Annotated in this window: 60 protein-coding genes (2 of these 60 running past the window's edge); 27 read left to right on the top strand and 33 right to left on the bottom strand. The window is 63.4% G+C overall.

Translation table 11 applies throughout. The features are described from left to right. Positions 1 to 174, bottom strand: the 5' end (the start) of a protein-coding gene (locus NKJ11_RS07785) for a S1C family serine protease (protein ID WP_023809649.1). Its footprint begins 699 nt before the window's first position; only the first 174 of its 873 coding nucleotides appear in the window; the start codon lies at positions 172 to 174; its stop codon lies off the left edge, out of view. Between the two features lie 168 nt (positions 175 to 342). Here NKJ11_RS07785 and NKJ11_RS07780 point away from each other — a divergent pair, with 168 nt between their 5' ends. Then, positions 343 to 1,293 (top strand): S1C family serine protease, encoded by a 951-nt coding sequence (locus NKJ11_RS07780; RefSeq protein WP_023809650.1) that lies wholly within the window; start codon positions 343 to 345, stop codon positions 1,291 to 1,293. 6 nt (positions 1,294 to 1,299) lie between these two features. Here the strand turns inward: NKJ11_RS07780 and NKJ11_RS07775 are convergent, their stop codons facing one another. Beyond that, positions 1,300 to 1,725 carry a VOC family protein gene (locus NKJ11_RS07775; RefSeq protein WP_023809651.1) on the bottom strand — a complete coding sequence of 142 codons (426 nt, stop codon included), beginning with the start codon at positions 1,723 to 1,725 and terminating at the stop codon, positions 1,300 to 1,302. Between the two features lie 66 nt (positions 1,726 to 1,791). Between NKJ11_RS07775 and NKJ11_RS07770 the strand changes: the two genes are divergently transcribed. Then, positions 1,792 to 2,412 carry a TetR/AcrR family transcriptional regulator gene (locus NKJ11_RS07770; RefSeq protein ID WP_023809652.1) on the top strand — a complete coding sequence of 207 codons (621 nt, stop codon included), beginning with the start codon at positions 1,792 to 1,794 and terminating at the stop codon, positions 2,410 to 2,412. On the opposite strand, the gene NKJ11_RS07765 is transcribed toward NKJ11_RS07770, so the two are convergent. Further along, positions 2,351 to 3,301 carry a LysR family transcriptional regulator gene (locus NKJ11_RS07765; RefSeq protein WP_023809653.1) on the bottom strand — a complete coding sequence of 317 codons (951 nt, stop codon included), beginning with the start codon at positions 3,299 to 3,301 and terminating at the stop codon, positions 2,351 to 2,353. The genes NKJ11_RS07770 and NKJ11_RS07765 overlap by 62 nt on opposite strands. Positions 3,302 to 3,412: 111 nt before the next feature. Here NKJ11_RS07765 and NKJ11_RS07760 point away from each other — a divergent pair, with 111 nt between their 5' ends. Beyond that, entirely contained in the window at positions 3,413 to 4,048 is a 636-nt protein-coding gene (locus NKJ11_RS07760) for an FMN-dependent NADH-azoreductase (RefSeq protein WP_023809654.1), read from the top strand. Positions 4,049 to 4,103: 55 nt separating this feature from the next. Here NKJ11_RS07760 and NKJ11_RS07755 read toward each other — a convergent pair whose 3' ends face one another. Both NKJ11_RS07755 and NKJ11_RS07750 read right to left on the bottom strand, forming a co-directional pair. Further along, positions 4,104 to 4,403, bottom strand: a complete 300-nt coding sequence (locus NKJ11_RS07755) for an AzlD family protein (protein ID WP_023809655.1) — start codon at positions 4,401 to 4,403, stop codon at positions 4,104 to 4,106. Beyond that, positions 4,400 to 5,134 (bottom strand): AzlC family ABC transporter permease, encoded by a 735-nt coding sequence (locus tag NKJ11_RS07750; RefSeq protein ID WP_023809656.1) that lies wholly within the window; start codon positions 5,132 to 5,134, stop codon positions 4,400 to 4,402. The genes NKJ11_RS07755 and NKJ11_RS07750 overlap by 4 nt, the downstream gene beginning before the upstream one ends. A gap of 173 nt (positions 5,135 to 5,307) precedes the next feature. On the opposite strand from NKJ11_RS07750, the gene NKJ11_RS07745 reads away from it, so the two are divergent. The 6 genes from NKJ11_RS07745 to NKJ11_RS07720 all read left to right on the top strand — a co-directional run bounded on the left by NKJ11_RS07745 (position 5,308) and on the right by NKJ11_RS07720 (position 9,159). Beyond that, positions 5,308 to 5,766: an Lrp/AsnC family transcriptional regulator gene (locus NKJ11_RS07745; RefSeq protein WP_352793009.1), complete on the top strand. Its 459-nt coding sequence runs from the start codon at positions 5,308 to 5,310 to the stop codon at positions 5,764 to 5,766. A gap of 126 nt (positions 5,767 to 5,892) precedes the next feature. Continuing rightward, positions 5,893 to 7,095, top strand: coding sequence for an MFS transporter (locus NKJ11_RS07740; RefSeq protein ID WP_023809657.1), 1,203 nt, complete (start codon positions 5,893 to 5,895; stop codon positions 7,093 to 7,095). Positions 7,096 to 7,116: 21 nt separating this feature from the next. Next, positions 7,117 to 7,803 carry a hypothetical protein gene (locus tag NKJ11_RS07735; protein ID WP_352613118.1) on the top strand — a complete coding sequence of 229 codons (687 nt, stop codon included), beginning with the start codon at positions 7,117 to 7,119 and terminating at the stop codon, positions 7,801 to 7,803. Positions 7,804 to 7,919: 116 nt separating this feature from the next. Continuing rightward, positions 7,920 to 8,183 (top strand): YMGG-like glycine zipper-containing protein, encoded by a 264-nt coding sequence (locus NKJ11_RS07730; RefSeq protein ID WP_127297410.1) that lies wholly within the window; start codon positions 7,920 to 7,922, stop codon positions 8,181 to 8,183. Positions 8,184 to 8,232: 49 nt separating this feature from the next. Continuing rightward, positions 8,233 to 8,856: an outer-membrane lipoprotein carrier protein LolA gene (locus tag NKJ11_RS07725; protein WP_128305484.1), complete on the top strand. Its 624-nt coding sequence runs from the start codon at positions 8,233 to 8,235 to the stop codon at positions 8,854 to 8,856. A gap of 93 nt (positions 8,857 to 8,949) precedes the next feature. Further along, entirely contained in the window at positions 8,950 to 9,159 is a 210-nt protein-coding gene (locus NKJ11_RS07720) for a hypothetical protein (protein WP_023809661.1), read from the top strand. A gap of 88 nt (positions 9,160 to 9,247) precedes the next feature. On the opposite strand, the gene NKJ11_RS07715 is transcribed toward NKJ11_RS07720, so the two are convergent. Together NKJ11_RS07715 and NKJ11_RS07710 are read right to left on the bottom strand one after the other, a co-directional pair. Continuing rightward, complete coding sequence (locus tag NKJ11_RS07715) at positions 9,248 to 9,547, bottom strand: HlyU family transcriptional regulator (RefSeq protein WP_127268097.1); 300 nt, start codon at positions 9,545 to 9,547, stop codon at positions 9,248 to 9,250. A gap of 112 nt (positions 9,548 to 9,659) precedes the next feature. Next, positions 9,660 to 10,361 carry a PadR family transcriptional regulator gene (locus NKJ11_RS07710; RefSeq protein ID WP_023809662.1) on the bottom strand — a complete coding sequence of 234 codons (702 nt, stop codon included), beginning with the start codon at positions 10,359 to 10,361 and terminating at the stop codon, positions 9,660 to 9,662. Between the two features lie 271 nt (positions 10,362 to 10,632). Here NKJ11_RS07710 and NKJ11_RS07705 point away from each other — a divergent pair, with 271 nt between their 5' ends. Then, a complete protein-coding gene (locus NKJ11_RS07705) occupies positions 10,633 to 10,890 on the top strand; it encodes a DUF2798 domain-containing protein (protein ID WP_352793008.1) in 258 nt (85 codons plus the stop codon). A 67-nt stretch (positions 10,891 to 10,957) separates the two neighbouring features. On the opposite strand, the gene NKJ11_RS07700 is transcribed toward NKJ11_RS07705, so the two are convergent. The 7 genes from NKJ11_RS07700 to NKJ11_RS07670 all read right to left on the bottom strand — a co-directional run bounded on the left by NKJ11_RS07700 (position 10,958) and on the right by NKJ11_RS07670 (position 18,164). Continuing rightward, a complete protein-coding gene (locus tag NKJ11_RS07700) occupies positions 10,958 to 11,326 on the bottom strand; it encodes a thiol-disulfide oxidoreductase DCC family protein (protein WP_352440457.1) in 369 nt (122 codons plus the stop codon). Further along, on the bottom strand, positions 11,327 to 12,391 hold the full coding sequence (locus NKJ11_RS07695; RefSeq protein ID WP_352793007.1) for a DMT family transporter: 1,065 nt from the start codon (positions 12,389 to 12,391) through the stop codon (positions 11,327 to 11,329). Between the two features lie 26 nt (positions 12,392 to 12,417). Next, entirely contained in the window at positions 12,418 to 12,687 is a 270-nt protein-coding gene (locus tag NKJ11_RS07690) for a putative hemolysin (protein WP_352793006.1), read from the bottom strand. Positions 12,688 to 12,793: 106 nt separating this feature from the next. Next, a complete protein-coding gene (locus NKJ11_RS07685) occupies positions 12,794 to 13,087 on the bottom strand; it encodes a GYD domain-containing protein (protein ID WP_352555748.1) in 294 nt (97 codons plus the stop codon). A gap of 181 nt (positions 13,088 to 13,268) precedes the next feature. Continuing rightward, positions 13,269 to 15,290, bottom strand: a complete 2,022-nt coding sequence (rpoD, locus tag NKJ11_RS07680; protein WP_023809668.1) for an RNA polymerase sigma factor RpoD — start codon at positions 15,288 to 15,290, stop codon at positions 13,269 to 13,271. A gap of 422 nt (positions 15,291 to 15,712) precedes the next feature. Beyond that, complete coding sequence (dnaG, locus tag NKJ11_RS07675; protein ID WP_352613116.1) at positions 15,713 to 17,647, bottom strand: DNA primase; 1,935 nt, start codon at positions 17,645 to 17,647, stop codon at positions 15,713 to 15,715. A gap of 136 nt (positions 17,648 to 17,783) precedes the next feature. Further along, positions 17,784 to 18,164 (bottom strand): RcnB family protein, encoded by a 381-nt coding sequence (locus NKJ11_RS07670; protein WP_352793005.1) that lies wholly within the window; start codon positions 18,162 to 18,164, stop codon positions 17,784 to 17,786. Positions 18,165 to 18,551: 387 nt separating this feature from the next. On the opposite strand from NKJ11_RS07670, the gene NKJ11_RS07665 reads away from it, so the two are divergent. Continuing rightward, entirely contained in the window at positions 18,552 to 20,216 is a 1,665-nt protein-coding gene (locus NKJ11_RS07665; RefSeq protein WP_023809671.1) for a Na/Pi cotransporter family protein, read from the top strand. Positions 20,217 to 20,360: 144 nt separating this feature from the next. Next, complete coding sequence (locus NKJ11_RS07660; RefSeq protein ID WP_128305490.1) at positions 20,361 to 21,545, top strand: MFS transporter; 1,185 nt, start codon at positions 20,361 to 20,363, stop codon at positions 21,543 to 21,545. Positions 21,546 to 21,606: 61 nt separating this feature from the next. On the opposite strand, the gene NKJ11_RS07655 is transcribed toward NKJ11_RS07660, so the two are convergent. Next, positions 21,607 to 23,781: a heavy metal translocating P-type ATPase gene (locus tag NKJ11_RS07655; protein WP_128305491.1), complete on the bottom strand. Its 2,175-nt coding sequence runs from the start codon at positions 23,779 to 23,781 to the stop codon at positions 21,607 to 21,609. 106 nt (positions 23,782 to 23,887) lie between these two features. Here NKJ11_RS07655 and NKJ11_RS07650 point away from each other — a divergent pair, with 106 nt between their 5' ends. Beyond that, positions 23,888 to 24,304, top strand: a complete 417-nt coding sequence (locus tag NKJ11_RS07650; protein ID WP_023809674.1) for a MerR family transcriptional regulator — start codon at positions 23,888 to 23,890, stop codon at positions 24,302 to 24,304. Positions 24,305 to 24,312: 8 nt separating this feature from the next. Here NKJ11_RS07650 and NKJ11_RS07645 read toward each other — a convergent pair whose 3' ends face one another. Both NKJ11_RS07645 and katG read right to left on the bottom strand, forming a co-directional pair. Next, a complete protein-coding gene (locus NKJ11_RS07645) occupies positions 24,313 to 24,870 on the bottom strand; it encodes a GNAT family N-acetyltransferase (protein WP_128305492.1) in 558 nt (185 codons plus the stop codon). Positions 24,871 to 25,051: 181 nt separating this feature from the next. Further along, positions 25,052 to 27,250: a catalase/peroxidase HPI gene (gene katG / locus NKJ11_RS07640; RefSeq protein WP_023809675.1), complete on the bottom strand. Its 2,199-nt coding sequence runs from the start codon at positions 27,248 to 27,250 to the stop codon at positions 25,052 to 25,054. Between the two features lie 263 nt (positions 27,251 to 27,513). Here katG and NKJ11_RS07635 point away from each other — a divergent pair, with 263 nt between their 5' ends. Continuing rightward, the gene (locus tag NKJ11_RS07635; RefSeq protein WP_023809676.1) at positions 27,514 to 28,467 is read left to right on the top strand and encodes a hydrogen peroxide-inducible genes activator; all 954 of its coding nucleotides are present in this window, start codon (positions 27,514 to 27,516) and stop codon (positions 28,465 to 28,467) included. A 19-nt stretch (positions 28,468 to 28,486) separates the two neighbouring features. Here NKJ11_RS07635 and NKJ11_RS07630 read toward each other — a convergent pair whose 3' ends face one another. Then, the gene (locus NKJ11_RS07630; protein WP_023809677.1) at positions 28,487 to 29,200 is read right to left on the bottom strand and encodes a DNA helicase; all 714 of its coding nucleotides are present in this window, start codon (positions 29,198 to 29,200) and stop codon (positions 28,487 to 28,489) included. A 403-nt stretch (positions 29,201 to 29,603) separates the two neighbouring features. Between NKJ11_RS07630 and NKJ11_RS07625 the strand changes: the two genes are divergently transcribed. Next, entirely contained in the window at positions 29,604 to 30,587 is a 984-nt protein-coding gene (locus NKJ11_RS07625; protein ID WP_128305494.1) for a hypothetical protein, read from the top strand. Between the two features lie 483 nt (positions 30,588 to 31,070). After that, positions 31,071 to 31,988 carry an NADP-dependent oxidoreductase gene (locus NKJ11_RS07620; RefSeq protein WP_128305495.1) on the top strand — a complete coding sequence of 306 codons (918 nt, stop codon included), beginning with the start codon at positions 31,071 to 31,073 and terminating at the stop codon, positions 31,986 to 31,988. Positions 31,989 to 32,022: 34 nt separating this feature from the next. Here the strand turns inward: NKJ11_RS07620 and NKJ11_RS07615 are convergent, their stop codons facing one another. Next, complete coding sequence (locus NKJ11_RS07615; RefSeq protein ID WP_352440446.1) at positions 32,023 to 32,715, bottom strand: hypothetical protein; 693 nt, start codon at positions 32,713 to 32,715, stop codon at positions 32,023 to 32,025. Between the two features lie 228 nt (positions 32,716 to 32,943). Between NKJ11_RS07615 and NKJ11_RS07610 the strand changes: the two genes are divergently transcribed. Next, positions 32,944 to 33,384 (top strand): DUF2267 domain-containing protein, encoded by a 441-nt coding sequence (locus NKJ11_RS07610; protein WP_128305497.1) that lies wholly within the window; start codon positions 32,944 to 32,946, stop codon positions 33,382 to 33,384. Positions 33,385 to 33,444: 60 nt separating this feature from the next. Here NKJ11_RS07610 and NKJ11_RS07605 read toward each other — a convergent pair whose 3' ends face one another. From NKJ11_RS07605 to pcaD, 3 genes are all read right to left on the bottom strand, one after another. Next, positions 33,445 to 33,660 carry a hypothetical protein gene (locus NKJ11_RS07605; protein WP_013530133.1) on the bottom strand — a complete coding sequence of 72 codons (216 nt, stop codon included), beginning with the start codon at positions 33,658 to 33,660 and terminating at the stop codon, positions 33,445 to 33,447. 45 nt (positions 33,661 to 33,705) lie between these two features. Continuing rightward, on the bottom strand, positions 33,706 to 33,951 hold the full coding sequence (locus NKJ11_RS07600) for a hypothetical protein (RefSeq protein WP_023809680.1): 246 nt from the start codon (positions 33,949 to 33,951) through the stop codon (positions 33,706 to 33,708). Between the two features lie 262 nt (positions 33,952 to 34,213). Continuing rightward, positions 34,214 to 35,005: a 3-oxoadipate enol-lactonase gene (gene pcaD, locus NKJ11_RS07595; protein ID WP_128305498.1), complete on the bottom strand. Its 792-nt coding sequence runs from the start codon at positions 35,003 to 35,005 to the stop codon at positions 34,214 to 34,216. Positions 35,006 to 35,108: 103 nt separating this feature from the next. Here pcaD and NKJ11_RS07590 point away from each other — a divergent pair, with 103 nt between their 5' ends. After that, entirely contained in the window at positions 35,109 to 36,014 is a 906-nt protein-coding gene (locus tag NKJ11_RS07590; RefSeq protein ID WP_352793004.1) for a LysR family transcriptional regulator, read from the top strand. Positions 36,015 to 36,089: 75 nt separating this feature from the next. Here NKJ11_RS07590 and NKJ11_RS07585 read toward each other — a convergent pair whose 3' ends face one another. Further along, entirely contained in the window at positions 36,090 to 36,404 is a 315-nt protein-coding gene (locus NKJ11_RS07585) for a hypothetical protein (RefSeq protein WP_352555724.1), read from the bottom strand. 132 nt (positions 36,405 to 36,536) lie between these two features. Next, positions 36,537 to 36,986 carry a GatB/YqeY domain-containing protein gene (locus NKJ11_RS07580; RefSeq protein WP_013530126.1) on the bottom strand — a complete coding sequence of 150 codons (450 nt, stop codon included), beginning with the start codon at positions 36,984 to 36,986 and terminating at the stop codon, positions 36,537 to 36,539. Between the two features lie 278 nt (positions 36,987 to 37,264). Between NKJ11_RS07580 and carA the strand changes: the two genes are divergently transcribed. Then, positions 37,265 to 38,482, top strand: a complete 1,218-nt coding sequence (gene carA, locus NKJ11_RS07575) for a glutamine-hydrolyzing carbamoyl-phosphate synthase small subunit (protein WP_031212679.1) — start codon at positions 37,265 to 37,267, stop codon at positions 38,480 to 38,482. An 88-nt stretch (positions 38,483 to 38,570) separates the two neighbouring features. Here the strand turns inward: carA and NKJ11_RS07570 are convergent, their stop codons facing one another. Then, positions 38,571 to 38,819: a hypothetical protein gene (locus tag NKJ11_RS07570; protein WP_352793003.1), complete on the bottom strand. Its 249-nt coding sequence runs from the start codon at positions 38,817 to 38,819 to the stop codon at positions 38,571 to 38,573. On the opposite strand from NKJ11_RS07570, the gene NKJ11_RS07565 reads away from it, so the two are divergent. Beyond that, complete coding sequence (locus NKJ11_RS07565) at positions 38,818 to 39,198, top strand: helix-turn-helix domain-containing protein (protein WP_023809687.1); 381 nt, start codon at positions 38,818 to 38,820, stop codon at positions 39,196 to 39,198. The two genes, NKJ11_RS07570 and NKJ11_RS07565, sit on opposite strands and share 2 nt — an antisense overlap. Before the next feature lie 73 nt (positions 39,199 to 39,271). Here the strand turns inward: NKJ11_RS07565 and NKJ11_RS07560 are convergent, their stop codons facing one another. The 3 genes from NKJ11_RS07560 to ypfJ all read right to left on the bottom strand — a co-directional run bounded on the left by NKJ11_RS07560 (position 39,272) and on the right by ypfJ (position 42,526). Beyond that, positions 39,272 to 40,189, bottom strand: coding sequence for an aldo/keto reductase (locus tag NKJ11_RS07560; protein ID WP_023809688.1), 918 nt, complete (start codon positions 40,187 to 40,189; stop codon positions 39,272 to 39,274). Then, positions 40,186 to 41,451, bottom strand: coding sequence for a TCR/Tet family MFS transporter (locus NKJ11_RS07555; protein WP_352793001.1), 1,266 nt, complete (start codon positions 41,449 to 41,451; stop codon positions 40,186 to 40,188). Before NKJ11_RS07555 ends, NKJ11_RS07560 begins: the two co-directional genes overlap by 4 nt. 154 nt (positions 41,452 to 41,605) lie before the next feature. Beyond that, the gene (gene ypfJ, locus NKJ11_RS07550) at positions 41,606 to 42,526 is read right to left on the bottom strand and encodes a KPN_02809 family neutral zinc metallopeptidase (RefSeq protein WP_023809690.1); all 921 of its coding nucleotides are present in this window, start codon (positions 42,524 to 42,526) and stop codon (positions 41,606 to 41,608) included. A gap of 188 nt (positions 42,527 to 42,714) precedes the next feature. Here ypfJ and NKJ11_RS07545 point away from each other — a divergent pair, with 188 nt between their 5' ends. Further along, positions 42,715 to 44,814: a hypothetical protein gene (locus tag NKJ11_RS07545; protein WP_031212682.1), complete on the top strand. Its 2,100-nt coding sequence runs from the start codon at positions 42,715 to 42,717 to the stop codon at positions 44,812 to 44,814. An 83-nt stretch (positions 44,815 to 44,897) separates the two neighbouring features. Here NKJ11_RS07545 and NKJ11_RS07540 read toward each other — a convergent pair whose 3' ends face one another. Both NKJ11_RS07540 and mntR read right to left on the bottom strand, forming a co-directional pair. Beyond that, entirely contained in the window at positions 44,898 to 45,086 is a 189-nt protein-coding gene (locus tag NKJ11_RS07540) for a hypothetical protein (RefSeq protein ID WP_023809692.1), read from the bottom strand. Between the two features lie 97 nt (positions 45,087 to 45,183). Further along, on the bottom strand, positions 45,184 to 45,636 hold the full coding sequence (gene mntR / locus NKJ11_RS07535; protein ID WP_023809693.1) for a manganese-binding transcriptional regulator MntR: 453 nt from the start codon (positions 45,634 to 45,636) through the stop codon (positions 45,184 to 45,186). A 234-nt stretch (positions 45,637 to 45,870) separates the two neighbouring features. On the opposite strand from mntR, the gene NKJ11_RS07530 reads away from it, so the two are divergent. From NKJ11_RS07530 to NKJ11_RS07520, 3 genes are all read left to right on the top strand, one after another. Then, on the top strand, positions 45,871 to 47,235 hold the full coding sequence (locus tag NKJ11_RS07530) for an Nramp family divalent metal transporter (protein WP_352556103.1): 1,365 nt from the start codon (positions 45,871 to 45,873) through the stop codon (positions 47,233 to 47,235). Between the two features lie 87 nt (positions 47,236 to 47,322). Then, positions 47,323 to 48,165 carry a protein-L-isoaspartate O-methyltransferase family protein gene (locus tag NKJ11_RS07525; RefSeq protein ID WP_023809695.1) on the top strand — a complete coding sequence of 281 codons (843 nt, stop codon included), beginning with the start codon at positions 47,323 to 47,325 and terminating at the stop codon, positions 48,163 to 48,165. Positions 48,166 to 48,273: 108 nt separating this feature from the next. Continuing rightward, complete coding sequence (locus tag NKJ11_RS07520) at positions 48,274 to 48,924, top strand: dihydrofolate reductase family protein (protein WP_352775848.1); 651 nt, start codon at positions 48,274 to 48,276, stop codon at positions 48,922 to 48,924. A gap of 71 nt (positions 48,925 to 48,995) precedes the next feature. Here NKJ11_RS07520 and NKJ11_RS07515 read toward each other — a convergent pair whose 3' ends face one another. Beyond that, complete coding sequence (locus NKJ11_RS07515; RefSeq protein ID WP_352775852.1) at positions 48,996 to 49,865, bottom strand: LysR family transcriptional regulator; 870 nt, start codon at positions 49,863 to 49,865, stop codon at positions 48,996 to 48,998. A 96-nt stretch (positions 49,866 to 49,961) separates the two neighbouring features. Here NKJ11_RS07515 and NKJ11_RS07510 point away from each other — a divergent pair, with 96 nt between their 5' ends. Beyond that, positions 49,962 to 50,561, top strand: coding sequence for a LysE family translocator (locus NKJ11_RS07510; protein ID WP_352793000.1), 600 nt, complete (start codon positions 49,962 to 49,964; stop codon positions 50,559 to 50,561). Positions 50,562 to 50,775: 214 nt separating this feature from the next. Here the strand turns inward: NKJ11_RS07510 and NKJ11_RS07505 are convergent, their stop codons facing one another. Beyond that, the gene (locus tag NKJ11_RS07505) at positions 50,776 to 51,570 is read right to left on the bottom strand and encodes an SDR family NAD(P)-dependent oxidoreductase (protein WP_128305500.1); all 795 of its coding nucleotides are present in this window, start codon (positions 51,568 to 51,570) and stop codon (positions 50,776 to 50,778) included. Between the two features lie 208 nt (positions 51,571 to 51,778). Here NKJ11_RS07505 and NKJ11_RS07500 point away from each other — a divergent pair, with 208 nt between their 5' ends. After that, entirely contained in the window at positions 51,779 to 52,234 is a 456-nt protein-coding gene (locus tag NKJ11_RS07500) for a MarR family winged helix-turn-helix transcriptional regulator (protein ID WP_352440436.1), read from the top strand. A 24-nt stretch (positions 52,235 to 52,258) separates the two neighbouring features. On the opposite strand, the gene NKJ11_RS07495 is transcribed toward NKJ11_RS07500, so the two are convergent. Then, complete coding sequence (locus tag NKJ11_RS07495; protein WP_352792999.1) at positions 52,259 to 53,437, bottom strand: MFS transporter; 1,179 nt, start codon at positions 53,435 to 53,437, stop codon at positions 52,259 to 52,261. A 199-nt stretch (positions 53,438 to 53,636) separates the two neighbouring features. Between NKJ11_RS07495 and NKJ11_RS07490 the strand changes: the two genes are divergently transcribed. Next, positions 53,637 to 53,678: the 5' portion of an ArsR/SmtB family transcription factor gene (locus tag NKJ11_RS07490; RefSeq protein ID WP_128305503.1), read on the top strand. It continues 315 nt past the right edge of the window; 42 of the gene's 357 nt are visible here — the first part of the coding sequence; it begins with the start codon at positions 53,637 to 53,639; the stop codon falls past the right edge of the window.

Below are 53,678 nucleotides of genomic sequence, written 5' to 3'. Positions count from 1 at the left end.
GATCTCCTCGCCGGCCTCGACAGCCTCTTCAGCGGTGACGAAATAGCCGTCGCGCCAGTGGAAGGCGCTTGCCGTGCGGTGATGATGCGTGGCGAAGCCAGCCGTTGCCGGCGCGGCCTTGGCGGCGAGATCGGCGACGGCTTGCGAAAACGCGCTCAGATTGAAATCGCTCATAATGGTCTCCTGGGTTCATCCATGCCCCAGATATCGCTCGACAGCGCGTCCGCGGGTACTCGCCTGACGGCTAGTTGCCGGTTTGACTGGCCATCTGGTCAGGTCGCTGCGGTTCCAGCCGCTCCGCACATATAGTCACGATCAAGCCTGAACACACGGAGCCCTCCCATGGCCCTCGCCGTCGCCAAATTCCAAACCGATGATACGCTGCTCGACGCCTATTCGACGACGGTTGCCGACGCCGTCGACCGCATCGGTCCGGCCGTCTGCCGCATCGAGCGCGTTGGCGGTCAGGGCGGCCATGGCTCCGGCTTCGTCATCGCGCCGGACGGGCTGGTCGTCACCAATTTCCACGTCGTCGGCGACGCCAGGACGGTGCGCGTGTCGATGCCGGACGGTGCCTCCCGCGAAGGCCGCGTGCTTGGCCGCGATCCCGACACCGACATCGCGCTGGTGCGCGCCGACGGCAGCTTTGCCGACATCGCACCGCTGGGCGATTCCAAGCGGCTGCGGCGCGGCCAGATCGCCATTGCAATCGGCAACCCGCTCGGTTTCGAATGGACCGTCACCTCCGGCGTCGTCTCCGCGCTCGGCCGCTCGATGCGCGCCTCCACCGGCCGGCTGATCGACGACGTTATCCAGACCGACGCAGCGCTCAATCCCGGCAATTCCGGCGGACCGCTGGTGTCGTCGGCCGGCGAGGTCATCGGCGTCAACACCGCCATGATCCATGGCGCGCAAGGCATCGCCTTCGCGGTTGCCTCCAACACCGCCAATTTCGTCATTTCGGAGATCATCCGCTTCGGCCGCGTGCGCCGCGCCTTCATCGGCGTCTCGGCCGACACCGTCAATCTGCCGCGACGCGCTGCCCTGTTGTCGCAAGTCTCGACCAGCACGGCGGTTCGCCTGCGCAGCGTCGAGAAGGACGGCCCGGCGGCCAAGGCCGGCTTGAAGGAGGGCGACATCATCGCCGCAATAGACGGCCGCCCGGTCACCGGCGTCGACGACCTGGTGCGCGTGCTCGACGCCGAGCGCATCGGCCGCGAGACACAATGCACCGTGGTGCGCCGCACCGGCGTCAGCCAGGTGACGGTGACGCCGGTGGCAAGGGCGGGCTGAGGACGGTCACCGTTCCGCAGCCCCCTCGGCGTACTGCGCCAGAAACGCCTCGCTCGGCGGAATCGGCTTGATGACGTCGATCAGCACGCCATTGGGGTCTTTGGTGATGAAATGGCGCTGGCCGAAGGGCTCGTCGCGCAAGGATTGGAGGATCGGCAGGCCGGCGGCAAGGATCCGCTCATAGACCGCGTCCGGGTCGCGAACCTCGAAATTGATCAGCAGGCCCGATGTGCGGCCCCGCCCCTCCTTCGGGATGGTCTCGTGGTCGCCCTGGACGATGCCGAGATTGACGCGTTTGTTGTCCACCGATTGCAGATGCACATACCAGTCGCTTTCAAACAGCGGCTGGAAGCCGAAATGCTCGACATAGAACGCCGTCGTGCCGGCGACGTCGCCGGTCATCAGCACCGGGTAATAGCTCGTCGTCTTCATCTTTCCTTCTCCCGTCAATTAACATACAGTCTGCATGTAAATTGAATTAACATACAGGCTGCATGTATGCAACGCGATTCCGCGCGCCGTTCCAACCGTGACCGTACCGAGGCGACGCGCGCCGACCTGATTGCCGCGGCGCGAAAGCTGTTTACGGAAAAATCCTATGCCGAGACCGGCACGCCGGAGATCGCCGCTGCCGCCGGCGTCACGCGCGGCGCGCTTTACCATCACTTCGCCGACAAGCAGGCGCTGTTTGCCGCCGTGGTCGACCAGGAGGCGGCAGCGGTCGCCGAGGAGATCGAGCGCGCCTCGGCGCCATCACTCAATGCCCGCGACGCACTGATTGCCGGTTCCGACGCCTATCTCACCGCCATGCGCACGCCAGGCCGCACGCGCCTGCTGCTGCTCGACGGCCCGGCCGTGCTTGGCCGCGCCGCCATGGACGCGATCGACAACCGCCATGGCAACCGCTCGCTGCGCGAAGGGCTGGTCGCGGCGATGCGGGCGCAAACGATGACGAGATTGCCGGCCGACGCGCTGACCGCACTGCTCGGCTCCGCCTTCGATCGTGCCGCCCTGGCCATCGAGGCCGGTGCGTCAGCTCAGGACTACCGCGCGGTGCTCATAGCACTGATCGATGGCCTGTCTCTTCCTCAGGCACCTCGCCCGGTTCGAACTCGTTGAAGCAGCCGAGCTGGCGCTTGAACTGGTCGATCAGCCAGGCGGCCGCTGGCTTCGGGCTGCGATCGTTGCGGTGCATGGCAAACAGCGGCGAACTCACCTCCCTGAAGGATTCGAGGTCGATTTCGACCAGCCGGCCACTCGCCAGGTCGTCTGCTATCAGCCAGCGCGGCAGCCCGCCCCAGCCCAGCCCCTCGCGCATCAGCATATGCTTGGTGCGCACATCCGTCAGCCGCCAGGTACGGTAGGCGAAGACTCCGAAGTCGCGCCCCTTGGTACGCTCCGACTGGTCGGTGACGACAAGCTGCGTGTGTTCGCGCGCATCCTCGATCGCCACCGGCTTCGGCAGCAGGGCCAGCGGATGGCTGGGCGCGGCGGCCAGCACGATCGACATGAAGCCGATGCGCGCGAGATGCACATCGACATCGCCCAGCAGGCCGCCAATGCCAAGGTCGGCCTGCCCGCTGACGACATGATCGGGGATCAGGCCGAGCGTGCCGATATGCAGGCGCAGCATCACGGTCGGAAACTGCACCTCGAATGCCTTCAACACCCGCACCAGCACCGGCGACGGCAGCGCCGCATCGACCGACAGCGCGACTTCGGCTTCGAGCCCCTGGTGGTGGCCGTCGACGCGGGAGCGGATGCGCTGCAGCACGCCGATCATGCGCCGCGCATCCTCCAGCATCGCCCGGCCGATCTCGGTCAATTGCGGCTCGCGCGTGCCCTCGCGCTCGAACAGTTTCAGCCCCAGCTGCGCCTCGAGATTGGCGATGCCGTAGCTGATCACGGACTGTGCCCGGTTGAGCTTGCGGCCGGCGGCCGAGAAGCTGCCGGCTTCGGCGACTGTCACAAAGATCTGAAGTTGATCGAGCGTCGGGTTGGGCTGCATCGATATATCTAACTTATAGATGGATCGTATAGAAAATATACCAGTTTATTGAATGGATCGAAAGCCCCATATCTGGTGGGACAAATCATTCCAACCGCTGGAGAGCCCAAAATGTCCATTCTTCTTGTCACCTCAAGCCCGCGGGGCGCCGCCTCGCATTCGACCCGCATCGCTACCGAATTCGCTGAAAAGCTCGTCGCCGCCGATCCGTCGAACACGCTCGTCGTGCGCGACCTCGTCGCCAACCCGCTGCCGCATATCGATGCCGACTACGCCAGCGGCATCTACGTGCCGGCGGAAGCCCGCACTGCGCGCCAGGCTGAAGTCGTCGGCGTCTCCGATGTGGTGCTCGACGAGCTGTTTGCCGCCGACACAGTGATCCTGGCCACAGGCTTCATCAACTTCAACATCTCCTCGACACTGAAGTCCTGGGTCGATCACATCTCTCGTTCCGGCAAGAGCTTTGCCTATGGCGAGAACGGCCCCAAGGGTCTCGTCACCGGCAAGAAGGTCTATATCGTGCTGGCTTCGGGCGGCATCTACTCCGAAGGTGCGGCCGTGCAGTTCGATCACGCCATTCCCTACCTGCGCGGCGTGCTCGGCTTCCTCGGCATGACCGACGTCGATGTCATCCGCATCGAAGGCGTCGGCATGGGTCCTGACGCGGTGACCGCAGCGCTCGCCAAGGCGACCGCCAAGGTCGATGCCGTGGTGGCCGCCAGCCAGGGTGTCGCGGCTGCCGCGTAAAGAGCCAAAATTTGTCCGCTTCGAAAGGCAGGCGTGCGCGCCTGCCTTTTTCGTTCTAGCCGATGAGGTGCCTCAGCAGACCAGCGGCGCTGACTCCGATCAGCACGGTCGGCAGCATGGAAAGCCGCGTGGCGGCTACCAGAGTAACAGCCAGCGCCAGAATATCCGCCGGGGACTTCGACACGAAGGCCGGTGCGATGACAGAGATCAGCACGCAACCAGGCGCGGCTCCCATGACCGCCGTGGCACGCGCGCTGAGTGTGCGGTTGCGCAGCACGACATAGCCGCCGATGCGCGTCAGGTAAGTGACGCCGGCCATCAGCACGATGGTGAGAAAGGTCATTGCGTCGATCATGCATCACCCGCCATCAGCCAAGCCGCGACCAGCCCCGATACCGCGCCGGCGGCGACATACCAGGCGCCGGGAACGAAGAGATAGACCAGTGCTGCCACGATCAGGCTGACCAGCCAGGGCCGCGCCGCCGCCATACCCGTCCACATGCCGCGCATCAGCACCAGGAAGACGGCCGGGAACGCCATGTCAAAACCATAGGTCCCGACGTCGCCGAGCATCGGACTGAGCAAGGCACCCAGCGTGGTGAAGGACACCCAGGCGAGATACATCGCCAGCGCCGCGCCCATATAGTAGCGCGGGCTGAAGGCCGGCGTGATGCCGGCGGCAGCGCGCTGTTTGGCATCGGCCAGGCCCAGCGCCCAGCTTTCATCGCACATAAAGAAAAGCGCCGGAAACACCTTGCGTCGTGGCAGGTGGCGCAGGAATGGCGCCAGTGCCGCACCCATCAGCAGGTGACGGCTGTTGACCAGGAAGGTGATGGCGACGATGAGCACGACGTGCGGCGGCGACGTCCACAACTGGATCGCCGCGAATTCCGAGCCGCCGGCGAAGTTCAGCCCTGTCATGGCAGACAGTTCGACCGTGCTTAAGCCTTTCTGCGTGGCCTGGGCGCCAAGCACCAGCGCATAGGGGATGGTGCCGAACAGCACCGGCGCGCAGGACGCCACGCCACGGCGGAACTCGGATCCCGAACCATTGCCCGCCGCCTCGACTGCCTGTGAAATGCTCATGCGTCTCCCCTGGCGCGCCTCGCGGCCGCCGCTCCCGGGTTGCTTCTGGACTCTTGTGATGTCGGCCGCAAACATAGCGGCACCGGCTCACAATTTGGTTGCGAAGATTGTTGTGTTTCATCAGAATTTGGCATTTGGCGCTACAAAGCCATAAATAGATGGAATCCAGAGCCATGAAACTTGATGAGATCGACAAGCGGATCCTGCGGGCGCTGCAGCGCGACGGCCGCATGGCCAACAACGATCTGGCCAATGAGGTCGGGCTGTCGCCATCGCCTTGCCTGCGTCGCGTGAAGCTGCTGGAGCAGGCCGGTGTCATCGACCGCTACGTCGCCGTGCTCAACCCCGCCAGCATCGGCAAGGGCCTGACCTTCTTCACCCGCATCTGGTTGAAAACGCAGGACGAGGACACGATCGAGCATTTCGCCACCGAAGTCGCCAAGCTGCCGCAGGTGATGGAGTGCTACCTGATGCTCGGCGATTGCGACGCCATGGTGCGTGTGGTGGCGGCCGGCATCGACGATTACCGCCGCTTCCAGTCGGAGCATCTGAGCCGCATCAAGGGCGTGCAGAACGTCAAGACCGACGTCCCCAGCCAGACGATCAAATACACGTCGGAACTGCCGATCTGAGCTACTGAAAACGGCGTCACGTCAAACTGGATAAAAAATGCAACCGGATTGTAGGATCGAACCCGGTGCCGGCGTCCTTCGGGTGCAAGCAGCGCGCAGCGCTGCCCTTAGGCATGGGAGATTTGAATGAGCCTTTCCTATCGTTGGGTCATCGTCGCCGCTGGCGCGCTGATGTCCTGCGTCGCCATCGGGACGATGTTTTCGCTGGCGATCTTTCTCGAGCCGATGGCGGTCGACACCAACTGGTCGCGCGCCGGCATTTCGAGCGCCATGACGCTCAACTTCCTGGTGATGGGCCTTGGTGGCTTCGCCTGGGGCGCGATATCGGACCGTTTTGGCGCCCGCATCGTCGTGATGATCGGCGCGGTGCTGCTCGGGCTGGCGCTGGTGCTGGCCAGCCGCGCCGGTTCGCTGCTGAGCTTCCAGGTCACCTATGGCGTGCTGGTCGGTCTCGCGGCAAGCGCCTTTTTCGCGCCGATGATCGCGCTGACCACAGGCTGGTTCGACACCAACCGCAGCCTTGCCGTCTCACTGGTCTCGGCCGGCATGGGCGTGGCGCCGATGACGATCTCGCCCCTCGCCCGCTGGCTGATCTCCGCCTATGATTGGCGCACCGCCATGTTCGACATCGGCATTACCGCCTGGGTGCTGCTGTTGCCGGCGGTGCTGCTGGTGCGCCAGCCGCCGAAGCCCGTCTTAGTCGACCCCGGCTCCGCGCCGGTTGCCGAAGGTGCCGGCCTGACGGTCGGCCAGGCGCTGCGCTCGCCGCAATTCATCGTGCTGGGGCTGACCTTCTTTGCCTGCTGCGCGGCGCATTCCGGGCCGATCTTCCACATGGTCAGCTATGCCATGCTGTGCGGCGTCGCCCCCATGGCAGCGGTCTCGATCTACAGTGTCGAAGGCCTGGCAGGCCTCGGCGGCCGGCTCTTCTACGGCGTGCTGGCCGACAGGCTGGGCGTCAAGCCGGTGCTGATCGCGGGCCTGGCGATCCAGGCGATCGTCATTGCCGCCTATCTGTCGATCAGCCAGCTTGAGCAGTTCTACATGCTGGCCGTTATCTTCGGTGCCACCTATGGCGGTGTCATGCCGCTCTATGCGGTGCTGGCGCGCGAATATTTCGGCCAGCGCATCCTCGGCACCGTGTTCGGCGCCGCCACCATGCTGTCCAGCCTCGGCATGGCGCTGGGACCGCTTGCCGGCGGCATGGTGTTCGACGCCTACGCCAACTATTCCTGGCTGTTCATCGGCTCGGCTCTTATCGGGCTCGGCGCGGTCGGCATCGCCATCGCGTTCCCGCCACTGCCGCGCAGGGAGTTGCAGCCGGCTTAGCCCAGGTCGATTTCCCAAACCTTGCTGGCCAGGCGCGCAATCAGCCTGGCCCGTTCGGTTCGCCACGGATCCTGTCCCCTGTTTCATCCGTTCCCCCCCTTGCGCGGGGCAGTCCACGGACAACATTTGCACCGTGGGATCTCGACTGAGCTCGCGCATCCAGTCCACGCCAGAGAGGACACCCTGATGGCGGAACATCCGAGTGGAAGCGAAAGCAACAGAATTGCCGCAAGCGCTGTTGCCGACGACGATCCGCGTCTTGCATTCATTTATCAGGAGGCGGTGAGAGGTCTCACGCAACAGCAGACCCTTGTGGAGAACATGAGCACCCGCGCCGGCAGCCTTGTCTTTGCCACCGCATTCGCAAACTCATTGCTCGGCGGTGCGGCCCTTTCCAATGGGCTTGGGCTCTGGGACTGGACCGCGGTGGCCCTGCTGTTCGGCATCGGCGGGTTGATCGTCTTCATGCTTTGGCCCTACCACCAATATACATTCCGCTTCGATCCGGAAGAGCTGCTTGATCAATATGTCGACGGCGACAGGCCGACGACGATGTCGGCCATGCGCCGCGCGCTTGCCCTTCGCATCAAGGCGGACATGGCCGGCAACTGGCGAATTATCCAGCGGCTGCGGGTGGCGCTGCAGATTGCGCTGCTGTTTCTGCTGCTCGACATCCTGGCCTGGCTTTTGGCGATCGCAGGCATTTGAGCCGAAGGCGCGTGGCTCCGCCACGGCCAGGCTTGAATGGCAGGCAACGGTCGATGGATCGAAAAGCTCTCTTGAGCATTTAAGCTTTGGCTAATAGTAGCCCCAGGAGAGAACCAATGAAAAAGACGCTGCTCATTTTGAGCCTGCTCATTCCGCTCTCGGCGTGCTCCCGTACCGAACAAGGCGCCGCCGTCGGCGGCTTGGGTGGCGCGGCCGTAGGCGCCGCGGTGGCCGGAGACCCTGTGGAAGGGGCGGTTGTTGGCGGTGCGGTTGGTGCGATAGCAGGGGCCGTCATCGGCCACGCCAGCGAAGCCGGCCAGTGCAGATATCGCGATCGGTACGGCCGGGTTTACGTCGCGCGGTGCCCGAACGGCTACTGATCTCAACGCGTGATCTCCTTCGATCACGCGTTTGCTGGGGGTTAATCGAATGGCCTATCGGATCAAAAAGCTGCTGGGTTTCTTGTGTGCCGTTATCGGCGTTGCCGCGGTGAATGCCGGGGCTTCGGCCGCGCCGGTTGAAGCAAAGACGATTGCCGATCACTTCTCATCGGTGAAATCCATGTCAGGGGATTTCGTGCAATCAGGCCCGAAAGCGGAAAGAAAACACGGCAGGTTTTTTCTCCAACGCCCAGGCAAGATCCGGTTCAACTATGCAGGCCAATCTGGGGTCAGCGTGATCGCGGATGGCAAATCCCTGGTGGTTTATAACAGGAGACTGAAGACATCGCGGCTTTATGCTCTCTCGAAGACGCCGCTTAAGCTGCTGCTCGACAACAAGGTCGACTTCTCCGGCAGTCGCGTCAAAAGCATCAGAGAAGACGGCGCTCAAGTAACCGTCAAGCTGGCCGACAGATCGGCTTTCGGCAATTCGAACATCTCCATGGTGTTCGACAGAAAATCGCTAGATCTGCGCAGATGGAGCCTCACCGACGAGAAGGGACTTACCACGACGGTGACCATCTCAAATGTGAGGCAAGGCGTTCGCGCTCCCGAGGGCACCTTCGTTATCGATTATGCGGCAAACCGTGAATTCAACACCACAACGAAATAGCCGAAACCGCAGCCATAATCACAGCGCCGGAACCAATAGGATCAGCGGCGGTTTAGTCCATGAAGGGACCGGAACCGCAAAGGACGCGGCACAATGATTGAAATTCACAGCATCGAAGCGGCCAACGCCAGACTGCGCATAAGGAGAGCCGAGCGCTCTCTAAAGCGCGCGAATGACTTGCTGGACGAGGAAGGCGGCGTCGCTCTTAACTTGGCATTGTGCGGCCGGATAAGGGCCGCGAGAAGGCATCTGATCGAGGCCAGGACCCGCCTGATGACGATTGATCCCACCAGGACGAGTTGATCGCCGGCGGTCGTACGTCAACCCGGACCGAGAGGTCCATCGTGGCGCAAAGGCCCGCATGGTTAGGCAGTGACCTGCTGGCGGTGATCTACCCAAAAATCCGGTCGCCCTGCTCGTCGACCAGTTGGATGCCCTTCTTGATCGAGATGTCGACGGCGTCGTCGAGCCCGGCGAAGCGGTCGGCGCGGATGAATTTGTGTTCCTTCACCACGCCGTCGATCTCCTTGGAGACGACGCCGCACGTCTGGTACTGGCCATCCGCCTTATAGGGCGTGGCGCTGATCAGGAAGCCCTTGTGCTCGACCTGCTTGGCCGGCGCTGCGCTCGTTGGCCCAGCCGTTTCGGCTCCGCTGGCGCCACCGCCGAAAAGACGCTTCAGAAAAGACATCGGGCTTCCTCCAACAGCATTCATCCCGCACCATGTAGAGTGACGCGGGATGAATTTCACTATCGGTCCTTGGCCCAGCGGGCAAGGGCTGCGTCCGGTCGGCTGGACGAGCTTACTTGTGCGACAGCGCTTCCAGAGCCTCGGCGGCGGCTTCGAGGATGGCGATCGCCTCGGCCTGCTTGTCGGCCGGGGCGTCGACGAAGTCACCCAGAGCCGCGCGCAGCCGGTGGCGGACTGCGCGGAATTCGTCGCGCGCTTCCGAACGATCCCCGCGGCCACCCCGGCCGCCACGACGCCCGCCCTCTTCGCTCTCGTCGTTCCAGCCGAACCAGTCGCGCGCCTTGGCCATTTTGCGGCCGAAGCGCTCGAGATGGTCGAGCACGCCATCGATCATCTCGCGGTTGTCGGCGAGATGCGCCTGGCCAGCTTCGGTGATCGAAAACACCTTCTTGTTGCCGTCGGCGGCGGAGGCGGCATAGCCGGCCTCTTCCAGGAAGGTCAGCGTCGGGTAGACCACGCCGGGGCTCGGGCTGTAGATGCCGCTGGTGCGTTCCTCCAACGCCTTGATGATGTCGTAGCCGTGGCGCGGGGCCTCGGCCAGCAGCGACAGCGTGATCAGCTTGAGGTCGCCGTCGGCCAACATGCGCCCGGCGCGGAACATGTCGCCCGGGCCGCCCCGCCCGCCACCGCGACCGCCGTGCCCGAACGGGCCAAAACCGCCGCCCCCTCTGCCACCAAATTTGCCGCCGAATTTGCCGGCCATGTGCATGAACATGCGCTCGCCGAAATGATTGTTCCCAAAATGTTTGTGCATTGATGCTCCTTGAGTTGTATCTTACGATATATCTTAATTATGCAAGCCGATCGAGAGAGTCAAGATATATCTTACGATGTATCTGAATGCGGCGCCAGAGGCTTGCTTTCACCGGAACGTACCGCTAGAAGGCCCGCGAGCGCCTCGGCTGCTCCGTAAGCGTCTGACGTCAAGCAACGCATCCAACCCCGGTCTTTCCGGGCAATTTTGCCGGTCAACGGCGAATGGATGCCAAAAGTGACGGACCGGATACTTCAGGGAAACTCTCAAAATGACTGCAAGACATCAGCGCAGGAAGCTGCCTGCGCGCTATGCCGCTGTTCTTAGCCCGCTGGTGCTGTCGCTGTTGATGACCTTCATCGTCTCGTTCATCTCGACACTGAAAAGCCTTGGCTTCCACCCCGAGCTGCCGTCCATCTGGCTGACCGCCTGGGGCCCGTCCTGGCTGGTGGCGTTTCCGACGCTGCTGCTGGTGCTGCCCGTGGTACGCCGCATCGTCGGCGCGCTCTGCGAGCCGGCCAGCCGATAACTCGCACGAAAAAAGGTCCGGAGATGTCCTCCGGACCTTTTGCCCTGCGGTCATCAATGACGAACCGCTACCAGCGACCCTTGCGCCGGTTCCAGGCATAGAGAAGGTCGGCGAAACGATCATAGGCAAAGCGTGTCAGCGGCAAGACAACCGGATTGCCGAACACCATCGCCAGCCAGCCCTCGCCCGGCGTGACCTTCCACACGGCGATGGCAACGTCGGCCCCGACCAGCAGCCTGCCCGCCGCGTCGGTGGCGTGCAGCCGGCGGCGGATATCCTCAAGCGACGCGCCATGTCCGGCAAGCGCTGCCGGTTCAAAATTGATGTCTCGGAACTCGATCCGCCCGGCCTTGACCGCTTCGATCAGCCGCCGCTTCTGCCTGCTGATACCGGCATCGCAGACCGGGCAGCGCGTGTTGTACCAGACGGTCAGCATTTATCCGTGGCCATGCCTGTGGTGCAGGTCGGGATAATGCGGATGCCGGTGTCGCATTGGGGCATGCCGGTGCCAATGCGAATGCGGCTCGCTCACCGGCCCGTCATGATGGTGCTGGTGGTGCTCGTCATGCACATGGCTGTGCTCATGCTCCAGTTCCTCATGGTCGTGCTCATGCTCATGGCGCTCCGACAGATGCAGCCACAGGCCAACACCCATCAGAAGTCCGGCGGCCGCAAGCTTGAGCGTGACGGCGTCACCCAGGATGGCGATTGCCAGCAGCGCGCCGATGAAGGGAGCGAGCGAGTAATAGGCCCCTGTCCGGGCGGTACCCAGATGACGCAGCGCCACGATGAACATCACCAGGCTGACCCCGATGCCGAAGAAACCGACTGCCGCGGTCGCTGCAATGACCGACCCCGGGGGAAACAAAGCACCGCCGGCAAGCGCCAGCCCGACATTGACGACACCCGCCACCAGCCCTTTGAGCATCGCGATCACCACCGGGTCGGTGGCGGAGATCCTGCGCGTGAAATTGTTGTCAATACCCCAGGCCAGACAAGCCCCCGCCACCAGCAGGGCGCCACGGTTGAAGGCGACGCCCTCACCTTGCCACGACAGAAGAACGGCGCCCGCCAGAATGGCGAACGCGCCGAAAAGCAGGCGCCGGTCGACATTCTCGCGATAGACGAGCCAGGCGATCACCATCGTCGCCAGCCCTTCCAGGTTGAGCAGCAGCGCCGAACTGGACGCCGTGTTGAGGGTCAAGCCGAACATCAGCAGCACCGGCGCGATGATGCCGCCCATGCCGATCGCCAGCGCCAGCCAGGGAATATCCCCAGCGGTCAGTTGCGCCTCCCCGGCCGCGGCCTGCCTGCCCCGAAGCAGGCGGTACAGAGCCAGCCCGAGACCGGCACCGAGATAGAGCAGCCCGGCCAGCATGAAGGGATTGACGCCATTGAGCAGCAGTTTGCTGAGCGGCGGCGTCGCCCCGAACAGGGCGGCCGAGCCAAGCGCGAGTGGCACGCCGGGCCACAGATGCGAATGGGAATGCGGTTCGGACATGATCTCACCCTATGATGGCAGGTGTGTCACTTGCGGCGCATGGCAGCCTTCGGCCCGACGCACTTGTAGTCGCGAAACAGCGCCCACTCCTCGCAAAGGCGCCCATTGGGCAAGCCGCAGAATCCATATTCATTACCGGCCTTATCCTTCCTGATCACCAGGCGCCCGCCGATCTCGCCACAATGGACGGACGCCGGATTGGCCATGCCGACCGGTTTTTGCGCGCCGGCGCCGGCGGAAAACGGCAGCGACGACAAAGCGGCAAAGCTGGCGACCAATATCGAAACCTTCTTCATCGCGATCTCCCCGGCCGCATTCTATCACGGCGAAGCGCCCCGTCTTGCGGCAAAGCGCCACCAGGCCGGCACCAACCAGCGACTTCGAGAAACCCTGCCGATTCCTTCACCCGAGCGAGGTGATGATCTCGCGGTAGGCTAATTCGGGAAAGGCCTTCAGCGTCCGCGTCCTGACATTGCCCGCTGCCGCCAGCATCAGCGAGAAGCGCGCCAGCACCGCGTCGTCGGGGGCTTCGACCACAGCCACCATATCGTATTCGCCCATGGTCAGGTAGAACCCCTTGAACGATCCGCCCATGTCTCCCAGTTGCCTCCTGGCGGCGTCGAGCCGCTTCGGTGACTCGCGTACGTTCCTGGCACCTTGCTCCGTCCAGTTCATCAGCACGATGTAGCTTGTCATGGCACACCTCCCTCCGGGGCCACGGAGCACGGCGGCTTCGCCGGGGCGGGCATCCGGGTTGTCGCCCAGAAAATGCATCCGACACCGAAATTATCCTCCCGAAGGGCCTCGCCCGCAAGAGTGCGTCCCACAACAAAAAAGGGCGCCATCGGCGCCCTTGAACTCTTTGCATCGGTAAGTCTCAGCTATCCAGGAAGCTGCGCAGCTTGCGCGACCTGCTCGGGTGCTTGAGCTTGCGCAGCGCCTTGGCTTCGATCTGACGAATGCGCTCGCGGGTGACAGAGAACTGCTGGCCGACTTCTTCCAGCGTGTGGTCGGTGTTCATGCCGATACCGAAGCGCATTCTGAGCACACGCTCCTCGCGCGGCGTCAGCGAGGCCAGCACGCGCGTGGTGGTCTCGCGCAGATTGGCCTGGATCGCCGCGTCGATCGGCAGGATCGCCATTTTGTCCTCGATGAAATCGCCCAGATGCGAATCCTCCTCGTCGCCGACCGGCGTTTCGAGCGAGATCGGCTCCTTGGCGATCTTCAAGACCTTGCGCACCTTTTCGAGCGGCATGGCAAGCTTTTCGGCCAGTTCCTCCGGCGTCGGCTCGCGGCCGATCTCGTGCAGCATCTGGCGCGAGGTGCGCACGATCTTGTTGATCGTCTCGATCATGTGCACCGGAATGCGGATGGTACGCGCCTGATCGGCGATCGAACGCGTGATCGCCTGTCGGATCCACCATGTCGCGTAGGTCGAGAACTTGTAGCCGCGGCGATATTCGAACTTATCGACCGCCTTCATCAGGCCGATATTGCCTTCCTGGATCAGGTCGAGGAACTGCAGGCCGCGATTGGTGTACTTCTTGGCGATGGAGATGACGAGGCGCAGATTGGCTTCGACCATTTCCTTCTTGGCGATCGCCGCTTCGCGCTCGCCCTTCTGCACCTGGTTGACGATCTTGCGGAATTCCAGGATCGAGATCGCCGTTTCGGTGGCGAGGTTCTGGATCTCGGCGCGCAGGTCCTTGATCGCATCCTTCTCGTTCTTGGTGAATTCCTTCCAGCCGCGCGATGTCAGATTGCCGATCGAGCGCGTCCAGTTCGGGTCGAGCTCGGAACCCTGATATTCCTTCAGGAACTCTTCGCGGCGCACGCCGTAGCTTTCGGCCAGCCTGAGCAGCTTGCCTTCGTTCTGCACCAGGCGCTTGTTGATGTCGTAGAGCTGCTCGACCAGCGCCTCGATGCGCGCCGTGTTGAGCGACAGCGACTTCACCGCCTTGATCAGCTGGTCCTTGAGCTCCTTCAGCCGGCGGTCCTGGCTGGGCGACAGCGTGCCGGCGGCGGCCAGACGGTTCTCGACCTGCTGGTCCTGCAGCTTGCGCAGCTTTTTGTAGGTGTCGGCGATAACGTCGAGCGTCTCCATCACCTGCGGGCGGAGTTCCGCTTCCATCGCGGCCAGCGACAGGCTGGCTTCGTCCTCGTCTTCGTCGTCGTCATCCGTCAGCCCACGCGTATCGGCGCCGACATTGGTGATGTCGTCTTCGTCGTCGCGCGAACGGCGCGGCTTGTCCTCGACCTTGGCTTCCTCGACGCGCTCGACCACCGGCGCCTGCTTGGCCTCGGGGCCAGCATAGGTGGCTTCGAGATCGATGATCTCGCGCAGCAGGATCTTGGATTCGTTGAGTTCATCGCGCCAGATGATGATGGCCTGGAAAGTCAGCGGGCTTTCGCACAGGCCGGCGATCATCGTCTCGCGGCCGGCCTCGATGCGCTTGGCGATGGCAATTTCGCCCTCGCGCGACAAGAGCTCCACCGAGCCCATCTCGCGCAGATACATGCGCACCGGATCGTCGGTGCGATCGGTCGGTTCTTTCTTGGTGGTGGTGGCGGCGACCGCGGTGCCGGTCTGCTCGGCCAGCTCGTTGGCGTCTTCCTCGGCATCGGCCGCGGTGTCGGTGGCCTCGGGCTCCTCGCCCTGCTCGTCGTCCTCGACCACGTTGATGCCCATGTCGGACAGCATCGCCATCGTGTCCTCGATCTGCTCGGAGGTCACTTCCTCCGAGGGCAGCACCGAATTCAGCTCGTCCATGGTGACATAGCCGCGCTTCTTGGCGGCCTTGATCATCTTCTTGACAGCATCATCGGAAAGGTCGAGCAGAGGGCCATCGGTGGCGCCTTCGCGTTCGGTTTCGACCTCTTCCTTTTCCTTTGTCGCCATAGTCTTTATCTTCTCCTAGCGGCCGAACTTCAAAGCCGCGTAAGCTGTCGGACCAGTCAAATCGGATGCGCTCGCTTATGAAACGCGCTTCACCGGGCCAGTAACTGCATCAACTCGTTTCGTTTGTGTATGTCGTTGCCCAAATCGGGTTTCCCCTTTTGGGCGACATGCATTAAGTCCAGATTAACCCTGATATCTGTGGCAGGCGGGCTGCCTGTCCAGTGACCAGTACCTCACATCGCTTATTTCCCGTCGACGCGGGTTCGGGTTAACGTTTCGAATCGTCCTGATTCCGCCAATCTGCCAGAAGGTCAAGCGCCTCTCGCATGATTCGCATGAAAAAAGCGAATCAATTACCCGACTTAGCCCGTTACGCGCCATTTGGACGCGCAACGACGCTTTCTCAATTCACTCGCTTCCAACTAAGCTCGCCCCGCCCTGCCCGAGGAGACGCCAAACCCTTCGATTAGCGCTTCCGTGGCCTGCACATCCTGGAATTGCGCCTGAATTTCGATCAGATGCCGATAGTTTTCGTCTGTGGGATCGGTGGCGAGCGCCGCTTCCGCCTGTTTCAGCTCCTTATGTAAGGTGCGCGCGCTGCGCTGCAAGTGCAGCGCCTGGCTGAAAGCATCGCGGGCATCTTCAAGGGCGGCGGTCTCCAGCGCCGGCCATTGCCGCATCCGCCGGATCAGCCCGACGGCCCGCTCCCAGATCTCGGCGCAGCCGGCGCGTTCGATCGTCGCAATCACCGCCTGCCGGTCATTGGCCATGTCGTGCGCCATCGCGTCGAGAATCGCTCCATGCAGCCGCCTCAGATCGGAGTTGGCGAGATCGAGGAACTCGATATGAGCGAAATTCTCGTCGATCAGCGCCGGATGGTTGACCAATGCGACGATGATCGTCGCCTCGCGCACCGACATCCCTTCGCCGCCGCGTTTGACCAAAGCCGACTGGCCGAGGCTTTCGGTGATCGCCATGCGGCCGCTGCCGGCCTTGGCGAACTGCCCGCCGGGCGCGGCCGTCTTGCCTTGGCCCTGTTTCCAGTCTTGCCGACTTTGCCTGGTGCCGCGCTGCGAGCCGAAGAAGCTCAGCACACGCTCGCGCATCTCCTGCTGGTAGTGGTAGCGCAGGCTTTCGTCGCGGATGCGGCTGGTCAGTTCGCGCAGCGTCTTCTCGAGCTCGGCCCGCCGCTCCGGCGTATCGAAGACGCCGCCCGCCGTCTCACGCATCCATAAAAGGTCGACCAGCGGCCGCGCCTCGGCCAGAACGCGACGAAACGCATCCGGTCCTTCGGCCTTGACCAGATCATCGGGATCCTTGCCTTCCGGCAGCAGCGCGAAGCGCGCCGAGCGCCCGGCCTGCACAGACGGCAGCGCCATATCGGCGGCCCGCCACGCTGCCTTCAGCCCGGCCTTGTCGCCGTCGAAGCACAGCATCGGCTCCGGCGCCATGCGCCAGAGCAGTTCGAGCTGGTTCTCGGTAAGCGCGGTGCCGAGCGGCGCCACGACGTTCTCGAAGCCGGCCTGCGCCAGTGCGATGACGTCCATATAGCCTTCGACGGCGATGACCGTGCCGCCCTTGGCCAAGGCCTTGCGGGCGCGGGCGAAATTATAGAGCACATTGCCCTTGTGGAAGAGTTCGGTGTCAGGCGAGTTCATGTATTTGGCCAGCGCGTCCGGCTGCAGCGCACGGCCGCCGAACGCGATGATCTTGCCCCGGGAATCCGGAATCGGGAACATGATGCGGTCGCGGAACCAGTCATAGGAAACCGGGATGTCGTCGCCGTGGCGCACCAGTCCACAAGCCTCGATGTCGGCCTTGGGCACGCCCTTGGCGGCGAGATGCTCCTTCAGCGCATTGCGGCTGTCGGGCGCAAAACCGAGCCGGAACGATTGCTGCGTCGCCGGCGTCAGCCCGCGGTCTCTGAGATAGGCGCGGGCTTTGGCGCCTTCCGGCCCCTGCAGCCGTTCCTGGAAGAAGGCGGTCGCCATCTCCATGACGTCGGTCAGGCTGGCGCGTTCCTTTTCGCGCCGCTCCTCCTGCGCATCGCGAACCGGCATCGGCACGCCGGCCATATCGGCGATCTTTTCGACCGCTTCGGGAAAGCTCATCCCGTCGAGTTCGGTGAGGAACTTGAAATGATCGCCCGAGACCGAGCAACCGAAACAATGGTAGCGGCCCTTTTTGTCCTCGCAGTGGAAGGAGGGGCTCTTCTCGCCGTGGAACGGACAACAGGCCCAATAGTCGCCGCGCGGCGCGTTGGTTTTCTTCCTGTCCCACGCAACGCGCTGGCCGATAACCGATGAAATCGGCACGCGGTCGCGTATCTCGTCGAGGAAGGCGGGTGGAAAGCGCATCGGGGAACTCGTTTCCCGATTATATAATCATACCCGCGAAATCCGACGACCCTTAATGCGGGCCATACCCGGTTTCCACAGGCAAAAGAGGCGGCCGTTGCGGGCCGCCTCTTTCCAATATCCGCCTGGGGACCGCTTAATGCGCGGCAAGCGCGCCGAAAATGACGCCGGAGAGCACACCGACCAACACATAGTCGTTGCCGACGCGGATCCATTCCTGGCCGCGGCCGGGACGATGCAGGCCGTAGCGGCCGTAGTCGCGGATCGGCTGGTGCTGTCTCCAGCCTGAATATTTATGGCCGTTGCGCCAGTTGTTGCGCTTCACGATGACCTTCCTATGGATGACGCGCTTCTGGATGAAGCGCTTCTTGACATCCCTGTTGGTGGGCTTTTGCCAGTCGACCTGGCTGTAATTCGACTGCGGAGCGTTCGGTGCATTCAGCGGTGCGGCTTGGCCGGTGAGCGACGTAGCGGCCAGCATCGAGAAAGCGAGTGCGGAAAGGACAATGCGTTTCAAAAGAAGTCTCCTTGGTTGTCGATGCCAGAGGAATAGCGGGCCACCGATGAACCGAAGCTGAACGCCTGCATTACAATTGTGTAATGATTTCCTTTATTTACCCAATAGAGCTGAACATAATCGCAAAGGCAGGAGCCGGTCGCGCTGCTAACTCTGCCTATCCGTTGCTTCGAGCCCGCCCCGCAATGCAACCATTTGCGCGTCCGTCCATTTTCCGACACCGCCCGTCGCGCTGCAACGGCCCTTGAAATCGACAAGATTTTATTATCCGGCTAAAATATTCGAGTTATTATAAGTCACCGCCATGAACATGATTCGTACCCTCGTTTTCCCTTCTGATCGCCACGCCAAACAGGACGCGCATCCTGTTTGCATGCGGGGGGCGAAATGAGCGGGTCCGTCGTCCTTCTGCATCTGGCCGGCGCCGTGGCGCTGATGCTGTTTGCCACCCGCATGGTGAAGACCGGCGTTGAACGCGCCTATGGCGACGTGCTGCGCCACCGCCTGCGCGCCACCATGCGCAATCCGATCATGGCGGTGCTGGCCGGCACCGGCCTTGCCATCGCCCTGCAGAGTTCCACAGCCGTCACGCTGCTGGTCGGCTCCTTCGCCGGCTCTGGCATCGTCTCGGGCGCCGCGGGCCAATTGGCAGTGCGCGGCGCCGAGATCGGCTCTGCGCTGGTGGTCAAGCTGCTGACCTTCGACCTCACCTTGCTGGTGCCGCTGTGCCTGATCACCGGCACGGTCATGTTCATGGCCACCGAGCGGCGCGACTGGCGCCAGACCGGCCGCATTCTGGTCGGCATCGGCCTTTTGATCCTGTCGCTGGAGATGATCGGCCAGGCGTCTGAGCCGCTGCGCAACAGCCAGCTCATGCCGGTCATCATCAACTACTTCTCGACCGATTCCATCACCGCCTATCTGCTGGCGGCGCTGATCACCTGGCTGTTCCAATCGAGCATCGCGGCGGTGCTGTTGATGGCGACGCTGGCAGGCCGCGGCCTGATCACGCCCGAACTCGGCGTCGTTCTCATCCTTGGCGTCAACCTCGGCTCCTCGATCATCGCGCCGATGCTGACCCGCTCGTCGAGCCCCGAAGTGCGCGTCGTGCCGATCGGCAACCTCCTGATGCGCGGGCTTGGCTCGCTGGTCATGCTGATCCTGGTCATGATCTTCAGGCCGCACTTCGCCTTTCTCGGTTCGACGGCGGCGGACCAGATCGTCAATGCCCACATCCTGTTCAACGTGCTGATCCTGCTCGCCGGCCTGCCGCTGGCAGGGTTCGTCTACCGCGCTTCGGAGAAGATCGTCGCACTTGGCACCAAGCCGGTGCCGGCCGCCTCGCTTGACGTCGTCGAACTGTCCGCGCTCAACGAAAGCGCGCTCGACGTGCCGAGCCAGGCGCTGGCCAATGCCACCCGCGAGGTGGTGCGGGTCTGCGAGACGATCGAGATCATGCTCAAGCGCATCATCGAACTCTATGAAAGTGCCGATGCCGACAAGATCAAGGCGCTGGCCGCACTCGACGACCGCGTCGACCGCAAGCACGCCGCGATCAAGCTCTACCTCGCCAAGTTGACCAGGAACCCGCTGACCGAGGACGAAGCGCTGCGCTGCCAGGAACTGATCGGCGCCTGCGTCAAGCTCGAGCAGGTCGGCGACATCATCGTGCGCAACATGCTGGTGCATGTGAAGAAGAAATTCGAGCGCGGGTTGGAATTCACCGACGAGGGCTGGGCCGAGCTGTGCGCCTTCCATGGCTCGGTGCTGGCCAATGCGCGGCTTGCCTTCAATGTGCTGGTGTCGCGCGATCCCGAGACTGCCCGCCAGTTGGTGCTGGAAAAGGACCAGCTGCGTGACCGCGAGAAGGAAACCAGCGCCAGCCATTTCGTGCGGCTGCGCGACGGCACCGCCAAAAGCGTCGAGACCAGTTCGATTCATCTCGATACCATCCGCGACCTGAAGCAGATCAATTCGCTGCTGGCCTCGATGGCTTATCCGGTGCTCGAAGAGCGCGGTCTGCTCACTGGGTCGCGGTTGAAGGCGAGCTGAGAAGCAGCCGAGCTCCCCCCTCGTGGGGGAGATTGGCGCTTCACCGCCTCGCTCACTGAAGAAAACCTAAACTCGCGACAAAAATTTCTTCATTGCCCGCAAAGCCCATCCGTGGTTTGAGGCCGTTCCAGCTAAGGCCTTGCCATGTCGCTTCCGCTCATAGCCCTGTTCATTGCCGCTTTTGCCTTCGGCACCACCGAATTCGTCATTGCCGGCGTGCTGCCGCAGGTGGCGCAAGGTCTTGGCGTTTCGGTCCCCTCGGCCGGCTACCTCGTCTCCGGCTATGCAGGCGGCATCGCCATCGGCGGCCCGCTGCTGGCGCTCGCCACCAAGTCGCTGTCACGCAAGAGCCTGCTGCTCGGCCTCGCCATCGCCTTCACCATCGGCCAGGCGGCTTGCGCGCTGGCGCCCGACTTCACCTCGATGCTACTGTTGCGCATTGCCGTGGCGGTCGCGCATGGCGCCTATTTCGGCGTTGCCATGGTCGTCGCCGTCGGTCTCGTGCGCGAGGACCAGCGCGGCATGGCTGTCGCCGTCATCCTGTCCGGCCTCACCGTCTCCAACGTCATCGGCGTGCCGGCGGGCACCGCGATCGGCAACATCTGGGGCTGGCGCGCGACCTTCTGGGTGATGTGCGCGCTCGGCGTGGCGGCAACGCTGGCCATGGCAGCCCTGTTGCCGCGCACCACCGGATCGTCGGTCAGGCCCGCCGGTTTCGCCCGCGAGGTCCGTGTGCTGGCCCGCCAGCAGGTCTGGACCTCGCTGATCCTGATGCTGATGCTGATGATCGGCCAGTTCGGCCTGTTCACCTACATCACCCCGACACTGCTGGAGGTCACCGGGCTCGACGAGAACCTGGTGCCGTGGGTGCTGCTGCTCAATGGCGTTGGCGCAACGCTCGGCGTCTTCCTCGGCGGCAAGCTCTCCGACTGGAAGCTGATGCCGTCATTGATCACCATGCTGGCCCTGCAGGCGGTGACGCTGGCCGTCATCTACGCCGTCAGCCCCTATCCCTTGCCGATGGTTGTGGCGATCGTCGTCTGGGGCGGCCTCAACTTCGCCATCGGCACACCGATCCAGACCCGCATCCTGGCCTGGACGGCGGACGCCTCAAACCTCGCCTCGTCGCTCATTCCGTCCGGCTTCAATGTCGGCATCGCGCTGGCCGCGTCGTTGGGCGCCGCGATGCTGAACAGCGGCTATGGCTACCGCAGCCTGCCGCTGCTGGGCGCCATCGCCATGCTGGTCGCTATCGCGGTGGCGCTCGCCTCCTATGTCTGGGAAGGGCGCAGCAACGCCACGCCGCCGCTGACGGCCCCAGCGGAGTAGGTCACGATCCGGAAAAGGGGACGCCGGTTTTCCGAAAAGATCGTGATCAACCAAAAACACTTCACCCGCGCCAGCGCAGCAGGCGCATGGCGTTGGCGGTGACCAGCACGGTGGCGCCGGTGTCGGCCAGGATCGCCGGCCAAAGGCCGGTGATGCCGGCAATGGTGGTGACCAGGAACACCGCCTTCAGCCCGAGCGCCACGGTGATGTTCTGGCCGATATTGGCCATCACCGCCCGCGACAGTTTTACCATGCGCACGACGTCCATGACCCGGCCATGCAGGATCGCCGCGTCCGCGGTCTCCAGCGCCACATCGGTGCCGCCACCCATGGCGATGCCGATGTCGGCGGCGGCGAGCGCCGGCGCGTCGTTGATGCCGTCACCGATCTTGGCGACCTTGAGCCCTTCGCGTTGCAATTCGCCGATGATGCGCTGCTTGTCCTGAGGCAACAGCTCCGCCCGCGCCTCGATGCCGAGCGAAGCGGCAATGGCTTGCGCCGTGCGGCGATTGTCGCCGGTCAGCATGATCGTGCGGATGCCTTCGGCCTTCAGCGCCGCAATGCCGGCCGCCGCATCCGGTCGCGGCACGTCACGCATGGCGATCAGCCCTGCCACCACGCCGTCGGCGACCAGCACCGAGACGGTCTTGCCCTGCCCGTTGAGGCTGTCGACGGCAAGGCGCTGCACTTGCGTCATGTCGGCGCGTTCGCCCGCCGCCGGACCGGAGCCGAGGAAGACGGCGACGCCACCGACGCTGCCCTCGACACCTTTGCCCGAGATCGCCTTGGCCGCCAGAGCCGGCGGCACCGGTGCCTTGTCGGCCTTGGCCCGGTCCAGGATCGCCATCGCCAACGGATGGCTGGAGCCCTGCTCCAGCGCTGCCGCCAGCGCCAGCACGGTGCGTTCATCCCTTCCATACGCCACAATGTCGGTGACCACGGGCTTGCCTGCCGTCAGCGTGCCGGTCTTGTCGAAGGCGACCGCCGTGATCCGGCGAAAGCCTTCCAGCACCGCGCCGCCCTTCATCAACAGGCCGCGCCTCGCCCCGGCCGCAAGGCCCGCGGCGATTGCCGCCGGCGTCGAGATGACCAGCGCGCAGGGGCAGCCGATCAGCAGGATCGCCAGGCCCTTGTAGATCCATTCGTTCCAGTCGCCGCCAATGAGCAGCGGCGGCAACAGGGCAACCAGCGCGCCGACCGCCAGCACCGCCGGGGTGTAGTATCTTGAGAAGCGGTCGATGAAGCGTTCAGTCGGCGCCTTGGCTTCCTGCGCCTCCTCCACAAGCCGCACGACCCGGGCGATGGTGTTGTCAGACGCGGCAGCCGTCACCCGCACCTTGAGCACGCCGTCGGTGCTGATCGTGCCGGCAAAGACGACGTCCGCAACGCCCTTGCGCTTGGGCGTGCTCTCGCCGGTCACCGGCGCCTCGTCGATTTCGCTCGACCCCTCGATGATCTCGCCATCGGCCGGAATGCGGTCGCCCGGCCGCACCAGGATGATGTCGCCGACGCCGAGCTGTTCGGCAGGAACTTCCGATGTGCCGCTCGCGCGTTCGACCAAGGCCGTCTTCGGCACCAGATCGGCAAGTCCCTGGATGCTCGCCCGCGCCCGGCCGGCTGCGACACCTTCCAGAAGTTCACCGATCAGGAACAGCACCACCACGGCGGCGGCTTCTTCCGTAGCCCCGATCATCACGGCGCCTATCGCCGCGATGGTCATCAGCATCTCGATCGAGAACGGCGTGCCGGCCAATGCCGCCATCAGCGCTCGCCGTGCGATCGGCACTAGGCCGACCAGCAGGGCGGCAAGGAAGACCCAGCGCTCGGCCGCAGGAAGAAGATGGCCGATGCCGTAGGCGGCGAGAAGCGCTGCCGCGCAGGCCAGCGTCAGCACGGCACGGCGGGAGCGCCACCACGCCTGCCCCGGCGCCGCATCGCTGTGATCATGATCAGCATGATCATGATCCTTGGCCACTGAAGCACGCCCATCGGCCCCGCCTTCCGCCTTGACGATGCCGTAGCCCAGCCGCGCCACCTGCCGCAGCACCTTGTCGTCGTTGAGCCAACCGCTGTGGCTGACCGTCATGCTGGCGCCGGTCACCGAAACCGAGACATCGGCGACGCCGTCGAGACGACGCACCGCCGTATCGATCTTGGCCGCGCAAGAGGCGCAGTCCATGCCGCCGATCTTGAACCGTGTCTGCCCGATCGTTTCCTGCTTGAGCGGCGTCGTCATCACATTACCTGCCTGTCTTGCCCGCGCGGCGTCGCCGCATGGGTCTTGAATGCTGATGTCAGGCACTATAATTGCTCTAGTCACTAGAGCTTCAAGGGAAAATTTCATGTTTTCGATCGGTGATCTCTCGCGTCGCACCGGGGTCAAGGTGCCGACAATCCGCTATTATGAGCAGATGGGCCTTGTCGCCGCGCCCGAGCGTTCGGAAGGCAACCAGCGCCGCTATTCCAGGCAGGAGCTGGAGCGGTTGGCCTTCATCCGCCACGCCCGCGACCTCGGCTTCGCCGTCGACGACATCCGCTCCCTGATCGACTTGAGCGGCCACCCCGAGCAGCCCTGCGGCCACGCCGACAAGATCGCCGAGGAGCAACTGATCTCGGTGCGGGAAAAGATTGCCCAGTTGAAGCGACTCGAGGCCGAGCTCGAACGCATCGCCACGTGCTGCAATGGCCAGACGGTCGGCGACTGCTACGTCATCCGCGCGCTGTCGGATCATGCGCTGTGCGCCGATGAGCATGGTTGAGACACATCCTACAGCTCGATCCGGAACCGCAAGCTTTCCGCCCCGCCATAGGCGGCGTCCTCGAAGAAGCGTTCGACGAGCTTGCCGCCATTGGCCAGGATCACCTTGTGCGAGGCCGGATTGCCCGGCTTGGCGGTGATCTCGACGTGAGCCAGGCCGACCGCCCTCGCCTCGTCCAGCATCAGCCGCAGCGCCTCGGTGGCGTAGCCGCGCCGCCGCTTCCACGGCACCACCGAATAGCCGATATGGCCGAGCACATGCGGCGGCAGTCCCGCCGTGCCCTTCTGCCAGCGAAAGCCGATCGAGCCCGACGCCTCGCCATCCCAGATCCAGCGGCGGAAGCCCGGCAGGCGCGGCACTTTTTTGCCGTCGGGCAAGCTGATCGGGCCGCCCTTGGCCTGGGGATTGTCGAGGTCGGCAAGAAAGGCCACGGGATCCTTTTCGATGGCCGCGAGCTGCTCGCGCGTCGCTTCCATCAGCCGCACATTGTCCGGTGACCAGCCGCGCTCGAGCGCCACCTTGTAGGATGGCAGATGTTCAAGCGCGGGTTTGACGATTTCGATCATGGTGCATCGGCGGAGACGCTACGCCGATAAATAGCAGCATTGCCCGGCAAGGCACGGTCCACCAAGGAGCAGCCTCTTACGACAAGGCCGCGTTTCCATCGCTGGAAACGCGGCCCCGATCTTATGTCCTTGGGAGGACTGGAGCTCCGGCGCAGGCGCGCGGGAGTACCCTTATGCGAAGTCAGGCGATGTCGAAGCGGTCGGCGTTCATCACCTTTGTCCATGCCGCCACGAAATCCCTGGCGAATTTCTGGCTTGCATCCGCGGAGCCATAGACCTCGGCAAGCGCACGCAACTGGGCGTGCGAGCCGAAGATCAGATCGGCACGGGTGCCGGTCCACCTGACCGCCTTGGTCTTGCGGTCGCGCGCCTCGTACACCTCTTCCGAACCCGGAACAGAGCCGGCGGCCGGATCCCAGACCGTGTTCATGCTGAGCAGATTGACGAAGAAGTCGTTGGTCAAAGTGCCCGGCCTGTCGGTGAACACGCCGTGCTTCGATCCGCCGGTATTGGCGCCGAGCACGCGCAGACCGCCGACCAGCACCGTCAATTCCGGCGCGGTCAACGCCAGCAACTGCGCCCGGTCGACCAGCATGGCCTCGACCGACATCGGCTGCTTGCCCCTGACGTAATTGCGGAAGCCGTCGACCTTTGGCTCGAGCGCGGCAAAGGAATGCACGTCCGTTTGCTCCTGCGAGGCGTCCATGCGGCCTGGCGTGAACGGCACCTTCACCTCATGGCCTCCGTCCTTCGCGGCTTTCTCGACCGCGGCAACGCCGCCAAGCACAATCAGGTCGGCAAGAGAGACTTTCTTGCTGCCCGCGTTGAACTCCTTCTGAATGGCTTCGAGCTTGGCAAGCACCTTCGACAGTTCCGCCGGCTGGTTGACGTCCCAATCCTTCTGCGGCGCCAGTCGGATACGTGCCCCGTTGGCGCCACCGCGCTTGTCGGAATTGCGGAACGTCGAGGCCGAGGCCCACGCAGTCGAGACCAATTCGGAGACTGAAAGGCCCGATGCCAGGATCTTCGCCTTCAGCGAGGCGATGTCCTGCTCGCTGACCAGCTCGTGGTCGATGGCCGGGATCGGATCCTGCCAGATCAGCTCTTCCTTCGGCACGAGCGGGCCGAGATAGCGGGCGACCGGACCCATGTCGCGATGGGTCAGCTTGTACCAGGCGCGGGCGAAGGCGTCGGCGAATTGCTCCGGATGCTCGTGGAAGCGCCGCGACACCTTTTCGTAGGCAGGATCTACCCGCAGCGCGAGATCGGTGGTCAGCATCGCCGGCGCGCGGCGCTTTGACGGATCGTGCGCATCCGGAACGGTGCCGGCCCCGGCGCCACCCCTTGGCGTCCACTGATGGGCGCCGGCCGGGCTCTTGGTCAGTTCCCAGTCGAAGCCGAACAGATTGTCGAAGAAATTATTGCTCCACTTGGTCGGCGTCGTGGTCCAGGTCACTTCGAGGCCCGAGGTGATGGCGTCGCCGGCAATGCCGGAAGCATGCTTGCTCGACCAGCCGAGGCCTTGCGCCTCGATGATCGAGCCCTCTGGCTCCGCGCCAACCAACGACGCATCGCCGGCACCGTGCGTCTTGCCGAAGGTGTGACCACCGGCGATCAGCGCCACGGTCTCCTCGTCATTCATGGCCATGCGGGCGAAGGTCTCGCGAATGTCGCGGGCCGAGGCCAGCGGATCCGGCGTGCCGTTCGGCCCTTCCGGATTGACGTAGATCAGCCCCATCTGCACGGCGCCGAGATGGCCGCGAAGTTCACGGTCGCCGGAATAGCGCTTGTCGTCGAGCCACTTGGTTTCCGAACCCCAGTCGACGTCCTGCTCGGGCTCCCAGACGTCAGCGCGGCCGCCGGCGAAGCCGAAGGTCTTGAAACCCATCGATTCCAGCGCGACGTTGCCGGTGAGGATCAGAAGGTCGGCCCAGGAAATCTTGCGGCCATATTTCTGCTTGACCGGCCACAGCAGCCGGCGCGCCTTGTCGAGATTGGCATTGTCCGGCCAGCTGTTGAGCGGTGCGAAACGCTGCTGGCCTGCCCCGGCGCCACCACGGCCATCGCCGATGCGGTAGGTGCCGGCACTGTGCCAGGCCATGCGGATGAACAGCGGCCCGTAATGGCCGAAGTCGGCCGGCCACCAATCCTGCGAATCCGTCATCACCTGGTGCAGGTCCTTGATCACCGCATCGAGATCGAGCGACTTGAATTCCTCGGCATAGTCGAACTCTTCGCCCATCGGATCCGAAAGGTTCGATTGCTGATGGAGAACGCCAAGATCGAGTTGGTTGGGCCACCAGTCACGGTTGCTCCTGCTGGAGGATCCGTGTGCAACGGGGCATTTGCCGGCGCTGGGATCATCGGTCTGTGCGTCCATGTTCTTCTCCGATCGTGGCTGTGTTGAGCTGTTCAACTGCTGGGTGACAGGGACATAGAAATGTCCCTGGAGGCGGTCCGTTTCATGGCTGGCGCGATGACCATATGCCCGATACGCGACCGAATATGTTGGATGTCCTGTTGCTGCGGGCATGCGCCTCACCAGGCGGTCCCGGCTGCTCCTCATCTTCGTTGCGACTCGTATAGCAAAGCCGTCTGATTAATTTAAGTTGGATTTCCTGATTACAGCGATAAGATGACATTATGACAAACCTGACGCTGAAGCAGTTGCGTTATTTCGAGGCACTGGCGCGGCACAACCATTTCGGACGCGCGGCGGATGCCTGCGCCATCTCGCAGCCCGCCATCTCGGTGCAGATCCGGGAGTTGGAGGAAACGCTTGGCACGGCGCTTTTCCAAAGAGGCCCACGCCAGGTCCGGCTGACCAATTTCGGCGAGGAATTCGCCTTGCGCGTCCGCGACATCCTGCGCTCGGTGGACGAGCTGACGGATCTGGCCCGCGCCTCGCGCGACCGGCTGGTGGGACGGTTGCGCATCGGCGTGATCCCGACGATCGCACCCTATCTTCTGCCTGCCATCATCGGCAACCTCGCCCGCATGCATGACGGGCTCGATATCCACGTGCGCGAAACGCAGACGCAGAAGCTGATCCAGGAACTGGCCGACGGCCGGCTCGATGCGGCCATCGTTGCCTTGCCGGTGTCGGAACCCTCGCTGACGGAAATCGTGCTGTTTGCCGAGAACTTCGTGCTGGTCCGGCCCGGCGAGGATGAGGGAAAGCCGGTGCCCAACCGCGAAATGCTGCGCGAGATGCGGCTGCTCCTGCTCGAGGAGGGCCATTGTTTTCGCGATCAGGCGCTGTCGTTCTGCAACATGCATTCGGCACGGCCGCGCGAGTTGCTGGACGGCAGCTCGCTGTCGACCCTGGTGCAGATGGTCGGCGCCGGCGTCGGCGTCACCTTGATCCCCGAAATGGCCGTGCCGGTGGAGACGCGCTCCGCGGCAGTCTCTATCGCCCACTTCGCCAATCCCCAACCATCGCGGACGATCGGCATGATCTGGCGCAAGACAAGCCCGATCGCCAAACAGCTGCTGCTTATATCCGAAGTGGTTCGCCAGGCGGCCGAAGCATTGCGCGCGCAGCACAGTTCGGCATCGGTTGCACAGCCTCTGAATCTACCGGCAGCGGCCCAATGAAGGCTGGCTGACCGGATCGTCAGCCTGCCGCGTGGAACCGGATTTCGCCCTTGTTCAGGAAGCAGGTCTTGTCGAACAGCGACAGGTCCAGAGGGTTTGGTAACCGCACGTCGCTGATATCGGGAACCGGCTTCCTCGCCGGATCGTATGAGCGATCGATCTGCGAGATGAAAACGAGGATCAATCCCCTGTCGCGGGCAAAGGCCTTCAGCGTGCGGACTTGCGCCATCAGGTCCGGGTTTTCCCGCTTCTGATCGAGCAGTTGCAGATAGTCTATGACCACCAGCGTACCGCGCGCCGCCGCCGCCAGCGTTCTGACGATGTAGTCGGCGCTGATGGCGTCGGAATTGTCGAACACGAACCGGTCGTTGAACCGTGCAGGGTCCGCCCCGATGGCGCGAAACCGGCCCAGCACATCCCGCTGCGTATACTCCAGCGTGAAGAACACACCGCGATGGCCTGATTTCATGGCTTCGACCGCGAGTTCGAGGCACATCAGCGTCTTGCCGTGGCCGGGTCGTGCACCCACCAGAACAAGATCGCCGGGCGCAAGTTGCGCAAACAGTATGCCGGCAGGCGCCGCCTCGGCTGCCTTGGCTGCAAGCAGACTCCAGCTGGCGAAGCCTTCCTGTGCTGCAACACGATCAAGCGCTTCGTGGAGCGGAATTTTGGCCTCGCGGGACAACAGCTTGGCTTGACGCTTCAGATGGTAAACGGGCGCGGACAGCTTCATTGCAAAACCTCCTGGTGCGAGCAGTTTCCGCAATCCCTCCTTATGCCTGGCGCTCGAACAGTCGGTTCGGTGATGAGAGTGCCCTGCATGAACGATGCTTTCCCGGCGGAGGGAGGAGGCGTGGGCTGCGCCAGAATCAGATGATAGCTCAATCCCTGCGTATCGAAAATCGCAGACATTCAAAGATGCGGGGAGCCCGCTGCAAGCCTCGAGCCAGCATCCCGGCGTAGGAGCATTTGCGCGCGTCGATCTCCTTCATGGCTCTTCGTGCGGACTTGCGGAGGGCACGCGTTAACAAAGGGTGCGCTAAACAAGATGTGTTTCGCCTGATAATGCGAGACCCTTTATGATCGATTCCCGGCGGCAACACCGCAAGGAAACGGCTTTGGCAGGAGTTGATCCGGTGCGGTTGAGATTCGTCCCTCTGGGTATCGTCCCGATCCTCAGCCTCCTCGTCGCCGCCATTGCCTTGACGATGTCGGCTCGATCCTTTGCCGCACCATCTGACGTTCCGGCCTGGCTGCAGGCTCACATCGGCAACAGCGACGGCCAGATCTCACAAATTGTCCTCGAACGAGCCCGCGCGCTTTACCGGAAGAAGGTCGCGCAAGGTGCAGTCAAGAACCCCTGCTACTTCGCCATGGATGCGACGCGCCCCAGCGATCTGGGCGATGGCGTTCTGGGGCGCCGCTATTACGTCATCTGCGAAGCCAGCCAGTCGTTTCGCGCGATTTCGTCGGGTCATGGCAGCGGCCGGAATTTGAAAGGCGTTGTCGATTTTTCGAACAGCAAGCGGTGCGCGAAGAATTTCGGCAATGCGATGGATTCGTCGTTGACGGCCGGCGGCGGCTATATCACCCGCGAGGCAAAAACCTCGTTCAAGGGCTATTACCGCACCGCTGCGAAACAGGACGCGGTTTTCCAGCGCACCTTCATCCAGTTCGACGGCGAAGGCGAGGCCGCGAACGCCAGGCAGCGGGTGATCGGCGGCCATGCCGCCCAGGTGCTGCACGGCCTATGCCTGCGCAAAAACCCGAAAAGTTCGCATGCCGACCATGACGGCTTCGTGCCGTTCGGCAAACTGGTCGACTATGCCGGCGGCCGCAGCAATGGCTGCACCAGCTGGTCGCCGGCGGATGCGCAGCAGATTATCCCGATGGTCAAGGACAATCCGACGACGCTCTATATCTACCCGGAATCGCGCGACATCGCCGCGGTCGCAGCCAACCATTCACAGCCGGGCGCCTACTGGAACGCGTCCTGCCTAAAGGAAATCGGCACACCTAAATTCTGGCCGCGAAAGACCCTCGAGCCGATCATCGCCCAATACAGGAAGGATCACCCGGCACCGCCGCCGCAGCCGCTGCCGATCTGCGAAGCGTCTTGAAGTCCGCATCGCACCGCCGCGCCGCTTTATGTTCGGCGTGCGAACCGCATTGATCGGCAGCCCTGCGACCCACCATCAATGATTTCAATCCGATCTCCAGGCCAGCGCGCCGGTAGCTCCGGTGCCCCGCCTCTCCTCCTCGATGTCGCAACTCGAAACAGCTGTGTGCATAAGGCCGGATGGATCAAGACTGGCTGAATGCTCTGGCCGAGGAAAGAATTTCCGGCACCACGTTCAGCCGATTGTGGTGGTTGGAACCAACGGCCTGCTACCCAGTTAGAAGGCCAGCAAGTCTGGTTGCAGCCTTGCCGCCATATGAATCAGAACCCGCCGACGCAGTCTACGGCCTAGCAGGATGCCGTCCTTGCGGCGGCGTTGCCCGGCTGGGAAGCCGGTGTGGCTGCCTCCGCAACCTGGGCTGCACAGCCGCTGACGACATGCAGACACCGTCGCCGACAGCCAAACAATAGGAGGTATGCCGACATGAAAGCAGTCCGCATCCACGCTTTTGGCGGACCTGAGGTCCTTTCGATCGATCAAGTCCCCTCGCCTCAGCCGCTTGACGACGAGGTTGTGCTCAGGGTCCGCGCCGCAAGCGTCAATCCGATCGACTACAAGACCCGCGAAGGGTCGGTGAGCGAAACCCTGCCGATCACGCTCGGGCGCGACGTGTCCGGCACGGTGGAAATATGCGGTACGCGGGCGCATACGTTGAAGAAGGGCGACCCGTTATTTGCGATGCTTGGTCATGACCGGGGCGGCAATGCCGAATATGTCGTGGTCAAGGCGACGGAGGCGGCTGCGAAACCGGATCGTCTAAGCCATGTCGAAGCCGCGGCGGTGCCGCTTGCCGGCATCACTGCATGGCAGGGCCTTTTCGACCATGGCGGCCTCAAATCCGGGCAACGGGTTCTCATCCATGGCGGCGCCGGCGGCGTCGGTCATCTGGCGATCCAACTGGCCAAGGCCGCGGGCGCGTTCGTCGCGACAACCGTTTCCGCCGAGGACGTCGTTTTCGTGCGTGAGCTTGGCGCCGATCAGACGGTCGACTACAAGAATCAGCGTTTCGAAGAGGTCGTCAATGCGGTCGACCTGGTGTTCGACCTTATCGCGGGCGACACGCAGGACCGTTCCTGGGATGTGCTCAAGCCAGGCGGGACGCTCGTTTCCACTCTTTCCCAACCGTCGCAGGAAAAGGCAAACTTGCGTCGGGCGCGTGGCGTCTCCTATCTGGCCGAGCCGAATGCGGCGCACCTTGCCGAGATCGGCCGCCTCATCGACGCCGGCAAGGTCACCCCCTTCGTGCTAGCCACCTACCCTCTTGGAGAGGTCGCCAAAGCGGAAGAACGGCTGGAAAATGAGCATGTGCGTGGCAAGATCGTGCTTGAGGTTTCCGCCTAGCGAGTTGGTGCTTCTGCAGTCCCTCTCGAACGGGTTATCCGATCCGCGCCTCGCCGTCGCTGTCCGGCAGGTTCGGAAACAGCACCTTCAGCTTGTGCTCCGCGCTTGCCCAACTGCGCGTGTGATGTTGCCAGAGGCACCAATTGCTCACCGCAAAGGCTAGAATGCCAACAGTCACGGCAAGACTGACTGTCGAGCCAATGACAACCTTGAGCATCACGCCGGCAAAGACACCGGCGATGGCACCGTTGACGACATTCACCATTCCTGCGGTTCCGGCGAACGCTTGCCAGGGCCTTGGCTTGAGGCCGACATCGGCCAGCAGAGCCGTTTGGTTGTCATGAGTGGAGTGAACCAGATAGCGCGCCATCGAGGGAGTAAGCTCGGTGTAGTAGTGCCTGATGCGTGCCATGCCGCGGGCGTGGACCATGTCTTCGATGGCCACCTGTACAGCCCTGACGAATGTCACCAGCCCGATGAAGTAGAGGCATGGCAACAGGATCAGGCTGAACAGCATGAAAGGAAGCCCCATCCTTGTCACCTGGGCGACGAAGGCAAGGGCGATCGTGGCGCTGGATACCGAAGTCAGGAACAAATTTGCGCGCTGATTCGCCTCCTGAATCGTCGCCGCCCTGGCGGTCCCCAGCACCAAATGCTCCGTGGTCATCATCTGCAGGAGTTGCTGCCGGTTCTCGCCTTCATCGGTTTTTGTCTTCCTTGCAGGCATCGCAAAAAACCTGTTGCGGGACGCGCTCCCCCCACCCAATCAACTCCTCAAAGCCGCCCACCCAAGGAACGAACTGCTTCGGAAGGGGTTCCAGCGCAACCAAGAGCGGTTCCGTGATCCCGGAGCAGAGCCGGATCACAGACCGAGCCAATTTTGTAGACAGATAGCGAAACGATTGTCCCCAAGCATCGATTCGAAACCAGACATGAATTTGATGAGGAGGCGATGATGAGCGCTACCGGTTTGGATGTTTTTGACAGGACGCTGCAGACGACCAACATTTGGCTCGACGAGATCATGGACGATCATGGTCCGGATCGGCGGATTGCATGGCACATATTGGGCGCGGTCTTACGGACCGTAAGGGACAGGCTGCAGATCGGGCTTGCGGCCAAACTTGGGGCGGAACTGCCGATCCTGGTGCGCGGCGCCTATTACGACCACTACCGGCCCGCAGCCGAGCCGGACAAAACGCGCTCCCTTGAAAACTTCTCGCAGCACATCGGCGAGGAATTGAAATCGATCCGCCCCGTCGATCCCGAGGAGGCGGCACGCTCGGTGTTCCGAGTTCTTGCACGGCATATTGATCTGGGCCAGTCGGCCAAGGTGCGCGATGCGCTGCCGAAGGAAATCCAGGCGCTCTGGCCCGAGAGCCTCGGCGTCAAATAGCGACGGCAACGACTCTGACGGCCTCCGAGCGGCGCGCCGAGGCTGGCGTCCAGCAGGGCGTCAGTCCCGTAAACGGTTGGCGGCATGATCCTGATGCTGCTCTGTCGCGACCTGCCTGGAGTCCAAACCGCGTTCTTTGGAATGCTGTGCCTTGTCGCGATTGGACAGAACCTTGTTTTCTTCGAGCTTGTCCTTTGGCGTTACGGTCATGGCGCCTGTGCCAGAACCCTTTCCCTGCGAACCTGCTCCGATGTGTTTCTTGCTCCCGCGTGCCATGGGCTGCCTCCAATCTATGACAAATGTTCCAGGATCGGTGCTCATCTAGTCGTCAGGACGGTTTTTGTGATGGACGCTTTCCTGATTTTTGCCGCGAAGGATGTTGCGGTCGTCCGGATCGACGAGGTCCGGTGTGTCGGTTCTCATGTCCGATCCCTTGCGCAGCGCTTCGCGTTCCGCCGCTGATCGTTTCAGATCCGCCTCTGAATCGAAATCCTTGCCGGCGTTCTTTGTGTTTTCCCGCTCTTCAATGATGCGAATTTGTTGATCGTGGGTTTTGCGTCCAGTCATCGCTTCCTCCGGCGTGTTCGTGTTGGCGCTCGAAAGTCACCGGCCACCTCTAAGGTCGGGTCCGAGCCTGCCCTCGTGCTGATAATGGCAAGGTGACGGGATCGTTCCGAAAAGCGTTGAAGACGCTTTTCGCCAGATGGGCTCGGTTCGGCTTAGGCGCTCACGTTGACCGAGGCCGCCGCCCCTCTTCTGAACCATGGCCTCCTTCGAACGTTCGGCGACCACCGGACTGGCGCCGGACGCCTTTCCGTCGCGCTCCAGCTCAGCGCAGGAAATCGACCACAGCCTGGATGAACTCTGCCGGATACTCAATGTTCGACAGATGGACCGCGGGCAGCACGACCAGCTTCGCGCCGGGCACCGCCGCGGCAATCATCTCGCCGTGGCTGGCTGCTGTCACCGTGTCGTGCCGACCGGCGATCACCAGCGTCGGTCGCGGTATCAGTGCTACGGTACGGCGAAGATCGGCGTCGCGAACCGCCGCGAACAGGCCCGCCAGGCCTTGCCGGTCGATAGCCAGCAGCATGGTGCGAAACTCTTCGACCACGGGCTCGTTGGCGGCAACCATCGACGCGGGGAACCAGTTGCTCAGGAACGTCTCGGCGGTTTCCGACATGTCCGGTGCCTGCCGCACCGCGGCAATCCGCTCGTCGAAATAGCTTGCCGGCGAGAGATGAGACGAGGTGTTGCTCAGGATCAGCCGGTCGATCCGCTCGGGCGCGTGGATGCCGAGCCACTGCGCGACGAACCCGCCAAGCGACAGGCCAAGGAAATGTACGCGTTGCAGGTCGAGCGCGTCGAGCAGTTCGATGACGTCGCGGCCAAGCCGGTCGAGCGAGTAGGCGCCGACAGGAACGCTCGATCCGCCATGGCCGCGAAAATCGTAGCGCAGGATACGGAAATGCTTCGACAACTCGCCAACCTGCCTGTCCCACATGTGCAGCGTGGTGCCGATGGAATTCGATAGCACCAGCACCGGCTTGCTTGCCTCGCCGTCGAAGCGGTAGGCGATGCGCGTGCCGTCTCCCGTTATGACGAAATTCAGCTCATTCATGATGAAGATTCCTTCTGGAACGTTTTGAATGAGGCCAAACGTAGCCGAGGGACAATTTTGTTGATATTACAAAGACAGGACAATCTCTGTAATAAAAACCGACATGGCCGAATTTACCCTCCACGACCTTCAATGCTTCGATGCGGTGATTCGCACCGGAGGCTTTCAGCCTGCGGCGGCCGTGCTGCATCGCTCGCATCCGGCGGTGTTCGCTGCCGTCGCCAAGCTGGAGCGACAGCTCGACCTTTGCCTCCTGGACCGCAGCGGCTATCGCGTGCGTGCAACCGAGGCAGGGCTGTCGTTCCACCGCCGAGCGCTATCGCTGCTGCGCGAGCTGGACGGTTTGCGCGTCCATGCCGCCCAGTTGGCGATGGGTGAAGAAAGTGAGATCCACGTGGTGATAGGCGACCTGTGCCCGCGCCCGCATGTGCTGGGCATGCTCGGGCGGTTCTTCGCACAGTGCCCCGGCACGCGCCTGCATCTGCATTTCGAAGCGGTCGGCGGCCCATGGGAGCGTCTCTTCGACGACGAAGCCGATCTGATCCTGCACTGGGTCGACAAGGGCGATGCGCGGGTGGAATGGGTCGATCTGTGCAAGGTGTCCTTCATTCCCGTGGTGGCGCCGGGCTTTCTGCCCGAGCGTATCGAGCAGCCGATCACCCTGGACCAGATGCAGGCACTCACCCAATGCGTCATGCGCGACAGCGCCCGCCATTCGCCACAACAAAACTATTCGCTGATCGAAGGCGCGCCGCAATGCCTCGTCGCCGACCAGGGCATGAAGAAGGAGATAATCCTGCAGGGCCTTGGCTGGGGCCACCTGCCCCGCTTCCTGATCGAGGAAGAACTGCATGACGGGCGCCTGCAATCCATTGCCGGCCGCCATCTGCCGGGCCGCACCGACGAACTGGTGGTGGCGCGGCGCCGCGACCGGCCGCATGGGCCGATCGCCAACCGGCTGTGGGATCATATCCAGCAGGAAGCGCCGGCATTGCGCCGTGCATTGTAGCCGAGGAGGCCCGGACAGATACCGACCAACCAGTCGCGAAAGGCGCAAGTGGACCTCTCGGGTCCCGTCCAGCGATCACTTCTTGACATACGCTCCAGGCTGGCGGCCGCTCTTCGGAGCCTTGGCGTCCTTTGAACGCTCCGCGATAGCGGGGCCGGCCCCGGACGTCTTTTCGGTTGCGGCGCTCGGCGTGCCTTGCCTTGGCGGGTTTTGTCCGTCCGACTGGCGGGTTCGGTCTTCCACTTCGCCCACCCGGCGGGTGAGCCCGATGCCGCCGGCGGGCTTCTTGTTGGCGGCCGCATCCTGGGAGAATTCATCGGAAGCGTCGGCATCGGTCTTTGCCGGATATTTCGTCGCACCGGTTTCATAGCGGGTTTCGTTCTCAGTCATGACATCTCTCCAGTTGCATGACGGATAAACATCTCGGCGGTATCCGAGTTCCACTCCTGGACTTCGATTCCGGACGAATCTGGGTTCCGGGAGCGGGCGGTCGGCCACCCAAGCGACGAGATGAGCAGCACCCTACTGCAGCAGACCCTTGACGATGCCGCTCGCCTTGCCGAAATCCATCTGGCCGGCATATTTCTGCTTCAGTGCGGCAATCACCTTGCCCATGTCCTTCTGGCTGGCCGCACCCGTCGCCGCGATCGCCTCACGCGCCGCCGCTGTTACCGCCGCATCGTCCAATTGTGTCGGCAGGAAGGTGCGGATGATCTCCATCTCGCCGCGCTCCTGCGCGGCGAGCTCCGGCCGTTTGCCGTCGTCGAACGCTTTGGCGGATTCCTCGCGCTGCTTCACCATCTTGGCCAGGATCTGCAGGATCTCCTCGTCGCTGGCCGGCTCCTTCCCCGAACCGCGATTGGCGATGTCGCGATCGTGAATGGCGGCTTGGATCAGCCGCAATGTCGGCAGCCGGTGCTTGTCCTGCGCCTTCATCGCGCTCTTCAGGGATTCGGCGATTTTGCCGCGCATGATGCATTCTCCTTCGATCGGCGCGGACAATAGCGCCGGGGGCGAGCCAAGGCAAACCCTGATATGCCGGGGCAAGCCACTGATTTTGCTAGGCGAAATAAAACATGGCGGCATTTCGCATGATCATTGACCGCTCTGCCCCCTTCCCCTATGTACTGGGCCTTGCATGAACGGAAATTTGACTGCGTGGAGGCCGCGAAAATCGCCGCTTCGCGCCGTTTGCCGCGCAGATGGCCCGCCGGGCCGGTTGCAGCGGGCAGCCCGATAGGAGTGCCGCCATGGCCGAGATGACCGCCGCCTCGACGCCCGCCTGGACCACTGAAAAGCCGACCGCCCTTCTGGTGCTGGCCGACGGCACCGTCATCGAAGGTCGCGGCCTCGGCGCCACCGGCTCCGCCGTCGCCGAAGTCTGCTTCAACACGGCGCTGACCGGCTACCAGGAAATCCTCACTGACCCTTCCTATGCCGGCCAGATCGTCACCTTCACCTTCCCGCATATCGGCAACATCGGCACCAATGACGAGGACATCGAGGATCTCAATCCGGCCGCCCGCGCCGGCGCCGTTGGCGCCGTGTTCAAGGCCGATGTCACCGACCCGTCCAACTACCGCGCCGGCGCTGGTCTCGACCAATGGCTGAAGAAGCGCGGCATCGTCGCCCTGTCGGGCATCGACACCCGCGCGCTGACCGCGCTGATCCGTGAAAGGGGCATGCCCAACGCCGTCATCGCGCATGCGCCCGATGGCGTGTTCGACCTCGACGATCTGAAGCGCCGCGCCGCCGCATGGTCGGGGCTGATCGGGCTTGACCTCGCCAAGGAAGTCACGTCGGGCCAGTCCTCGGTCTGGCGCGAGACGCCCTGGGTGTGGAACGAAGGCTTTGGCGAGCAGACCGAACCGACAATGCACGTCGTCGCCATCGATTATGGCGTCAAACGCAACATCTTGCGCCTGCTCGCCGGCCTCGGCGCCAAGGTCACGGTGGTGCCGGCCAAGACCGGCGCCGAACAAATCCTTGCCATGCAGCCGGACGGCATTTTTCTCTCCAATGGCCCCGGCGACCCGGAAGCCACCGGTGACTATGCCGTGCCGGTCATCCGGGATCTGTTGAAGACCGACATCCCGGTGTTCGGCATCTGCCTCGGCCACCAGATGCTGGCACTGGCGCTGGGCGGCAAGACCGCCAAGATGCACCAGGGCCATCACGGCGCCAACCATCCGGTCAAGGACCACACCACCGGCAAGGTCGAGATCGTCTCGATGAACCACGGCTTTGCCGTCGATGCCGACTCGCTGCCATCGGGCGTCGAGGAAACCCACGTCTCGCTGTTCGATGGTTCGAACTGCGGCATCACGCTGACCGGCCGGCCGGTGTTCTCGGTCCAGCATCACCCCGAAGCCTCCCCCGGCCCGCAGGATTCGCACTACCTGTTCCGCCGCTTCGTCAATTTGATCCGCGAAAAGCGCGGCGAGGAATTGCTGGCCGAACGGGCCTGATCCTTTGAGGATCGGCTGTTAGCTATAATATCGCTTAACGCAAAGCGATAAATGTGCGATATTATTTGTTGTGAAGACGATCATCCTTTCAGTATCGGCGGCTCGCGATCTCGATAACCTGCAGGCGGATGTCCGCGAGCAGGTTTCCGAAGGTTTGATCACTTACGCCGTCAGCGGTCGTGGAGATGTAAAGCGTCTTGCCGGCCGGAACGGTTATAGACTGCGTATCGGCCGCTACCGCGTCATATTCGACGAAGACCGCACCACGATTCTCGCGATCTACATCGCAAGCGTGAAACGACGACCTATAGCAGGCCATAGGACAGGACATCATCATGAACGCCCCGCAAATCATCAAGACCTCAACCGGCGAAGAACTGGTCGTCATCCCGAGGGCCGACTACGAGGCATTGCTGCATGCCGCTGAAGAAGCCATGGATGCTGCGGATGTGGCGATCTACGATGAACGGAAGGCCGAGCTCAAAACGGAAAAGCCCCTGCCCGCTGCCGTGACCATGGATATCCTGCGGGGCTCGAGCCGGCTCAAGGCGCTGCGCAATTGGCGCAACCTGACCCAAGCCGATTTGGCGACTGCTATTGGTGTCAGCCAGGGTTTCCTGTCCGACCTCGAATCCAATCGTCGCAAACCATCGCCGCAGACCAGTGCCATGCTGGCAAAGACGCTGGATATCCCCGGCGAATGGATCGAAACCTAGAGCAATCCCGGGAAAAGTGTGAAACGGTTTTCCGTCCGGGAATTGCGTCAAACAAAGACTCTAGTATCTCGTCCTACGCCACCGGCCGGCCTTCGCTGGCTTCCAGGATGGCGAACCATTGCTGGCGGTCGAGGCTGATCTCCAACGCCTTGACCATGGCGGCCAGCCGTTCCGGCTTCATCGAACCCAGCACCGGCACCAATCGGGCCGGATGGCGCAATAGCCAGGCGATCGCGACGGCAGCCAGATCGCCGGCTCCGATCTCGGCGGCCACCGCAGCAAGCGCTGCCCGCACCCGCGCCTCGCGCCCCTCCTTGCCGGTGAACAGCGAGCCGCCCCCGAGCGGCGACCAGATCATCGGCGCATAGGCAAGGCGCTGCGCGTGGTCCAGGCTGCCGTCGGTCAATGCGGCCGTTTTCAGCACCGACATTTCGATCTGGTTGGTGGCGAGGGCGAACGGCAACCGTGAGGCCAGCAGATCGAACTGCGACGGCGTGAAGTTGGAGACGCCGACCGCCCTCACCTTGCCAGATGTGACCAGCTTGGCAAGAGCTGCCGCCGTCTCGTCGGCATCCGTCAGCGGGTCGGGCCGGTGCAGCAGCAACAGGTCGATATAGTCGGTGCCGAGATTGGCAAGCGACCGCTCCACCGACGCAACAATATGGCCGCCACCGGTATCGTAGTGCTTCAGCCGGTTGTCCGGCCGGTTTGGCGACTTCAGCATGATATCGCATTTCGAGATCAGCTCGATGCTGTCGCGCTTGCCTTCCCAGCGCGCCAATCCCGCACCGAAGGCCGCTTCCACCTCGTAGTTCCCATAGATGTCGGCATGATCGAAGCTGGTCAGGCCGAGATCGACGGCGGTGCCGATCAGCCGTGCGACCTGATCGGCATCCGGGCGGGCGGCGCTGTCGAGCAGACGCGAGGCGCCGAAGACCAACCGCGACAGCGACAGTCCGTCCCGAGTCAGCGCAATGCGGCTGTGACTCACACCTGCGCTCGATCTTCGGCGACGCCGGCGGTGACATTTGCGCGCGCCGCGGGCCTCGCCACCTTGGTGACGAAGACGATGACCGCCAGCGTCAGAAAACATGCGCCCACCAGATAGGGCGCACCGCCGAAGGTCACCGGCGCGCTTGGCCCGGTGAACCAGGAAAAGATCGCCGTATAGAGCAGCGGCGTGATGATCGAGGTGATCGAGAAGATCGAGGTCATCGCCCCCTGCAATTCGCCTTGCGCCGATGGCGGCACTTTGGCGGCGGCGAGGCTCCTCAGCGGTGGATCGGCCAGCGCTTCCAGACAGCCGACGACGATCACCGCATAGATCATCCAGCCTTGCGACGCGAAGGCATAGCCGAAGGCGCTGGCTGCCGTGAATGTCAGGCCGATGACCGCCGTCTTCCACTCGCCAAGCCTCGGGATCACGCGCGGCAGCACCGTCGCCATGACGATCGCACCGCACAGGCCGAAGGCGCCGAGCGAGAAGCCGATCTGCTGCTCGCTCCAGCCATAGCGATAGCTGGAGACGAACGACCAGACCGCCGGATACATCATGTGCCCGAGCGTCATCAGGAAGAAGACAAGCCCGATCCAGCCGATGCCTTGATATTGGCGCATCTGGAGCAGCGTGCCGACCGGGTTGGCGCGTTTCCACTCGAAGCGGCGGCGATGCTTGTCATCGAGCGTTTCCGGGAGGAAAAACAACGCAATGAGGAAATTCACGAAGGCGAGCCCGGCGGCGAAATAGAACGGCACGCGCGGCCCGAACGTACCGAGCAGCCCGCCGAGAACCGGCCCGATGACGAAGCCGACGCCAAACGCGATACCGAGCAGGCCGAAATTCTTTGCCCGGTTCTCATTATTCGAAATATCGGCGATGAAGGCTGAAGTCGTCGAATAGCTGGCGCCTGAAATGCCGGCCAGCACACGCCCGATGAACAGCATCGGGTAGGACCAGGCGACCGCGCAGATCAGATTGTCGATGGAGAAGGTCAGCACCGATGCGAGCAGGATCGGCCGCCGCCCGAACCGGTCGCTCAAGCCGCCCATGATCGGCGCGAAGACGAACTGCATCGCCGCATAGACGAAGAACAGCCAGCCGCCTTCGATCGCCGCGCCGCTGATGCTGACCCCGGTCAATTCCCTGAGATAGGCCGGCAGCACCGGCATGATCATGCCGAAGCCGATAATGTCGAGCAGCAGCGTGGTGAAGACGAGCGCAAGGCCCCGTCTGGCGGTTTTAGGGTCGATCATGCAGGATCAAGCTCCTCTGCTCGCCCTCAGGCGCAGGCGGACGCACTTATAGGCGAGCCCGCCGCAAGGAACAATGTGAGAACAGGCTGATTCTATTCATCCTGATACCCCCTGACGGCAGCATCGCCGGCAGGTGAAGCTCGAAAACGGTCTGTCAGATCGGCCCACTCAGCGTGTTGCACTCCGACAGCTTGCCGCTCTTGTAACCACGCGCCAGCCAGGTCTGCCGCTGCTGCGAGGTGCCGTGGTTGAAGCTTTCCGGCACAACATAGCCTTGCGTCTTCTTCTGCAGCGTGTCGTCGCCGATCTGCTTGGCGGCGTTCAGTGCGCTCTCGATGTCGCCCTGCTCCAATATGCCTTTCTGCCCGGTGTAATGCGCCCACACGCCGGCAAAGCAGTCGGCCTGAAGCTCGATTCGCACCGACATCTGGTTGGCTTCGACCTCGCCCATGCTTTGCCGCATCTGGTTGAACTTGGACATGATGCCGGTCAGGTTCTGCACGTGGTGGCCGACCTCATGCGCAATCACATAGGCGCGGGCGAATTCGCCCGAGGCGCCGAACTGCTGGTCGAGCTGCTGGAAGAAGGTCATGTCGAGATAGACCTTGTGGTCGCCGGGACAATAGAACGGTCCGGCCGCCGCGGAAGCGAAGCCGCAGGCCGAGCGGACCTGGCCGGAAAACAGCACCAGTTTCGGATCCTCGTAGGTTAGGCCCTGAGATTTGAAGATGCCGGACCAGGTGTCCTCGGTCTCGGCCAGCACGGTGGCCACGAACTGCTTCATCTCGTCATTGGCCGGTGTGGCACCGTTGTCCTGTCCGCTGTTGTCGGTGATCTGGCCGCCGCCGCCCGGCAGCAGGCCGCCGTCGCCGCCACCTAGGATCGTCGACGGATCGAAGCCGAAATACCATCCGGCCAGCACCACCAGGATGACGAGGAAGATGCTGCCGCCGCCACCGGTGCGGCCGCCGATCGGAATGCGGAACTGGCCACCGCCGCCGCCGAGTCCGCCACCGCCGCTGTCGCTGCGGTCGTCCTCGATATTGTCACTCTGACGACGGCCCTTCCAGAGCATGGCAACTCCTCGTGCAGCAACTTCCCCGTTGTTCCGGGGCAACAAACAATTATCCCAATGGTTGCGCCAAGTCACAGCATTTTTCGATGGCCTTTTTTGCCATACGGGTCGCCTTGCGGCCAAGCTCGTTGCGGCGAGCGGCTCGGCGTTGCAATCGTCCCCATGGCCGAGACTATCGAAGACCGTTAATGTCCGTTTCTCTGGGAAGCGAGGGGCGCTTGCGGACGATCGGCCAATTCCTGCTGTTGCTGACGGCATTGACTTGTTTCGGCATCGGGTCCGCCCGTGCCGCCACGCTCGATTCCAGCGTTGCCGTCACCGATCCCGCCACCTTGCAGGCGCTGGAGCGTGGTGGCCTGTCGATCAGCCGCCTGCTGGGCCCGGCACTCGGCCTCACCCGCGAGGTCGACAATCGCGGCCTGTTTTCGGTGCCGGCGCTGGCCACGGTGCGCGACACAGTCAAGCGGCAGATAGCCGACGAGCCGAAGACCAGCCCCGATCCCTATGTTGCTGCCATGGCGAAGTCGAAGGACACCAGCCAGAAATTCAATCCGAAATACATCGATGACGACGGCTCGACGCTGGACCTGACCGGCGTCGTCAACCGCATGGACCGCGGCTATCTCGGCCACACCGAATGCGGCGAAATCCGGCTGATCTACCGTTTCCACTATTCGGTCGCGGAAAAGCCTGTGAAGGGAAAGGCGGGCCAGCGCATTTCCTCGCGCCTGCCGCTGACCATGAGCCTGGTGTTCAACGCCAAACCCAGGCAGGCACAAGCGCGCGCCTCGAAGGACCTGCCAAGCGCCACTGACGTGTCCTGCGCCGATGTTGCCCAGCGCTGGCTGGCAGCTGGAAAAAAAGACCTGCCACCCGACCAGCTTGCCGCCTGGCTGCGCTCCGACGAAGGGCCGCTGTCAGGCACCATGCTGAATTCGTCGCAGATCATGCGGCTCGAACTCAACATGCAGGTGCTCAGGCTGTCGGCCTCGACGCGGCGCGATTTCGGCGGCCATGCCGAATATCTCCTGAAGATCTTCAAATGGGATCCGGCTGCGTCCAGCTTCTATGAAGCGAAGATGGAAAACCAGATCGACCGCGCCATTGTGCTGGCCGACAAGCCGTCCTTCGCCAAATGGCTGCTCACCGACCGCAACATCTACGACCTCGACCATGGCCGGCTGGTGATCGACGAAAAGTTCCTGGCCAGGAGCGCCGTCTCCGTCGCCCCCGGCGGTCTCAGCCGGTCGCAGAACAACATCGTCTACGGGCTGGTCGACGACGCGGACATCGACAAGGCGCTGAAGAACTATATCGCCAGGGGCAACACACTCTCGACCATCAAGTCGGTGGCCGGCTTCAACTTGCGGCTCAACGAGATGAGCTGCACCGGCTGCCATCAGACGCGTGGCATTGCCGGTTTCCACTACACCGGCGCAGATCCGGTGAGCGAGCCGCGCCGCAACGCCGTCTTCGTGCCGGGCTCGGCCGTGTTCTTCGCCGACCTGCCGCGCCGCCGTGCCATCGTCGAGCAGTTCGCCGCCGGCAGTCAGCTAGACTTTACGCGCAGCTTCGCCGCCCGTCCGGACGCCAGATATGCCGAGGCGCTGAAAGACACCGACCTCTACAATGGCTGGGGCTCGATCTGCTATCGCGGCGAGGATGCAAGTTTCAAGGACTGGAGCTGCGGTGCGGGCCTGCGCTGCGCCGGTGTCCACGAAAGCGCCTTCCATCCAGGCTTCGGCACCTGCGTCAGCGAAGCAGGCACGGTGGTCGGCGACCCCGTCGAGTTCGGCGAGATCAAGATGTCGAGCTGGGGCAGCGACCAGTATTGCCGCCTGTCGCCGGCCACCGCCAAGGCCTGCGCCATCGACTCCGCGAAGGACAAGAAGCCGCTGGTCAAACTCGCCGGCTATGGCGCCGCGCGCCAGCGCTACGACAATCCGCAGCAGAAGACCGGCGGCTTTCCCGGTGGCATGCTGCGCAAGGCAAGCTGCGACAAGCTTCCCGACGAAGCAACGTGCGGGCGTCTGGCCAAGACCGGCTTCAACGACTGCATCGCGTCGGGCAAGGACCACAAATTCTGCACGAAGGAATTTACCAAGACCGCCGGCCTACGAGCCTGCGACAAGGCGCATCCCTGCCGCGAGGACTACATCTGCACCGCAGGCTATGACGATCTGGCGGAAGCGAAAGCTGGCAAAGGCACCTGCATTCCGCCCTATTTCATCTTCCAGTTCCGCGTCGACGGCCACCCGCGCAGCTGGGTGCAGGACGTCCGCGAGTGAGGGAACGGTTTGTTGAAAGCGCCGCCACCACGTTCCGGCAGACGGCGTTCGCCCAGAACAGCTGACGTCAACCTGACAGACGTCTAATCTTCCTGCTTGGCGCCGGCGCTCTTGCCGTCGGAGCTCTTCGAACGTTCCTCGAAACGCGCCGCGCCCTTTTTCAGCGAATGGTGGGTTTCGGCCTCGGTTTTGCGCTCATCGCTTGCCGCCGCCTGTGTCAGTCCCTCGGCAGCCTGCTTGCCCTTTGCGGTCGGTGCCCGTTCAACGCCCATCGCTTCCTCCCTTGCCGCGACATCGCGCGGTGTCAGCAGCAACGTGCGTGGCGTACGGCGGTTCCGGCGGCTCAGGAAATCCAGCGGCGGGTTCGGCTCAACGCGTCGCCGTCATCGCCTTGCGAAACGCTTCCAGCGTCTCGACGCTGACATGGTGCTCGATGCCTTCGGCGTCGATGCGCGCCGTCTCGGCGCTGACACCGAGCGAGCGCAAAAAGGCTTCCACCGTCTGGTGGCGGATGCGGCTCTCCTCGGCGACCTTGCGGCCGGCATCGGTCAGGAAAACGCCGCGATAGGGCTTTCGCGACACCAGCCCGTCGGCGCACAGCCTGGTCAGCATCTTGGCCACCGTCGGCTGGGCAACGCCAAGGCGTGCGGCAATGTCGACCTGGCGCGCCTCGTTGCCGTCCTCGATCAGATCGGCGATCAGCTCGACATAATCCTCGACCAGCGCGCTGCGGCGCGCTTCGCGCTGCTGCCGGAATCCCTCCGAATGAATTTCGGCGTCGAGCAGCGGCTCACGCGGGACTGGTCTGTTCTTCGGCGCCAATACGCGCTCCTCCCGAGGCTATCACCCGTCCACGCTTTCATAGCACGGGCTCTGATTCTTCAGGCCGTTTATTTGCATTCCGCCACAGGTGCAACCAGCGCTTCCGATTGCCGTTTCACCCGATGACCGCCAGCCGCCTAAAAGCAACGACAATGAAATATAGCATATTGCATAATGTTGAGCCATGGCATAGCTTGAGGCAACATCGTCCAGTCCCGCGGAAAGCCCTCCTTCATGTCTGAAGCCGAAGCCACAGCCTCCCGTTCCTCATGGCGGTTCGCCAGGCCCGACGAGGACGAGCAGCCCAGCCTGCGCGAAGTCAATTCCTCCATCGCCGTGCCGAACTCGGGCGTCTGGTTCCGTCGCCTGTTCGCCTTCATGGGTCCCGGCTACATGGTCTCGGTCGGCTATATGGACCCGGGCAACTGGGCGACGGATCTCGCCGGCGGCGCGCAGTTCGGCTACACGCTGCTGTTCATCATCATGCTGTCCAACCTGATGGCGATCCTTTTGCAGGCGCTGGCGGCACGGCTCGGCATCGCCACCGGCCGCGACCTCGCCCAGGCCTGCCGCGCCTACTATCCCCGTCCAGTCAATTTCGTGCTGTGGATCGCCTGCGAACTGGCCATCATCGCCTGCGATCTGGCCGAAGTCATCGGCACGGCGATCGCGCTGCAACTTCTGTTCGGCATTCCGCTGATCGGCGGCGCCATGCTGACGGCGCTCGATGCCTTCCTCGTGCTGCTGTTGATGAACAAGGGCTTCCGCTATCTCGAAGCCTTCGTCATCGCGCTTTTGATCATCATCTTCAGCTGCTTCGCCATCCAGATCTTCGTCGCCGCCCCGCCGGCCGGCTCGATCCTGCATGCCATGTTCGTGCCGTCGTCGGAAATCGTCACCAATCCGGCGATGCTCTACATCGCCATCGGCATCATCGGCGCCACCGTCATGCCGCACAATCTCTATCTGCACTCCTCGATCGTGCAGACCCGTGCCTATGAGCGCACCGACAAGGGCAAGCGCGATGCCATCAAATGGGCAACGACGGACTCGACCATCGCCCTGATGCTGGCGCTGTTCGTCAACGCCTCGATCCTCATCGTGTCGGCGGTCGCCTTCCATAACACCGGCCATCAAGACGTTGCCGAGATCGGCCAAGCCTTCGAGCTGCTGTCGCCGCTGCTCGGCCTCGGCATCGCCTCAATCCTGTTCGCGGTGGCGCTGCTGGCTTCCGGCCTCAACTCCACGGTGACGGCGACGCTTGCTGGCCAGATCATCATGGAAGGCTTTCTGCGCCTGCGCATCCCCAACTGGGCACGCCGACTGCTGACGCGCGGCCTCGCCATCATCCCGGTGGTGGTCGTCACCGCGCTCTATGGCGAAAAGGGCACCGGCCAGTTGCTGGTATTCAGCCAGGTGATCCTGTCGATGCAGTTGCCCTTCGCAGTCGTCCCGCTGGTGCAATTCGTCTCCGACAAGAAGAAGATGGGCAATCTCGCCATTCCGCGCGGCGTCGCCGCCCTTGCCTGGGTGGTCGCCGCAGTCATCCTGGGGCTCAACTTCAAGCTGCTCTACGACACCCTGTTCGGGATCGGCTAAGCTCCGCCTCGCCGGGAAATCGACTACCCTCTGCGCAGAGGGTAGCCTCGCGACAAATTGGCAATCCGCGCTATGTTGTCCCGCAGCATGGCCCGGATCGAAGACATCAGGAAATTCTACGCGCGGCTGCTGGTCGCCAATGCCGGCTCGCCCGACCCACGCCTGGAAGCGGCTTTCGCCGAGGTGCCACGCGAAGCGTTTCTTGGTCCCGGGCCGTGGACGGTCATCGCCGGCAACGGCAAGGTCACGACGCCGAGCGCCGACCCGGCTCATATCTATCAGAACGTGCTGGTGACGCTCGACGACGACAAGGGCATCAACAATGGCGAGCCCTTCCTGCACGCCATGTGGATCGGAAAGCTTGCGCCTAAACCTGGTGAGGCCGTCACTCATATCGGCGCCGGCACCGGCTACTACACCGCCGTGCTGGCCAGGCTGGTTTTACCAGGCGGCACCGTCACCGGCTTCGAACTCGACGAAAAACTGGCCGATCTGGCGCGCAAAAATCTCGAAGCATATGGCAATGCAACGGTCGTCCATGGCGATGCGGTGACGACGCCCCTGCCGCCATCCGACATCATCTATGTCAATGCTGGCGTCGCAGCGCCACCAGCAGGGTGGCTGAAGGCGCTGCGACCTGGCGGCCGCATGATCTTCCCCTGGCGCCCGGCCGAGCGCGTCCCACTGGCGGTGATGGTGATCCGCACGCAAAAAGGCTTCGCCTGCGATCCGTTCATGCGATCGTGGTTCATTCCCTGTGTCGGCGCCTCGCTCGCAGACTCAGCGTCGAGGATCCCGACGCGCGAGCAGGCCGCGCGCAGCCGCTCGATCTGGCTGGTCCAGGACAGGGCACCGGACGACACCGCCACCGCCATATCGGGCGATGTCTGGTTCTCGTCGGAAGATCTCCACCCCGGGCCTCGCAAATGATGGTGGTTTGCCAAAATTTCATATGTCCTGTCGGACCGGTGGCTCGTCGCCCGTCCTTGGGCTGAAGTCCGGCCACGACGGCGTGGATCGAAGAACGGGAGCATTGGAATGAGAAAGATCATCTCTGCGACATTCGTCAGCCTTGACGGCGTCATGCAGGCACCCGGCGGCCCGGAAGAGGATCCGGCCGGCGGCTTCAAGTTCGGCGGCTGGACCTTCCATTACGTTGACGAGGCGGGGGCCGCGGCGATGGATGAACTGTTCTCCAAGCCTTTCGCCCTGCTGCTCGGCCGCAGAACCTACGACATCTTCGCCGCCTACTGGCCGTATCAGAAAGATCCGATCGCGGATGCCTTCAACCCCGCGACCAAATATGTGGCGACGCATCGGCCTGACACCCTCACCTGGCAGAACACGCAAGCGCTCGGACCCGATATCATCGCGACGTTGCGCCGCCTCAAGCAGGAGGATGGGCCGGACCTGCTCATCCAGGGATCTGGCGATCTGATCCAGACTTTGCTCGCCAACGGGCTGATCGACGAAATTCGGCTGATGATCTTCCCGCTATTGCTGGGCAAGGGCAAGCGGCTGTTCGGCGACAGCGCGATGCCGGCCGCCTTCAAGCTCATCAAGTCGCAGGCAACCAGCACCGGCGTCATCATGGCGACCTACGAACGATCAGGCGAGATCAAGGTTGGGTCGTTTGTCACAGGGGAGCCGTCCGACGCCGAGCTCGAACGGCGCAAGAACTGGAAGTAGCAGGACGGCCTTTGCACCCTTTCCTCTCCCCCGATCGACGGGGTAGAGGAACCCAAGTTCTGAGAAGTCTCTCAAGCCGCCACCGGCCGTCGTGCCAGCCCATCGCGGATATGGCGTGCGAATTCCTGCGCCGCCGGCCCTACCCCATGCCTCGGCAGATGCAGGTTGATGGCAAAATTCGGCAGTGGCGGCAGGCCGGACTCCGGTGGCAATATGTCGAGATCCGCCGGAACCGTGGAGGCTAGCCAGGCGGTGACGGCGAGGTCGGAGCGCACCGTCGCCGTCGTCGCGTCGATGTTGCCGTTTTCGAACACGGTGCGCCACTCCAGCCCATGCTCACCGAGCGCCGCCAGCACCGCCGGGCGGAAGGCGCAGGTGTCGGCGACGATCGACACCGGCAGCGGCCGCTTGGCGCGGGCAACGCCGCCCTTGGCGCCGACCCAGACCAGCCGGTCGATGGCAAGGCACTCGCCCGCCGACGGGCCGACGCGTTCCTCGATCACCGCAAGTTCGATGGTCCCGGCCGCAAGGGCAGCAGCCAATTCCGGCGACGAGGCGCAGACCAGCGATATCTCGACCTGCGGATAGGTCTCGGCATAGGTCTTCAGCACCGGCGCCAGCAAGGTGCCGACAAGGTCGTAGGGCACGCCGAGCCGCACCTGGCCGGCCACCGGTGTCCCAGCCATCTCCGCCCAGATCTCGTCATTCAAGGCCAGCAACCGCTTGCCCCTGCCGAACAGCTGTTCACCGGCGCGCGTCAGCCGCAAGCCGCGCCGGTCGCGCTCGAAGAGGCAGGAGCCGAGCGCCTCCTCCAGCCGCTTGACCTGCTGGCTGACAGCACCTTGCGTCAGGTGCAGCGCATTGGCCGCCGCCGTCATGCTGGCCTTGTCGGCGACGGTGATGAAGGTGCGGATCAGCGCCATGTCGAGATTTCGGATCATGGCTGGCATTATCCATCCTAATGCCGACCATGGCAAACATTGCATTTACTGAAGTTCGCGCGCAGCTACGATCGCAGCCCTGACAGAGGACGCCGCATGCTCGAGCCCATTCTCCCGCTCATCCTGTTTGCCATCGTCGCCACCACCACGCCCGGCATCGCCACAACCCTGTCTACGGCGTCCGGCGCCCAGTTCGGGTTTCGCCGTTCCGTGCCTCTGCTGGTCGGCAGCGCCGCCGGCCTCGCCACGGTGACGGGTGCCGCCGCCGCCGGGCTCGCCGGTCTGCTGATTGCCATGCCTTCGCTGCAACTGGCCATGAAGGTCATCGGCTCGCTCTATCTCCTCTGGCTGGCGATCAAGATCGGCCGCAGCGGACCGCCCAATCTGGATGTGAGCATGGCCAGGCCGAACAGCTTTCTCGGCGGCGCCGGCATTCAATGGATGAACCCGAAGGGCTGGGCGATGGGGCTGGGCGCCGCGGCCTCGTTCGCGGCGCTGGCCAGCGGGCCGATGCAGCTCGCGCTGCTGCTCGGCGCCACTTTCGGCCTCGCGGCGGCCGCCTCGCTGTCGCTGTGGTGCGTGGCCGGAATGGTGCTGGCGCGGCTGCTCAAGACCGAATGGCAATGGCGCGCGCTCAACATCGTGCTGGCGCTGGTGCTGGCCGCCTCGATCATTCCGATGTGGCGGACGGCGTAAAGCGCGGCCTTGCAGAACCTGGGTTCCTCGCCCCCGCAACGCGGGGGAGAGGTGGCCGCGAAGCGGTCGGAGAGGGGGCTTCGTAGGGCGGATACTTCTTGAAACTTGATCTCCGTCGAGCCAGTCCCCCTCTCCGTCTCGGCTTCGCCGAGCCACCTCTCCCCCACATTCGTGGGGGCGAGGAACCCAGTTTCTGCTATCGGCCTCGAAACCCTCAAGCCGCGTAGCGGGCCGCCGGCTTGTCGGCGTGCAGGCTGCCGTAGAAGGCCTGCCGGGCACCGAGGAAAATGTCCAGCTTGGCCGGCTCGGCGAGCGCCGGCACGGTGACGGCTTCACCCCTGGCAAGGCCGACAAGGGCCGCATCGACCATATCGTCGGCCGTCATGATGATTTCCTTCGGAAGCTGGTCGATATCGCTGCCGGCAAGCTCCCAGAAATCGGTCCGTGTCGCGCCCGGCAGCACCACCTGCACCTTCACCTCCGTACCCGCGACCTCGCGGTGCAGAGCCTCGGTGAAGTTGACGACATAGGCCTTGGTGCCGCTGTAGATGCCGCCGAACGAGGTCTCATAGGCGAGCACCGAGGCGATGTTGACGACCGCACCTCGGTTGCGCGCCAAAAACCCCGGCAGCACGGCACGGGTCAGCCGCGTCAGGGCGATGACATTGACCTTGATCATGCGTTCGGCAGCGTCCGCATCGGCGGTTGCCACCACGGACTGGCCGCCAAGGCCGGCATTGTTGACCAGCAGCGTCACGCTGTCGTCGCTGGCGATCGCCTGCTCGACGCGGCGGACGTCGTCGTCGTTGGAGAGGTCGGCGCTGATCACGCTGACCTTGCGGCTATAGGTCTGGCGCAGCTTCCCGGCCAGTTCCTCCAGCCGGTCGGCGCGCCGCGCCACCAGCACCAGATCGTAGCCCTGCCCCGCCAGCCGGTCGGCATAGACCGCGCCGATGCCCGACGAAGCACCGGTGACGACCGCCGTGCCCTTGTTGCCCTGTCCACTCATTGTCCTGTTCCTTCTTCGACTGATCTGGTTCGCTTCGACTGATCCGGCGCCGTGGCATCTGCCGCGCTGCCGGAAAGCCGCTTGATTTGAATTAGTGGCATATGCCACTAATCGTGAAGTAGGCATATGCCACTATCTTGTCAATGATACGGACGAGGATTATTTGAGGGTAGCAGCCGGGCCTCATTCGCCGGCGCCAAGGACCATCATGTCAAAGGACAGCTTGCCCGGCCTCACGCTCTGCAACAACGCCGCGCTGCGCCGTGCGGCGCGCAAGCTCGGCAAGTTTTATGATGATGTGGTGGAGCCGTCAGGCCTCAAGGCGACGCAGCAGGGCCTGCTCTACCAGATCCATATCGGCGCCGAGCCGGCGATGGGGGCTATCGCCACGTCGCTGATCATGGACCTGTCGGCGCTCGGCCATACGCTGAAACCACTGATCCGCGACGGCTATGTCGAGACTTTCGCCGATCCGGAGGACCGCCGCGTCAAGCGTGTGCGGCTGACGCCGCAAGGGTTGGCCAAGCTCGAGGCAGCGATGAAGCTGTGGCAAATCGCCCAGCAGCGTTTCGAGGATGTCGTCGGCAGGGACAAGGCTGAAAAGCTGCGCGCGGCGCTGGATGACATCGCCGCGCTGGATTTTGATCTGCCCCCGGCCAGCTGAGCCGGCCGACGGCTTTCAAAGAGATTACTCGGCAGGCATCTCTACAGGCCGAGCCGCCCGGCGGCCGGCCACCACGATGCCAAGCCCGACGATCGGGAAGATCGCGGCGATCAGGCCGAGATCGGCCGGCGCGCCGTAGCGCAGCACGGCACCGCCCACCACCGCGCCGAGTGCGACGCCCAGATAGAGCGCCGAGGCATTGAGCGACAGCACGATCGGGGCGGCATCGGGCGCCAGCTTGATGATGCGGCTGGCCTGCGCCGGCGGGAAGGCCCAGCCGACGATGCCCCACGGCACCATCATCGCCATCAGCGCCGGTCCGGCAATATGCGGCGGCAGAAAGGTCGGGATGACCGACAGCAGGACCAGCATGCCGGCGCTCAGCGCCAACGACCAGCCGACGGTGCGGGTCGCGCCGAACCGGTCGGCGGCCTGGCCGCCGCCAATGTTGCCGATGACGGCGCCGACGCCGAAGCCGAGCAGCATGCCGGGCAGCGCGATCTGGCTGAGACCGCCGCCCTCGATGGCAAGCGGCGCGACATAGGCAAAGACGGTGAAGGCGCCGATCAGCGCCAGCACCGTCGTCAACAGGATCGGCATCACGCCGGGACGCAGCGCTGCCGCCAGCCTGCGCTTCAAGGGCAGCCTGGTGCCAACGATGCCCCGCGGCAGCCGGTACCACAGGATCGCGCCTGCAAGCGCGCCAAGGCCGGCGATGGCAAAAAAGGTGCCGCGCCAGCCGGCAACGGTGGCAACGAGCGCGCCCAGTGGCGCACCCAGTGCAACGGCCACCGTGGTTCCGCCGACGACGACGGCGATGGCACGCGCCCGGTGATGGTCATCGACCAGCGCCACCGCGGTGCCTTGCGCGGTTGCGGCGAACAGGCCCGACGACAGCGCCATGACGATGCGCGCGATCAGCAGCAGTTCGAAGGAGGAACTCAAGGCAGCGGCGATGTTGCCGAGCACGAAGAACACCAGCGTCCACAGGATGACGCGGCGCCGGTCCCATTCGCCTGTCAGCGTCGCCAGGATCGGCGTGCCGATCGCATAGGCGAGCGCAAAGGCGGTGATCAGCGTGCCGGCCAGCGGAATGGAGATGCCGGCATCCGCCGCGATGTCGGGCAGAAGGCTGGAGATGACGAAGCCTTCGGTCGAGATCGTAAACGATCCGAGCGCTAGCCAGAAAAGGCGCTTGTCCATGGCGGGATGTCCTTAGTTCAAAAGTTATTGAACAATTGGACATAATAGGGCATCATGTCAATGAAGCCAGGGAAAAATAGCTGAACCTTCCTGACAGCCCTGTGTCAGCACAGGTCGGCGCGAGACGGAGAAAGGCCGCGTGCGGGCCAACAATGATGGATGCGTTGAAATCGGACCCGACTGTGCTTAGTTTCGAGCCATGACCTTGCCACACCCCAATACGGACCAGATCAGCCTGCCG

This window comes from Mesorhizobium sp. M0243 (assembly GCF_040321775.1).
Classification (GTDB): domain Bacteria; phylum Pseudomonadota; class Alphaproteobacteria; order Rhizobiales; family Rhizobiaceae; genus Mesorhizobium.
This window is presented reverse-complemented; position numbering and strand designations above follow the sequence as displayed.

Coding starts and splice junctions, on each gene's coding strand:
- NKJ11_RS07620 (WP_128305495.1), top strand. CDS start 31,071: ATGAAAGCAGTCCGCATCCACGCTTTTGGCGGACCTGAGGTCCTTTCG.
- NKJ11_RS07740 (WP_023809657.1), top strand. CDS start 5,893: ATGAGCCTTTCCTATCGTTGGGTCATCGTCGCCGCTGGCGCGCTGATG.
- ypfJ (WP_023809690.1), bottom strand. CDS start 42,526: ATGCTCTGGAAGGGCCGTCGTCAGAGTGACAATATCGAGGACGACCGC.
- NKJ11_RS07565 (WP_023809687.1), top strand. CDS start 38,818: ATGAACGCCCCGCAAATCATCAAGACCTCAACCGGCGAAGAACTGGTC.
- NKJ11_RS07530 (WP_352556103.1), top strand. CDS start 45,871: ATGTCTGAAGCCGAAGCCACAGCCTCCCGTTCCTCATGGCGGTTCGCC.
- NKJ11_RS07525 (WP_023809695.1), top strand. CDS start 47,323: ATGGCCCGGATCGAAGACATCAGGAAATTCTACGCGCGGCTGCTGGTC.
- NKJ11_RS07580 (WP_013530126.1), bottom strand. CDS start 36,986: ATGCGCGGCAAAATCGCCGAATCCCTGAAGAGCGCGATGAAGGCGCAG.
- NKJ11_RS07720 (WP_023809661.1), top strand. CDS start 8,950: ATGATTGAAATTCACAGCATCGAAGCGGCCAACGCCAGACTGCGCATA.
- NKJ11_RS07655 (WP_128305491.1), bottom strand. CDS start 23,781: ATGACGACGCCGCTCAAGCAGGAAACGATCGGGCAGACACGGTTCAAG.
- pcaD (WP_128305498.1), bottom strand. CDS start 35,005: ATGAATGAGCTGAATTTCGTCATAACGGGAGACGGCACGCGCATCGCC.
- NKJ11_RS07610 (WP_128305497.1), top strand. CDS start 32,944: ATGAGCGCTACCGGTTTGGATGTTTTTGACAGGACGCTGCAGACGACC.
- NKJ11_RS07540 (WP_023809692.1), bottom strand. CDS start 45,086: ATGGGCGTTGAACGGGCACCGACCGCAAAGGGCAAGCAGGCTGCCGAG.
- NKJ11_RS07715 (WP_127268097.1), bottom strand. CDS start 9,547: ATGTCTTTTCTGAAGCGTCTTTTCGGCGGTGGCGCCAGCGGAGCCGAA.
- NKJ11_RS07710 (WP_023809662.1), bottom strand. CDS start 10,361: ATGCACAAACATTTTGGGAACAATCATTTCGGCGAGCGCATGTTCATG.
- NKJ11_RS07665 (WP_023809671.1), top strand. CDS start 18,552: ATGAGCGGGTCCGTCGTCCTTCTGCATCTGGCCGGCGCCGTGGCGCTG.
- NKJ11_RS07760 (WP_023809654.1), top strand. CDS start 3,413: ATGTCCATTCTTCTTGTCACCTCAAGCCCGCGGGGCGCCGCCTCGCAT.
- NKJ11_RS07730 (WP_127297410.1), top strand. CDS start 7,920: ATGAAAAAGACGCTGCTCATTTTGAGCCTGCTCATTCCGCTCTCGGCG.
- NKJ11_RS07600 (WP_023809680.1), bottom strand. CDS start 33,951: ATGACTGGACGCAAAACCCACGATCAACAAATTCGCATCATTGAAGAG.
- NKJ11_RS07505 (WP_128305500.1), bottom strand. CDS start 51,570: ATGAGTGGACAGGGCAACAAGGGCACGGCGGTCGTCACCGGTGCTTCG.
- katG (WP_023809675.1), bottom strand. CDS start 27,250: ATGGACGCACAGACCGATGATCCCAGCGCCGGCAAATGCCCCGTTGCA.
- NKJ11_RS07500 (WP_352440436.1), top strand. CDS start 51,779: ATGTCAAAGGACAGCTTGCCCGGCCTCACGCTCTGCAACAACGCCGCG.
- NKJ11_RS07770 (WP_023809652.1), top strand. CDS start 1,792: ATGCAACGCGATTCCGCGCGCCGTTCCAACCGTGACCGTACCGAGGCG.
- NKJ11_RS07685 (WP_352555748.1), bottom strand. CDS start 13,087: ATGACAAGCTACATCGTGCTGATGAACTGGACGGAGCAAGGTGCCAGG.
- NKJ11_RS07780 (WP_023809650.1), top strand. CDS start 343: ATGGCCCTCGCCGTCGCCAAATTCCAAACCGATGATACGCTGCTCGAC.
- NKJ11_RS07615 (WP_352440446.1), bottom strand. CDS start 32,715: ATGCCTGCAAGGAAGACAAAAACCGATGAAGGCGAGAACCGGCAGCAA.
- NKJ11_RS07700 (WP_352440457.1), bottom strand. CDS start 11,326: ATGCTGACCGTCTGGTACAACACGCGCTGCCCGGTCTGCGATGCCGGT.
- NKJ11_RS07570 (WP_352793003.1), bottom strand. CDS start 38,819: ATGATGATGTCCTGTCCTATGGCCTGCTATAGGTCGTCGTTTCACGCT.
- NKJ11_RS07510 (WP_352793000.1), top strand. CDS start 49,962: ATGCTCGAGCCCATTCTCCCGCTCATCCTGTTTGCCATCGTCGCCACC.
- dnaG (WP_352613116.1), bottom strand. CDS start 17,647: ATGCGCTTTCCACCCGCCTTCCTCGACGAGATACGCGACCGCGTGCCG.
- NKJ11_RS07660 (WP_128305490.1), top strand. CDS start 20,361: ATGTCGCTTCCGCTCATAGCCCTGTTCATTGCCGCTTTTGCCTTCGGC.
- NKJ11_RS07745 (WP_352793009.1), top strand. CDS start 5,308: ATGAAACTTGATGAGATCGACAAGCGGATCCTGCGGGCGCTGCAGCGC.
- NKJ11_RS07765 (WP_023809653.1), bottom strand. CDS start 3,301: ATGCAGCCCAACCCGACGCTCGATCAACTTCAGATCTTTGTGACAGTC.
- NKJ11_RS07515 (WP_352775852.1), bottom strand. CDS start 49,865: ATGATCCGAAATCTCGACATGGCGCTGATCCGCACCTTCATCACCGTC.
- NKJ11_RS07725 (WP_128305484.1), top strand. CDS start 8,233: ATGGCCTATCGGATCAAAAAGCTGCTGGGTTTCTTGTGTGCCGTTATC.
- NKJ11_RS07755 (WP_023809655.1), bottom strand. CDS start 4,403: ATGATCGACGCAATGACCTTTCTCACCATCGTGCTGATGGCCGGCGTC.
- NKJ11_RS07650 (WP_023809674.1), top strand. CDS start 23,888: ATGTTTTCGATCGGTGATCTCTCGCGTCGCACCGGGGTCAAGGTGCCG.
- NKJ11_RS07775 (WP_023809651.1), bottom strand. CDS start 1,725: ATGAAGACGACGAGCTATTACCCGGTGCTGATGACCGGCGACGTCGCC.
- rpoD (WP_023809668.1), bottom strand. CDS start 15,290: ATGGCGACAAAGGAAAAGGAAGAGGTCGAAACCGAACGCGAAGGCGCC.
- NKJ11_RS07590 (WP_352793004.1), top strand. CDS start 35,109: ATGGCCGAATTTACCCTCCACGACCTTCAATGCTTCGATGCGGTGATT.
- NKJ11_RS07555 (WP_352793001.1), bottom strand. CDS start 41,451: ATGATCGACCCTAAAACCGCCAGACGGGGCCTTGCGCTCGTCTTCACC.
- NKJ11_RS07635 (WP_023809676.1), top strand. CDS start 27,514: ATGACAAACCTGACGCTGAAGCAGTTGCGTTATTTCGAGGCACTGGCG.
- NKJ11_RS07585 (WP_352555724.1), bottom strand. CDS start 36,404: ATGACTGAGAACGAAACCCGCTATGAAACCGGTGCGACGAAATATCCG.
- NKJ11_RS07495 (WP_352792999.1), bottom strand. CDS start 53,437: ATGGACAAGCGCCTTTTCTGGCTAGCGCTCGGATCGTTTACGATCTCG.
- carA (WP_031212679.1), top strand. CDS start 37,265: ATGGCCGAGATGACCGCCGCCTCGACGCCCGCCTGGACCACTGAAAAG.
- NKJ11_RS07630 (WP_023809677.1), bottom strand. CDS start 29,200: ATGAAGCTGTCCGCGCCCGTTTACCATCTGAAGCGTCAAGCCAAGCTG.
- NKJ11_RS07605 (WP_013530133.1), bottom strand. CDS start 33,660: ATGGCACGCGGGAGCAAGAAACACATCGGAGCAGGTTCGCAGGGAAAG.
- NKJ11_RS07520 (WP_352775848.1), top strand. CDS start 48,274: ATGAGAAAGATCATCTCTGCGACATTCGTCAGCCTTGACGGCGTCATG.
- NKJ11_RS07645 (WP_128305492.1), bottom strand. CDS start 24,870: ATGATCGAAATCGTCAAACCCGCGCTTGAACATCTGCCATCCTACAAG.
- NKJ11_RS07705 (WP_352793008.1), top strand. CDS start 10,633: ATGACTGCAAGACATCAGCGCAGGAAGCTGCCTGCGCGCTATGCCGCT.
- NKJ11_RS07545 (WP_031212682.1), top strand. CDS start 42,715: ATGTCCGTTTCTCTGGGAAGCGAGGGGCGCTTGCGGACGATCGGCCAA.
- NKJ11_RS07750 (WP_023809656.1), bottom strand. CDS start 5,134: ATGAGCATTTCACAGGCAGTCGAGGCGGCGGGCAATGGTTCGGGATCC.
- NKJ11_RS07690 (WP_352793006.1), bottom strand. CDS start 12,687: ATGAAGAAGGTTTCGATATTGGTCGCCAGCTTTGCCGCTTTGTCGTCG.
- NKJ11_RS07695 (WP_352793007.1), bottom strand. CDS start 12,391: ATGTCCGAACCGCATTCCCATTCGCATCTGTGGCCCGGCGTGCCACTC.